This is a genomic window from Helicobacter cetorum MIT 00-7128 (assembly GCF_000259255.1).
GTDB lineage: Bacteria > Campylobacterota > Campylobacteria > Campylobacterales > Helicobacteraceae > Helicobacter > Helicobacter cetorum_B.
The window spans coordinates 748,090-805,760 of record NC_017737.1; the positions used below are offsets into that span (position 1 = coordinate 748,090).

The following is a 57,671-nucleotide window of genomic DNA, read 5'->3' on the forward strand; positions in this document are numbered from 1 at the left end:
AGCGACAATACCGGTAGCTGTGGCAATAATTAAAGCAGGAATTTGTCCTACAAGCCCATCGCCAATGGTTAGGATAGTAAAAGTGCTAGCACTAAAACTCACGCTCATATCTCTTTGAAACACGCCTACCAAAAAGCCCCCAATAATATTAATAAGCGTAATGACAATAGAGGCAATCGCATCACCTTTAACAAATTTGCTCGCACCATCCATTGCGCCATAAAAATCTGCCTCTTGGCTTAAGGCGGTGCGTCGCTTTTTGGCCTCTTTATCATCAATAAGCCCTGAGTTTAAATCTGCATCAATTGCCATTTGTTTTCCGGGCATGGCATCTAAAGCAAATCTAGCTCTTACTTCAGTAACCCTAGTAGAACCATTAGTAACAACTAATAAATTCACTAGCACCAAAATACTAAAAATTATCGCTCCAATGACATAATTCCCGCTAACGGTAAATTCCCCAAACGCTGTGATAATATCACTTACATTATTAGGTCCTTTATAGCCTTGAGTTAAAATCATTCTAGTGGTGGCGACATTTAAGGCTAGACGATACAAGGTTACAATAAGCAGTAAAGTAGGAAAAGCGCTAAAATCTGTAGGTTTATCAATATAAAGCCCAATTAAGATAATCAATACTGATAGAGCGATTGAAATAGTGAGTAAAAAATCTAGTAAAAAAGGCGGTAGTGGCACAATAATAATAGCTAAAATCGCAATCACAAAAACAACTACCGCTAAGTCTTTGGATTGCAAGAAGCGTTTTAGGATAGGAAAGGTTTTTCTAAATGCTGTTTTTGAGCGTTCGCTTGCCATTATTAAATTGATTGCCTTTTAATATTAGATTGGTTTTCTAAAATTTTAATTCAAACTCTGTATTATAGTAAAAGTTCTCTTAAAGGATTGAATAAAAAAGCTAATTTTACGCTATAATATGCGCTTTTAATTTTAACTACCAATTAGGAGGTCATTTATGGCTTTAAATCTGGAGAAAAAGCAAGAAATCATTAAGGCATTCGCTCTTAAAGAGAATGACACTGGTTCTTGTGAAGTTCAAGTAGCGTTATTAAGTGAGAGAATCAAGTATCTAACAGAGCATTTAAAAGCTAATCCAAAAGACCATTCAAGTCGCTTAGGTCTTTTAAAATTAGTGGCTCAAAGACGCAATTTGTTAAAATATATCAAGCGCACTGCGCATGCAAGATATATGGATTTAATCCAAAAACTTGGCATTAAAGACAGATAGTCTTATTCTAAGTTTGATGATGAAAACATTGGTAATTTTGCATTGATAGGGCGTTTAACAACACTTTTAGGTGCAAACCAAGTTTTCACTTCCCTTTTTGCTTTTTTCTTTTTAACTTCTTTCAAAAAACCTTTCGCACAGATTTTAATTGTATTATTAGTAGTTGGCGCACTTTATTACTTTATTAAATTTAGAAAAAAACCTTTTTCTTGCTCTTTGATATTTTTAGAGACTAGACATGTGTTTATATCTTCAATTTTGATGTTTCTAAGCGTATTGCCTAATATGTTTTTGGATAATGGTTTTTTATTTAGTCTGCGTTCGCTCAATATGCCTTTGGTGTATGTATTGGGGGCTTTAGGGATTTTTTGTTTGTTTAATACCTATAAACAAATATCATTAAATCCAAAATGGCTTTTTAAATCCATGCTTATAGCAACTTGCATAAACGCCTTTATAGCTTGCTTGCAAGTCTCATATCATAAAATTTATCATCACAGCTCGTATCGTGCAGACGGATTTAGCACTATTGTGGGGTTTTCAACTTTGAGTGCGATTGCAGGTTTTGGTTGTTTTGCTTATGCTTTAGGGCAAGAAAATTCTAAAGAGCGCTATAAATATTCTTTAGGCATCATCTTAGCTTTTTTAATCGTTTTATTGAATGATACAAGAAGTGCGTTATTAGCTTTTATGGCTACTTTTTTAGCAATAGTAATTTGGGCGTTAATAACAGATAAGAATAAAAAACGCTTATTAGTGCATGTATTGGTCTTATTATGTGTATTTGGGGGAATTTTTGCGCTTAATAAGATGTTGTTTGTAGCTGAGCAATCTATTGATGAAAAAACGCAGTTTCAAAAAGACATTGAACTCTATGAGCAAAAAAATGACCCAAACAGCAGTATAGGCATGCGCTTAGCTAGGTGGAAAGAGGCGATAGAAATTTTTAAAATGTCGCCCTTAATTGGCATGAGCATTAAAACTCGTTGCGATAAACAAGCTGAAATTATTGAGCGTGCTAAATCTTATAGAGACCCTAGCACAGTGGATTGTAAAGAAAAATATGATAATGAGTTTTTTAACACTTTAGCATCTCAAGGATTAGTAGGGATTATAGTGCTTATCTATTTTTTAGGGAGTATTTTTATTCTGTTTTATAAACGCCTTAAAGATAGCTTATTTTCTTATTCGCAAGACTTTTCTTATGTGGCTATCAATTTAATGCTGTTAGGTATGGTTATTTATTATGTAGTGTTATGTATTGGGTTTGACCCTTTTCACTTTTTTATTGAGGGGAGTTTTTTTGTTGCAATGGTGCTTATGGGTGTTCTTATGAGAGCAAGTTCCAAGCGCTAAACCCTTTCTTATATTAAAGGTTAAAAACTAGAACTTATGATATAATGCACTCCTATTACTATCAAGGAGAGAGTATTATGAAAATTTTAGTTATTCAAGGACCTAACTTGAACATGCTAGGGCATAGAGACCCTAGACTTTATGGAATGGTTACCTTAGATCAAATTCATGAAATGATGCAAACTTTTGTTAAGCAAAGCAACCTAGATTTAGAATTAGAATTTTTTCAAACTAATTTTGAAGGTGAAATCATTGATAAAATTCAAGAGAGTGTAGGCAGTGATTATGAGGGTATTATTATCAATCCTGGAGCGTTTAGCCACACTTCTATTGCGATTGCTGATGCGATTATGTTGGCAGGTAAGCCTGTGATTGAGGTGCATTTAACTAACATTCAAGCTAGAGAAGAATTTAGAAAAAATTCTTATACCGGAGCAGCATGTGGGGGCGTGATTATGGGATTTGGGCCACTTGGATACAATATGGCATTAATGGGTATGGTAAATATCTTAGCCGAGATGAAAGCCTTTCAAGAAGCTCAACAAAATAATCCCAATGGACCAGTAAATAACTAATATTTCAAAGAGGCAAAAGATGAGCCAATTGAATCAAGAGAGCAACCAATCGCATTTTACCCTAGATGAAAATGCCATGTTCTTTGAATGTGCCTATAGTTGCGATAATGCTTTGTTTTTGCAACTAGAGGAGCGTGCGTTTTTTATCACTGATTCTCGCTATACCCAAGAGGCTAGAGAAAATATTAAGCCTAAGGATGGCAAGAGTGTTGAGGTAATAGAGACAAGTGATTTGGTATCAAAGGCGCTTGAATTGATTCAAAAAAGCTCTGTTAAAAAACTCTTTTTTGACCCTAATTTTGTCAATTTGCAAACCTATAAGCGTTTGGAATCAGTCATAAATGGCAAAGTTATTTTAGAGGGTATAGTTAATTATCATCGCCAAAAACGCATTATTAAGACTTCGCATGAACTAGAGCTTTTGAAAAAATCTCAAGCCTTGAATGTTGAGGCATTTGATAATTTTGCTAAATATGTGAAGACGATTTTTGGTCAAGAAAAGTCATTGAGCGAGTGTTTTTTACAGCATAAAGTAAAGGATTTTTTGACTAGAGATGGTCTTTATAATCTGAGCTTTGAGCCAATCTTAGCGTTTAATGCCAATGCAAGTAAGCCCCATGCTTTGCCTAGTGCAAAAGATTTTCTTAATAATGAAGATAGCTTTCTTTTGGATATGGGAATTAAGTATGAGCGCTATTGCTCTGATAGGACCCGCACAGCTTTTTTTGATTCTAAGAATTTTAATTTCCAAAAAGAGCAAACCTTTAAAGACAAAGAACACCAAAAGATTTATGACATTGTTAAAAAAGCTCAAGAAAATGCCATTACAAACATTAGGGCAGGCATGACAGGTAAAGAGGCTGATAACTTAGCTAGAAAAGTTATAGAAGAGCAAGGTTATGGCAAGTATTTTACTCATAGCACAGGGCATGGCATTGGATTAGATATTCATGAACTTCCCTTTATTTCCCCACGAAGTGAAACAATACTAGAAGAAGGTATGGTTTTTTCTATAGAGCCCGGAATTTATATTCCCGGGTTTTTTGGGGTGCGCATTGAAGATTTAGTTGTAATTAAAAATTCTAAAGCTGAAGTTATCTAATGCGAGAGATTCTTTTGACCCGTTTTTTTCCAAGTGATTCTAAAGCTAGAGTGCATTTCAAAAATAGGGTTGTGTTAGGACTTGGTGCTAATATGAAAAATCCTTTAAAAACTTTAGAGCAATGCTACTTATGGCTTAAGAATCATAGCGCTATAGGCAAAGTTTTTTCTTCGCCTATTTATCTAAACCCTCCTTTTGGCTATCTCAAACAGGCTCCTTTTTATAATGCGACCCTTGTGCTTAGAACGAGTTTGAATTTGCGTAAATTCTTTGCTTTAGTTTTTTATGTAGAGAGGCGTTTTGGACGCAAGAGAAAGCGTGAGTTTAAAGATGCTCCAAGAACCTTAGATATTGATATTATAGCCTTTAATAAAATTGTTTTAAATCAAGCTTATTTAACTTTGCCTCACCCTAAATGGAGTGAGCGAGAGTCTGTATTAGTGCCTTTAGCGTTGCAACAAGTCCTTGTAAAGAAAGGGGGATTAGGGTGAAATTTTATACTTATAGTGGAGAGACAGCAGCTGAGGCTTTAAAAGTGGCTCAAAGCCATCATGGTGTAGATGCTTTAGTGTTTAAAACACAAGAAATTCGTAAAAAAACGCTTAATTCTGCAGGGCTTTATGAAATTGTTGTGGCAGTTGAGGGAGAGAATGGTGATGATGAGCTCCCCAAAGAGCCTTTAGTTCCAGAAAGCTTATATGAAGATAATGCAAGCGAAGAAGATGTGGTTATGCAACTTTCAAGCACCGTAGAAGAGATGCGTAAACTCGCTGGTGTTTCTAAAACTACCCCTAATCCAAAACCACTCATAAAGATTACTCCTAAAGAAACACAAGATTTTTCTTTAGATAAGATGTTTTTAGAGCCAGAAAGTCCTACAATAAGCAATAGCTTTGCTAATAAGACTTTAAAGAGCGATAATAATGAGCAAGAAAAAGAACATCATCAAGAAATCAAGCGCATCAATACCGAATTGCACAAGATAACTGATAGTTTAAAACTGATTCAAAACATGTTTTGGGACGAGAAAAATCCCGGTGGTAGTCTCATAAATATCCCTCAAGAATTTGCTGAAATCTATAAAATAGCCAAGCAAAGTGGGATGCGTTCAAGCCATTTAGATGAAATTATGCAATTAAGCTTGGAACTCATGCCTTTAAGAATGCGAGAAAATTCTGTTACGGTTAAGCGTTACTTTAGAGAAGTGTTGCGCAAGATGATATTGTGTCGCCCTGAAGATTTGAGTTTAAGAGAAAAGCGCATTTTAATGCTTGTAGGGCCTACGGGTGTGGGTAAGACTACCACTTTGGCAAAACTTGCTGCACGCTATTCTAAGATGTTAGACAAAAAATATAAGGTAGGTATTATCACTTTAGATAATTATCGTATTGGGGCTTTGGAACAATTAAGTTGGTATGCCAATAAGATGAAAATGAGCATAGAAACCGTTATTGATGCTAAAGATTTTGCCAAAGAAATTGAGGCTTTGGAGTATTGTGATTTTATTTTAGTAGATACTACAGGGCATTCGCAATATGACAAACAAAAAATTGCTAGTTTAAAAGAATTTGTAGATGGGGGGTATAATATTGATGTGTCTTTAGTGCTTTCAGTTACCACTAAATACGAAGATATGAAGGATATTTATGATTCTTTTGGGGTTTTAGGGATTGATACTTTGATTTTTACAAAACTAGATGAAAGTAGGGGATTAGGGAATTTATTTTCGCTTGTGCATGAGAGTCAAAAACCTATTAGCTATCTTTCTGTTGGACAAGAAGTGCCTATGGATTTAAAAGTAGCGACCAATGAATACTTAGTAGATTGCATGCTTGATGGCTTTATTAGTCCTAGTAAGGAAAATACATGAGCAATCAAGCGAGTCGTTTAGAAAGTTTTCTTAGCACCAAGACTTCTAGAAGCTTTTTTTCTGATAAGGGTAACACGAAATTTATCGCTATAACAAGTGGTAAGGGCGGAGTTGGGAAATCCAATGTGAGTGCTAATTTGGCTTACTCTTTGTATAAGAAAGGCTATAAGGTAGGGGTTTTTGATGCGGATATTGGTCTAGCTAATTTAGATGTAATTTTTGGGGTAAAAACTCATAAAAATATTTTGCATGCCCTTAAGGGCGAGGCTAAACTCAAAGAGATTGTTTGTGCTATTGAACCGGGGCTTTGTCTTATTCCCGGCGATAGTGGCGAAGAGATTTTAAAATATGTTAGTGGTGTAGATGGTTTAGATAAATTTGTAGATGATGAGGGGATTTTAAGCTCTTTGGATTATATTATCATTGATACGGGAGCTGGAATTGGAGCTACTACGCAAGCATTTTTAAATGCAAGCGATTGTGTGGTAGTTATCACTACGCCTGACCCATCAGCCATTACTGATGCGTATGCGTGCATGAAAATCAACTCCAAAAATAAAGATGAGTTGTTTTTAATGGTAAATATGGTCTCTCAAGATAAAGAAGGTAGAGCAACTTATGACAAACTAGCCAAAGTGGCTAAGAATAATATTCCCTCATTAAGTTTGCATTATTTAGGGGCTTTAGAAAATAGCTCATTACTAAAGCGTTGTATTAGAGAGCGTAAAGTTTTGCGTAAGGTCGCTCCTAATGATTTGTTTTCTCAAGCGATTGACCAAGTGGCATTTATTTTAACTTCTAAGCTTGAAAAAGGTGCTTTAGAAAAGCCAAAAGAAGATTTTAAAAGTTTTTTCAAGCGGTTTTTAAAGTATTTGGGATAGGATTATGAGAATACAGAATTTCATACATTTTTCTATCGTAGTAGGGTTTTTCTTGGGACTAGCGCTTGCTATGCTAAAATTTGACCAACCTGAGACCATTTTGCTTTGGACAATTATTTCTACGCTTGGTTTTTATCTTGTATCGCTTTTATTTGCCTCTATTTTTATCGCTTGCACTGATTTAGATACTTGCTTATTTGATAAGAAAGGCACTGAAGAGCGTTTGACACATTTTAACCACGAGTTTAAAAACCGCGAAAAAGAAGTAACGAGTATTTTGAATTATATTAGAAGTTATAATTTTGATGATGGGCAATAGAATGCAAGACTTTGATAATTTTGAAAACAGCGAGGCTTTAGAAAAGCCTAAAAATGTAGAGAAAATTCTCAATGCTTATGACAAGCAACAACACCACAATCAAGATGAATTAGCCCTGCAGTATTTACCAGCGGTGCGTGCTATGGCATTTCGCTTAAAAGAGCGCTTGCCTAGTTCTATTGATTTTAACGATTTGGTTTCTATTGGCACTGAAGAGTTAATCAAACTAGCAAGGCGTTATGAAAGTGCGCTTAATGACTCTTTTTGGGGCTATGCTAGAATGCGAGTTAATGGGGCAATGCTAGATTATTTGCGCTCTTTAGATGTGGTCTCTCGTTCTAGTAGAAAATTGATTAAAAATATTGATAATGAGACAACTAAATATCTTAATGAGCATGGAATAGAGCCTAATGATGAATATTTAGCGCAAACTTTAGGTGAAGATATTGAAAAAATTAGAGAGGCTAAAGTAGCTTCTGATGTGTATGCACTAGTGCCTATAGATGAGCAATTTAATGCGATTGAGCAAGACCAAATCACTAAAAAAATTGAGACTGAAGAATTATTAGAGCATGTGCAAGCCATTTTAAGCACCATGGGTCAAAGAGAGCAAACTCTTATCCAGCTTTATTATTTTGAAGAGTTGAATTTGAGTGAGATTAAAGAGATTTTAGGCATTACAGAATCACGCATTTCTCAAATTATTAAAGAAGTGATTAAAAAGGTGCGTAAGTCCTTAGGAGCAAATCATGGCTGATATTTTAAGCCAAGAAGAAATTGATGCGCTTTTAGAAGTCGTTGATGAAAATGTAGATATTCAAAATGTCCAAAAAAAGGATATTATCCCCCAACGCAGTGTAACTTTATATGATTTTAAGCGCCCTAATCGTGTGAGTAGAGAGCAACTACGCTCTTTTAGAAGTGTGCATGAAAAAATGGCAAGAAATCTCTCTAGTCAAATTTCTTCTATCATGCGCTCTATTGTAGAAATCCAACTTCATAGCGTTGATCAAATGACTTATGGCGAATTTCTAATGAGCTTACCAAGCCCAACAAGCTTTAATGTTTTTTCTATGAAACCTATGGGAGGAACGGGGGTTTTAGAAATTAATCCTAGCATTGCTTTTCCTATGATTGATAGGTTATTAGGGGGCAAGGGTAGTGCGTATGAGGAAAATAGAGAGTTTAGCGATATTGAATTGAACTTGTTAGATACGATTTTGCGCCAAGTTATGCAGATTTTAAAAGAAGTTTGGGCGCCTGTAGTAGAAATGTTTCCCACTATTGATGCCAAGGAATCTAGTGCGAATGTGGTGCAAATTGTCGCACAAAATGAAATTGCGATTATGGTGGTTTTAGAAATTATTATCGGACATAGTCGTGGCATGATGAATATTTGCTATCCGGTCATTTCCATTGAAAGCATTCTTTCTAAAATGGGGAGTAGGGATTTAATGGTTTCAGAAACCAATTCTAAAAAGAGCCGTAATAAAGAATTGCAAGCCTTATTAAGTGGGGTTAGCGTAGATATGATGGTGTTTTTAGGCTCAGTAGAATTGAGCTTAAAAGAAGTGCTAGATTTAGATGTAGGGGATACGATTCGCTTAAATAAAGTGGCTAATGATGAAGTGAGCGTGCATATCCATAGAAAAAAGCGCTTTTTGGCAAGTGTGGGCTTTCAAGGTTATAGAAAGACGATTCAAATTAAAGAAATTGCCTATAGTGAAAAAGAACATACCAAAGAGATTTTAGAAATGCTAGAAGAACAGCGTAGAGGTAAAGTAGGTGATATTATGAAAGCAGAAGAAGAGTAAGCATGCAAGATTTTATTAAACTTTTTATTCAAGAGATTATTTCCACTTTAGAGGGCTTAGTAGGTAAAGCTCCAAATGTGGAATTAAAAGAAGAAATAGCAAATACAGAAGATGAGGCATGGGGAGCATTAGTGAATGTGCCTTATGCAAGAGTGGTTATTAATGCATCTCAAAAGAGTGATGGCAATATAGAATTTTTGGCATCTGTAGGGCTAGTTACTGCGTTGAGTGATTTAATGCTAGGGGGTGATGGGGCTAGTAAAGAAGAAATGGATAATGATGATTTAGACGCTTTTAAAGAAATGGCATCTAATATTTTTGGTGCATTAGCTACAAGCTTAAAGTCTCAAGAATTACTTCCTAAATTAAATTTCACTACAACCAATGCTGAGATTGCCCAAGAACTTCCTAAAAAAGAGGATTATGCCAAAGCCTATACACTCTCTTTTAATATGGAAGGGCTTGAAGAAAGTAAAGTAATTTTATTAACGACTTCAGCATTTGATAACCAATTAGATGCTACAAGCGCTCCTGCTGAAAGCTCAACTAATGAGGAAAGTAAACAAGAAGAGCCACAAATTCATGAAAGCCATGTATTAGAAGGCACAGAAATTCGCAATATTGGCATGCTTTTAGATGTGAAATTGAATGTTAAAGTGCGTATTGGTCAAAAAAAGATGATTTTAAAAGATGTGGTTTCTATGGATATTGGGAGTGTTGTAGAATTAGACCAATTAGTGAATGACCCTTTAGAGATTTTGGTTGATGATAAGATTATAGCCAAGGGTGAAGTAGTGATTGTAGATGGGAATTTTGGCATACAAATCACTGATATTGGCACAAAAAAAGAGCGTTTAGAGCAATTAAAAGAGCAAGGTTAGTTTAAAATGGCAATTTTTGGAAAATTAAGCTCACTAGGGCATTTATTTAAAAAAACACAAGAATTAGAGATTTTGCATGGGTATTTAAAAGACGCTATGCAAAAAGATAATGAAATTCATCAAAGGGTTTTGAAACTTCCTCAAAATGAAGAATACCAAGTTTCTTTAGGGCATGGCATGATAGCTATAGAACAAAGTTATTGTTTAGAACATGCTAAAGAAAACAATGAGGGGTTTTTTGAAAGCCATCAAAAATATGTAGATTTTCAACTTATAATTAAAGGCATTGAGGGAGCAAAAGTCTTAGATACGAGCCTTATGCAAATTAAAACACCCTATAACGAATCTAAGGATTTAGTGGTTTATGAGCCAAAAAATAGTCTTTCTTTTTTGTGTTTGGAAGAGGGAATGTTAGCAATATTTTTTGATAGCGATGCGCATGCCCTAAGATTTTATGATGAATCTTTTAAGCGTTATGCTATGGAGGCTATTTTTAAGGTAGTCGTTAAAGTGCCTAAGGAATTAATTAAGCTGAAGTTGTAAGAATGAGTATATTGAGTGTTTTTTTAGGAATATTTTTTGGTATTTTAGGAGCATCAGAGGCTTTAGAACTTCCCGGAGTTTATAAAACTCAAGCCTTTTTGAATGCGAAAAGTTCGTATGTAGAGTTTTTTGAATACAAGGGAAAGTTCTATGCTTATGGTATTTCTAATGCTGATGGGTCTAATGCTAGAAAGGATAAGAATAACCCTGACCCTAGATTAAGAAATCGTAGCGATAAGGGTGTAGTGTTTTTGAGCGATTTAACGCAAGTAGGACATAGGTATTATAAAGGTGGCAAAGCTTATAATTTTTATGATGGCAGAACCTATTATGTGAAAGTAGTGCAAAATGATAATGGAGATTTAGAATTTACGCCAAGCTATGATAAGTGGGGATATGTGGGCAAGACTTTTACATGGAAACGCTTAGATAATCAAGAAATCAAATCTTTGAAAATCAAGCGTTTTGATTTGGGTGAAGTGATTCGCACTATTCCTTAAACTCCCCCTTACTTTTCTTCTTCTTGGCAATCCTTGCACCATACAAATAACTTCATATCATGGCTAATAAGCTTAGCTTCATATTTTTTAGCAACCTCATTTTGGCGTTCTTCAATTTCTTGGTCAGCAAATTCAATGATTTTTCCACAATGCAAGCAAATGATATGGTCGTGGTGTTCTTTGGCGGCAATCTCATAACGCCGACCGCTTTTAGAGGTTTCCAAAGTGCAAATAAAGTTTTCTTTTTCTAAGAAATTTAAAATGCGATACACTGAAGAAATGCTTGTATTTTTATCTTTTTGGCGGATACAATGCGTGATTTCTTCGGGACTTAAATGTGTGCCACTGCGATACAATACGCTGACTACTTCTTCTCGTTGCTTAGAATTTTTTAATCCATTCTTTTTAATAGACATTCTTAAGCGTTCTAAAATAGATTCCAAAGTTTCTAATCGTTTCATGGTTAAAATATTTTCCTTTCTAAAAAATCGTATTCTATCAAAATGCTTTATATAGCGAGAATATTATAACACATAACAATGAGATGATGTATAAATAAAACTCATTATTATTTTGATAGCTCTTAAGAATACCACAAAATGTGAAATAATTTCTTATTTTTAGATTTTTTTGTCAGATAGGGTGTAATCTTTAATATTTGTTAGCTATAGAGGTGTTTAATAAATCGCATTTTAATTGATTAGGAATTTTAAGAAAGGGAGTTTATTATGAAAACAATAAGTTATTATAATTTTTTTGTATCGTTATTAGTTCTCTTGCTTGGAGCTTGTGCTAATCCTAAGATAAGCAAAAAGGGGTATTTTAGAAATGTTCCTACTTGACTTGTAGAAGATAGAAGTTCATATATTCTTCAAGCTATAGGCACTTGGAATGTTACACCAAATGTTACTGAGGCTCAGGCTATTGATAGGTCTAGCTTGCGTGCTAAAGAGCGTGTAGCTTATCAAATTACAGAAAAAATTCATACCGTTTATGTAAAATCCAAAGACGACCAGCATAAAAAACATGATTTTACGGTTGTAAGACAAATTGAGGGGGCGATTTTAAAGGGCTTAAAAGACAATATGGAAATGCTAAATAAATGGGTTAATCCCTATAATAACGAAGTTTTTGTTATAGTAAGGGCTAAATCGTATAATGAAGATATTTTGCGTAAGAGTTTGCAGAGAATCCCCTCTCTAGATAAAAAAACCATAGATAACATTTTAAAAGCTATCGCTGAAATCTTTAATGATTCCTTTAGTTATGATGAGGCAAATATCCCTAGAGAAATGTAGGGTTTTTAGCCTTTGATTTTTTCTAACCATTCTTTAAGGGTTTTTTCAAACCCTATCTTTTGAGAATACACAAATTTTAAAGGTCTTTCTAAATAATCTTGCTTGACATAGCCATTATAATCATGGGGGTAGAGATAGTCTTTAGCATGGGGGAGTAGATGTTTTGGCACCGGATAAATTACCCCTGATTTAATCGCATCTAAGGCGCTATTAATGGCGTTATAAGCGGTATTAGATTTAGGCGAACAAGCTAAATAAATCACGCATTGGCTTAAAATAATGCGAGCTTCTGGATAGCCAATTTGTTTGACTGAAAGCAAAGTAGAAGTAGCTAGATTAAGAGCGTTTGGATTGGCATTGCCTATATCTTCGCTTGCAAAAATCACTAAGCGCCTTGCAATAAATTCAGGGTTTTCCCCTCCAGCAATTAGGCGTGCTAGATAATATAAAGAGGCGTTTTCATCACTCCCTCTTAAAGACTTTATAAGAGCGCTTGTAAGGTTATAGTGTGTATCATCGCTTGCACTACCATCATTTAAGCTATGAGGGCGTAAGGATTTTAGAGTTTCTAAAGTGATAGGATTTTCTATCTTAGCGCTCAAATCTAAAAGGTTTAATAGCGCTCTAGCATCGCCAGCACTATTGTTTAAAAGATAATTTTTAGCGCTAGGTTCTATGCTAACTTTTAATAATAGAAGAGCTTTAGAGCAAAGCTCTTCTAATTCAATAGAATTTAAAGGAAATAGTTCAAAAACAAAACTTCTTGAGCGAATGGCATGTGTTAGAGTGTAGCGTGGGTCTTGCGTGCTAGCCCCTAAGACTAGGGCTTGTTCTTTTTCCATAATGGGGAGCAAAAATTCTTGTTGGGTTTTATTCAAGCGGTGGGTTTCATCAATAAAAATAGTGGGCTTTAAAAGGGTATTTTGGTAATTTTTAAGCTTTAAGCGTAAATCATCAAGCTTAAAATCTGTTGCGTTAAAAAAGAGCAAGGGACGCTCTAGGGTATTGGCAATAATTTTGGCTAAACTTGTTTTGCCTACACCCGGAGGACCATAAAAAAAGGCATGGGGGAAATGGCGTTTAATGAGCGCTTGATAAAGGGGGGCGTTTTTTCCTATTAAATGGGTTTGCCCTATAAAATCTTCTAAACTTTTAGGGCTTAATAAATTAGCTAAACTCATTTTTTAAATAAAATCAATTCATAGGTGTTTAAAGGCATGCTTGAATCTTTAACCAAATTAGTGTTTTCTTTAGGGCGTTTGGTGTGTGCGTTTTGGAGTTCATTATTAAGCCTGTCTAATTCTTCTTTTAAGCGTAAAATAATATCCACTCCAGCTAAATTGACGCCCAAATCTCGTGTAAGGCGTAAAATGGTTTTAATCTTATCAATATCTCGCTGAGAATATAGGCGCATTTTCCCATCGGTTCTATTAGGTTCTACTAGCCCCTCTTTTTCATATTGGCGTAAGGTTTGAGGATGCACTTCTAAAATTTTAGCTACCACACTAATGAGATAAAGGGGTTCATCATAATCACACATTTTACTATCCTTATATTTTATAACTCTTTTTCTAACAAGGTTTTAAGCTCATTTGAAAGCTCTTCAACTTTAGGCAAGACTAAACGAGCTTGCAAATATAAGTCCCCTACATGCGCATTTTTTCTATTTTTGACCCCTTGTTCTTTAACACGGAATTTTTGTGCGCCCTTAGTATTTTGTGGGATAGTTAAGGTTAGGGTTTTATGAGGGGCTTGAATCTCAACCTTGCCTCCAAAAAGAGCGGTTTTTAAGGGTAGGTCAAAAGTTTGGATAATATTATCTTTTTCACGCCTATAGATTTCATCTTCTAAAATACAGATTTTTAAGAGTAAGTCCCCTCTGCCTGTGCGCCCCATTTTTCCTTTATTGCGCACTCTAATCTTTTCACCCTCTTCTACACCAATAGGGATTTTGATGCTAAAAGTTTCATTATTGATGCTCACTTCTTTTTTGTTGCCTAAAATGGTATCTAACACAGAAACATTGAGATTAGCAACAATATCTAAATTTTCAGATTCAAAGTTGGAAAAACCAAAATTAGAGAACCCTTGAGAGCCGCCAAAACCTTGAGAAAAACCCCCATGTCCAAAAATAGAACTTAAAATATCGTCTAAATTAGCGCCAGAGCCACGACTTCTAGCAAAATCGCTAAAGTTTTGCCCTCCAAACATATTGTCTCCAAATTGGTCGTATTGCCGACGCTTTTCTTCATCGCTTAAAATTTCATAAGCAGCATTAATTTCTTTAAATTTTTCTTCTGCCTCTTTGGTTTTATTCAAATCAGGGTGGTATTGGCGTGCTAAACGGCGATAAGATTTTTTGATTTCATCTTGACTAGCATTTTCACTAACATTTAAAGTTTGGTATAAGCTTTTACTCATTGTTTTGCCTTACAAAATAATTTTAAAGTGAATGCTATCATAAAACTTTAGTGTAAGTCAATCAAGTTAATTGATAATCATTGCTAATATAGTCTAAAATAAGGGATTTTTTAAGGTTTCAGCACGATTAAATTTAACTTTTATTACAATATATTAATTTTAACTTTTGAGATAGCAAAAACTATCTTAACTTGCTAAACAGAGACTAATATTATAAATGAAATACAATAAAATGCGTTATTTGCTAGTGCTTTTTGGGTTTTCTTTGTTTTTTTTGCCTTTGAGGGCTTTAGATATTAAAGTGAGTCCTTTTGGTCATTTAGGGCTTTTGTATAATCAAGGGGCACAGAAAAATCCCCATAGTTATGTGGGTGTTTTGGCACGACTTGGAGTGGATTTTACTTTAAGTAATACTTGGTCATTTGGGATTGGAGTGATTGGGGCTTGGAATGCCTATAACAGACAGCGCCTAGCTAATGTCTATATTAGCTTGGGTAATTTTTTTGGCAATACTCACAATGTGCAACCTTATCTAAGCGCAGGAGATTTATCAGATATTTATGCCAAGTATTTTTCTAAGCGCTTAAAAGTGGCTTTAGGGCGCTATAACACGGATTTTGTAGATTTTGATTGGATTGGGGGCAATATTCAAGGGGCATCTGTTACTATAGAGCAAAATTCAATGCGTTATTTTGGTATTTTTATGGATAGTATGCTTTATAATGGGCATCAAGTTAATAAAGAGCAGGGAAATCGTATTGCTACTAGCTTAAATACTCTAGCCTCCTATGACCCCGTTTCTAAAAGCTTATATGTAGGTGGCGAAGTCTTTGCTGTAGGAACAGAGTATCAAAAAAGGGGGCTTAAAGCAACTTCTTTTGTTTTAGTGGATACTCGTTTGCCTGTGCTTTCAAAAACGCCTTTAGTGCAGGTGGGAGGAAAAATTGAATACAACACTTCTATAGCCAAGCATTTTACTTCACATACTCTTATACAAGGCATGTATCAATATGGCAATACTGATATAGCTACAAGTGCTAGAAATGCCGGATTATTTATGATAGACCAAACTTTTAAATATAAGATTTTTAATTTTGGAGTGGGTTTTTATATTGTTCCAGCACAAAATAATAAAGGCTATTTATGGACTTTTAGCGATAGAACCAAGTTCTATGGGCGTGGGATTAATGCCCCTAGCGTGCCAGCCATTTATTTTGCTAATTCTACGATTTCTGGCTATGTGTTTGGAGGCTTAAAGACCAAAAAAGTTCGTATAGATGCTATGGTGGCTTTTGGTGATTATCAAGAATATTCTTTAATGAGTAGTTATAAAATTTGGGAGTATCGTAGTCTTGCCTTTGATATGGGTGGGGGGTATGTGTATGCTTATAACTCTAAAGCGACACGAAAAGAGATTGGAAGTAGTTCATTTGTCTTTTTTGGAAAATTTTCGTTTTAAGGCGATTAAGAAAGCGATGGTTTTGGTTTTTTGGTTTTATTGAAAGGAATTTTTTTAGGGCATTTAAATTCAGGTTCCCATAGCTTAATCACGCCATGTTGAATCATTTGGTGCATATTGACTAAACGCATGTTTAAAAGCGCTTTTTCCTTAGCCTCTTCATCGCTTAATTTTTCTTTGTTTTTAAAGGCTTGAATGGTTTGTTCCCACAACTCTGGCTCTTTAGCTTGGTCATTTAGGAAATCTTTATAATTGATTTCTCCAATTCCTCTAACCCCACGAATATTATCCCCCTTATCCCCCACAACACATTGATAATAGGCAAAAAAGCAAGCCTCTTTTTTACTGACATTAAAAAAGGTCTCTGTTTTTAAGTTAAAGTGAGAACCACCATTAGAATAAAGCACATCTTTATCCATACTAGCAATAACATAATGGTTAGGATTTCTTTTTTTATAATAAGAAATCATATCATCTGCCTCATATTCAAAGCAATGTTCGCCTTGGATTTTAGCCCCTTTTTTTAGAGGGTATTTTTCAATCAAAGCAATTTTAAGCGCTTTTAGAAGGGCTCTAAACTCATCATCAAATTTGCGTCGTTTTTTCTTATAATAATCACAGAGTTGGTAGCGAAAACTCTCTCTGCCTCTAGTAATAAAAAAAAGGGTTTTAGAGCAGTTAGTTTTACGCATAATAGAAAGGATTTGGGTGGTAAGAAACACAATGCCCACTTCTTCTAAACTGCTAGAGGCAAATTTTTTAGGCAAACTTTTTTTGGAGAGTAAGCGCCTTACAATATTAGGAATGACACAATCAATATCCAAAAGCAAAGTTTTAGGTTGGCTTTGTTTAGGGCATTTTTTTTTGCGTAGTGCTTGTTTGATAGTCAATCCTTAAGATAAATTTTAAAATTATTAATGTAAAGAGCGATTAGTATTATAACAAGTTATTTCAATTCTTTGTTGTTTTTAAGAAACTTGTTAGGGGGTAATTTACCCCTAAGCCTTTAAAGGATTTTATTTGCGAGGCAAGTTGTATTTACGGCGTTTTTCCCAAAGGCTTTTACGGCTAATGCCAAGCTTATTGGCAAGCTCAGTGTCTGTGCAAGTAGAAGAGAAGTGTCTAATGGCCTCTTTTTCATATTCTTGGAGCGAGAGAAATTGTGAGGCATTAAAGAGGGCTAATGGCTTGTTTTCGCCCTCTATGTTGACAATTTGAGGGAAATCCAAAGGCTCTTTATGAGTATAGGACAACACAATAGGGCAAGAGAGGGCAAGCTCTAAAAGCTTTAATTGTTCATCTTTTTTAAGCTCTTCTAAATGGGTGATGTAATAGGGGCGGTCAAACTTTTCTTTATTTTTATACAATTCTTTGGGAGTAGCATTTTTTAAAGAAAAGAATGCAAATTCTATGTGTTTTGTCTTAGCGTATTGTAATAGGTAGGCATCAGCGAGATTTTGCGAAGTGGCGTGAATTAAAAAGGGCAATTTATAAGGGAAATGCTCTGGCAAAGGTAGTTCGGCATGGATAAAATCTAAGTAACTTTCATAAAAACCAATGCGTGCAGTCATTTCTTGGTAGGCTTTATGGTATTGGATTTTGCGTAAGAGTTCGTCCATTTTAAAAGGTTTTAAAATGTAGTCTCTCGCACCTGCTTGAATAGGCTTGCTGACGCCATCTTCATTCACATGTGAAGCCATCATGATGATAATTTGCTTAGAATTGTAGCGCACAAAATGTTCGCAACGCCCTTGCGTGCATACTTTAGAAGAAACCAAAATCACATCATAAAGTTCTTTGTTTTCTTGAGAAATACTAGAGATAATCTCGCAAGCATGCCCAAAATCATGTAAATTATGACAAATACTCCTAGCTAGGGCTAAGTCATCTTCAATAATTAAAATTTTCATTGACAATTCCTTTATACTATTTGATTTTCAAAATTTTGCCTATAGCGCATGCTAACATGTGCTTGAACCAATAGGCCTTCTTGTTTGCCAATAAAACCCATTTTTTCCATTGTGGTTGCCTTTAAACTAATATGAGATTTTTCTAAGCCTAAAAGATGGCTTAGACTTTCTAAAATCATAGGTTTATAGGGGGTAATTTTAGGAATTTCACTAAAAATGGTTGCCCCCATTTCAAAGAGCTCAAAACCAATGCTTTGAGAAAAATCTAAGACAATTTTTAATAGCGTTGCTGAGTTAGCATTCTTGTAAATAGGGTCATTATCAGGAAACCACTCTCCAATATCTCCTGCTTTAATAGCCCCAAGAATTGCATCAATAATGGCATGTAAAAGTGCATCACCATCACTATGAGCTTTTAATCCAAACGCACAATCTATAACAACCCCCCCTAAAACCATAGGCTTATCTTTTATAAAAGCATGGGTATCAAATCCCATGCCAATAAAAGTATCTTTGGCAGGATTAAAAAAGGACATAAAATATTTTAAGTCATCACTTGTTGTGAGTTTATGCAAATTGCTACTGCCCTCAATATAGCTTACAAGATTAGGATAAGCTTGTAAAATAGCGGTGCTTTCATCTTTGAATGTGCCTTGTCTTAGTGCTTTTTTAAGACTCTCTTTATGGCTAAGCTGAGGAGTTTGAATGAGCTTAATAGCCTCTCTATCCAAAATTTCATTATAGTAAATGGCGCTATCATAGCAAGGCAAATAGGGGGCAACACAGAGATGATTAGTTTCACTAAGGGTTAAAAATAGTTCTTGCAACACTCTTATATCCATTAGGCCTCTAGCAACATCACTTGTTAGCACATAATTACCATTAGCTAGTTTCAGAGCATTTTGAACGGACTCTTGGCGTGTTTGACCACCAATAACAAGCTTGATAGTGGGGTGATGGCGCTTGATGTAATGATAATCTAATTCACTCACAACAAGTAAAACTTCATTAAAGGGCAAGACTTGTTTAAAATCTTCATATACCTTTAGCCATAAGGGAGTATGATTAGAGCGCAACCATTGCTTTTTAATCCCTAGAGTGTGAGAAAAGCGCCTAGACTCCCCAGCAGAAAGTAAAATAACACTTGTTTGCTTAGAAAGGTTTTCAAGTATTTCTTCTGGGTTTGAATAACTTAAGGGGTCTTCTAAGGTTTCTAAAGAAACCCTAAATTCTTCCCCATTAACACGAATCAATGCCATAATATTAGTAACTCATCTTAAGTGAATGCTTTAAAAAGGCGTTTTGAGCGCTGTTTTTTCGCATAGCTTTCACCAAACTATTTAACCACAATCGTGCGATAGCCTTGATTTAAATCAAAAATTAAGAAACGCTTGGGCTTGCCTTTGTATTTGTCTAAGGCGTGGTTGAAATTGCCAACATTTTTAATTTCTACATCTTCAATTCTAGTGATAATATTGCCTTGTCTAAAGCCCGCTTGTTCAGCGGGAGAGTTTTCTTGCACTTGGCTAATAATCACCCCTTGAATTTCATCAGGTAAGCGCATAGATTTTCTTGTTTTTGGGGTTAAATCTTCTATCTTAAGCCCACTTACTTGCCCTTGGGTGCTACCTTGAGTTGAGGTGGTTTCTTTTTTATTGGGATTTTTTCTTTCAGCTAGAATGAGAGTAAAGAAACGCTCTTTTTTGTCCCTAATGACTTTTAAAGTAACCTTTTGATTGGGCAACATAGAGCCGATAAGATTTTTTAACTCGTTGGAATTTTTGACTTTCTTACCATTAACTTCTGTAATTAAATCCCATACTAAAAGCCCCGCTTTTTTAGCTGGAGAGTCCTTTTCTACACTAATGACGACTGCTCCCTCTTTGCCATCATAAGAACTTTGCAAATCATTATTAGCATCTTGTAAGCCAACACCTAAATATCCTCGCTCAATCTTACCGGTTTTAATAAGTTGGCTTACAATATTTTTTACCATATTAGAGGGGATAGCAAAGCCTATGCCGTGATTGCCTCCAGTTTTTGAAATAATGGCAGTATTAATCCCAATCAAACCGCCACGACTATCTATCAATGCGCCTCCAGAATTTCCCGGATTGATAGAGGCATCAGTTTGAATATAGTTCTCATAGTTATTGAGATTGATGCCGCTTTTATTAAGCGCTGAGACAATGCCTTGAGTAACGGTCTCACCCACACCAAAAGGATTACCAATAGCAAAAACTAAATCGCCCACTAAAGTGTCATTAGAATCAGAGAATTTGATTGTAGGTAAATTATCTTTGTTAATACGAATAACTGCTAAATCACTATCTGCATCAGTGCCTACGAGTGAGGCAGAATACTCTTTAGTGCTACCGGGTATTGTAACAGTGATTTTATCTGCCTCATTGATAACATGGTTGTTGGTTACAATGTAGCCATCTTTAGAAATAATTACTCCACTTCCTAAAGCCCTTTCTATTCTATCTTTAGGCACTGCACCTCCCAAATCCCCAAAGAATTGTTGAAAGAATGGGTCGCTAAACATGCCACCACCCATAAAGCTATTTTTAATTTTCTTTTCAGTAGAGATATTTACAACCGCCTTAATAGAATCCTTAATAGAGTCATGGTAGGAATAAATCGTATCATCTTTAGAGGGGATACTCACACGCTCTTTGATTTTTGGCATATCTTGAATCTCAATATTATTGGCATTCAAGTTTAAAGCTAAGACTAGCGAGATAAAAAGGGTCTTTTTCATCATAGGTATTTTCCTTTGGTTCTAATACTAGATTTCAAAATTAAAATCAAAGAGATTATATCAAATCTCTTTGATTTTTCTTGTTTTGCTTGGTTTTTTGTGTGAAATGGTAGCCAATATAACAAATTACAGCAAAAATAAGGGTTAAAATCATTCCAATGCGTTGTTCTTTATCCATAGCTGAACCAATCACTCCAATAATACAACCTGTAATCCCAACAAATTGTAAAAAGGGTAAAAAGGGTGCTTTATAAGGTAAGTCATCTAAGGAATGCCCTGCTTTTAGATATTGCCTACGGAAAGCATATTGTGAGACAGATACGCTTACCCATACAATAATCACCGTGAAACTAATCACATTGATAAACGCCTCTACAATGCTTTCTTTAGCATAAACTTGAGTTAAAAGCCCTATGAGCGAAAAGAAAATAGAAAAATACATAGCATTTATAGGCGTGCCTTGTTTATTGAGCTTAGAAAAGAGCTTAAAAAACATATCTTGTTGTGAAAGTCCATAAATCATTCTGCTTGCTCCATAGAGTCCAGAATTTGCAGTAGAAAACATCGCTGTAATAATAACCGCATTCATAATATCAGCTACATAAGGAATGCCAATCCCTACAAAAGGCAAGTTTATGCGCTCCAAAACGCTTACAAAAGGGCTTTGTGTGATGGTTGAATCATTCATAGGCAAAAAGACTGAAATCACAAACACTGAGCCTAAAAAGAAAAAGACAATACGCCATAAGGTTGCTTTAATCGCTTTTGGCATAACTTCACTAGCGTTTTTGGTCTCTCCTACAGCAACACCTATGACTTCTGTGCCTGTAAAAGCAAAGATAACAGCAAGCATAGCACTAAATACGGCCGTGCTTCCATTAGGGAAAAATCCCTTATCCCCAAAATAAAAATTATTAAAAATAGAGCTAAAACCATTTAAATAAATTTGATAGATAATTCCAATCACACCAATACTAATAAAAGCCACAACAGCAATAACTTTAATAAGACTAAAAACAAATTCGCCTTCAGCAAAAATTTTAACTGAAAAGAAATTTAATAAAAACACTAAAAGAATGCAAATGATAACCCAATAATGAATAGGAATAGTAGGAAACCAGCGTTGCATAAGCATGCCTATTGCGATATACTCTAGCGCAACCGTAATGACCCAACCAAGCCAATACATCCAAAAGACCATATAGCCTGTGCTTGGACCTATAAATTTTGCTGCATAGTCGCCAAAACTTCCTGTGGTAGGATAAAAGCTTGCTAACTCGCCTAAAGAAAGCATGATGCAATAAACCACAAGCCCCCCAAAGCAATAGGCAATCAAAGTCCCTAAAGGACCTGCACTAGCAATATTGCCCCCTGTGCCTACAAAAAGCCCTGTGCCAATTGCTCCTCCAAAAGCAATCATTAAGAGATGGCGCATTTTCATGTCTCTTTTTAGTTTGCCTTGATTTTGTGTAGTAGACTGAGCTATGACTTCTTCTTTTTCCATGCGACACCTCCTAAATAAAAAATAAAAAAGAGATTATAACAAAATCCTAAACTATAACTAAAATGAGTGAAAAAATTAAGAAAAATTAAAGCAAGCTAAGATATTAGCTTTTATAATACTTGATAGCGTAGTCTAAGCCTGAATATAGAGTTGCAAAAACAGCAACAGCAACCAAGATATGCGCATAAGTAAAATTAGCCAGTAGGGAGGCAATAGCTAGAACTTGAAATACGGTTTTATACTTGCCTAATTTGCTTACAGGAATATCCTTTTTTTCATTAGCAGCTAAGACTCTAAGCCCAGAGATGAAAAACTCTCTTCCTAAAATAACAAAAGGAATCCATGCATCCACTTTTCCTAAATGCACCAATCCTAAAAAGGCAGAAAGAATGAGCATTTTATCTGCTAAGGGGTCAAAGACTTCCCCAAAGCGTGATTTTGCCTTATAACTTCTAGCAATATAACCATCTAATAAGTCCGTAAGGGAGGCGATTAAAAAAACAAATGTAGCGAGCGTGTCGGTTTCTTTAGGGCTTAGACTGCTAAAATAGGTATGTGTATTTAAGAGCAAAAATAAGAGAAAGAGTGCTAAGAATATGCGTGAAATAGTTAAAAAATTAGGTAAAAGTTTTAAGAGTCTCATTTTAAGCAAACTTGTGAAAAATGCAAAAACGCACGCCCTAATAAAATTAGAGCTACGCTAATTAAAAGCATTGCAACCATTAAAAAAGCTATGCTAAGAGTTTGTCCCATAAGAACACCTATTAGAGCTAAGAACATAGCAAAGAGGAATAATCTAAAGCCTACAAAAAAATATCTTTCTTTAGTGCAAAGGCTAAGTTCTCTATAGAGTTTATATAAATAGAAAATAGAAAAAGCATTCCCCATTAAAGAAAGCGTATTTTTCTGATTAGGGAGCAAGTAGCCTAGTAAAGAACAAAGCGTTAAAGCTACAAAGCTAAAGGTAAAATATTCAAATAATTGCAAATTGCGACTAAGCTTGGAAAGCTGGTAAAAACCAATTGCCCCCGCTACAAACCCTAAGATACACAATAAAAAAGCCAACAAGAAAAAATAAATAGATGGATGTTGGCTGATAAATAGGGGAGTAATTTGTGAAGTCTTTAACCCACTTAGTGTGATAAACAAAATGCAAGCGATAATAGCACTTAAGGGTGCAAAAAAATAGTAAAGCAAGCATTTCTTGATGAATTGCAACTCTTTACTTTTTTGCAAATGAATGATATTTGTATGATTCAAGAGAAGTCTTTATTTAAAAGTAGTTCCACCATCTACAACAATGGTTTGTCCTGTAAGCCAAGCGCTCTGTTTTTCATCGCATAAGAAATACGCTGCTCCAGCTAAATCTTCAGGATTGCCCATGCGTTTTAAAGGAGATTGCTCTTCTACTTTTTCTTTAATTTCTGCATAATCAGGGAATGCCTTTAAGGCATCAGTATCAATGGGTCCTCCACTAACAGCATTCACTCTAATATTAAATTCACCTAAATCAGTAGCTGCGTATTTAATCATCGTTTCTACAGCATTTTTGGAATTGCCATGCCCAGCATAATTGGGCATATAAACAAGATTGCCTGTAGAGCTTAAGCTTACAATCGCTCCGCCACCAATTTTTTGCATGCGTTTTGCAGCCTCTTGAGCCCCCACAACAAAAGCCAACACCGTTGCAGTATAGATATTATTCAATCCCTTAGGCTTTAAGCGCATAAAAGGAGCAAAGCCCCCTACAACCGAGCGTCCATAAATAATGGCATTGGATATAAAAAAGTCTACTCTATCAAAATCCACATCAATTTGTTTGAAAAGCTCCGTGTATTGCTCAGGCTCTAATACATTAAGAGGGTAAGCCTTTGCTTTAATAGAGTATTTTTGCTCTACTTCTTCTATGATTTTATTAGCCTCTTCAACATTCTTATTGTAAGTAAAAGCAACATTCACGCCATTTTGGGCAAAACGATATAAAATAGCCTTACCAATACCTCTTGTAGCACCACTAATAACAAGTGTTCTGCCTTTCATATGGTTAGTTTGGTTGTTTGGGGTGTGATTCATAAGCTGACCTCATATTGTTGTAAAGTTTTTTCTAAGATTTGCAAACTCTCTTTGCTTGGAGAGACTAAAGGGAGTCTATAGCTAGGAGTTTTAATGAGTCCTGCTAAATACATAGCAGATTTAATGGGAATGGGATTGGTTTCTATAAAAAGCGCTTGGTGTAAATCAAAAAGCTTGTTTTGAATTTCTAAAGCCTCTTGGTATTGCTTGTTTAGGGCATAAGATACCATTTTTGAGATTAAGTCTGGCATTAGATTTCCGGTTACTGAAATTACACCGCTACCACCTGAAAATATAATGGAATGATTGAGCAAATCTTCACCACTAAAAATTTGAAAATCCTTTTCATAGTGGTAGATTTCTACTATTCTTTTTAATGAACCAGATGCCTCTTTAATAGCTTTGATGTTAGGAACTTCTCTATAGAGTTTTAGGGCAGTTGCTACTTCAATGGATACGCCCGTGCGACTTGGCACATCATAGAGCATAATAGGAATTTCAATAGATTGTGCGATAGCTTTATAATGCTCAAATAGTCCTTTTTGGGTGGGGCGATTATAATAAGGGCTTACGCATAAAATCGCATCTGCGCCTATTTTTTGAGCAAACTTTGCTAAGGTTAGAGATTCGCTAGTGGCATTACTGCCTACTCCAGCTAAGACTTTCATGCGTGAGTTTGTGGGCGTGGGGTTATTTTTACAAGTTTCTACAGCAATCTCAATACAACGCATATGTTCTTTATGGCTTAGGGTAGCGGATTCTCCGGTTGTGCCTACAGGAACGCATGCATCCATGCCATACTTTATTTGGCGTTTAATGAGCGCCTCATAGGCTACTTCATCAACACTTAAATCTTCTTTAAAAGGGGTAATGAGTGCACTAGATGAACTAAACTGCATAAAAACTCTCTTTAGGGCTTTAAAAACACAGTCGTTGATTGGCTGTCTTTAAAGTATTCGTTAGCTACACGCACCAAATCACTGATTTTTAATTCTGCAAATTGTTGCTGATAGTTGGTAAGACCTTGAATATCATTTTGCACCAAGTAATCCGCAAAAAGTCCTGCCACATCGCTAGAATTTTCTAGGTTAGAAATGAAATCAGCTTTTTGATTAATCTTTAGCTTGTCTAATTCTTCTTGAGTGATTTGCCCCTTCTTAAGCTTTTCTAAAAGCGCTACAATTTCTTGTTTAAGCGTTTCAGCTTTAATATTGGGATTACCTCCAGCAATAAATAAAAACACACTTTCATCTTGTAGTTGCATATTATTAGAAAAAGCTTGTGAGGCTAGGCGTTTTTTATCCACGAGTTCTTTTTGCAACCAGGAGCTATTGCCCCCGCTTAAAAGAATGCTTATGGCATCTAAAGCCACTTGGTCTTTGTGCTTGAAATTAGGGACTTTATAGCCAAGGGCTATCCATTCTAATTGCACGCCATCTTTATGCACGACAGCCATTCTTGCACCATCTTGCTTAGGCTCTTTTGTATGAGGGGTTGGAATGGCTTTGTTATCAAGATTTTTTAAAGACTCAAAATGTTTTTTGGTGAGTTCAAAGACTTTTTTAGAGTCTATATCGCCCACTACTAACACAATAGCATTTTTAGGCTGATAGTAGAGCGAATGGAAGTGCTTAATATCTTCTAAAGTCCAATTTTGAATATCTTCCATAAAGCCAATGGGTGTCCAATGATAAGAATGATAAATATAAGCAGTATTAAAGAAACGAAAGTAAAGCATACCAATAGGGGAATTATCAGTGCGCCATAATCTTTCTTCGGCGACCACTTGGCGTTCGGGCAAAAACTCATCTTCTTTTAAGTTCAAAGAACCCATAGTTTCAGCAAATAGTTCTAAGGATTTGTCTAGGTTTTCTTGGCTTGTTTTGATAAAATAGCGTGTTACATCAAAGCTTGTAGAGGCGTTGCTGACACCGCCAAAGCGCTTGACAATCTTATCAAACTCACCGGCTTTAAGATTTTTGGTGCTTTTAAAATTCAAATGCTCTAACATGTGAGCGATACCGCTCTTGCCCATAATTTCATTTCTAGAGCCTACCTTATAAAGCACATCAACTTCTATCACACCACTTTTATTGGTTAAGGGCACGCTTACAACTTGTAACCCATTTTTTAGGGTAATGCTCTCATGTTTGGGTAAATAAGATTTTGCGTGCATACTTGCTCCTAACGCTATAAACAAGACAGAACAAAGCCCCAAAAATTTCTTATAAGAACCCAAAAAACTAAAATCATTCATCGCAAATTTGCTCCTATAGCCTCTTTGACGCTAGAAAATCCATCTTTTTGAAGTAATTTTACCAAATCTTTAAGGATATTTTGGCATAAATTTGGCCCTTGATAAATAAAAGCACTATAAATTTGCAATAAACTCGCCCCCATTTTTATTCTTTCATATGCCTCTTTAGCGTCGCTAATCCCTCCTACAGAAATTAAAATGCTCTCTTTAAAAAAGGCTTTAGCTAATTCATTAAAGATTTCACGACTTTTTTTAGTCAAGCATTTTCCGCTTAATCCTCCCACTTCTTTTGGGGCAACTACAAGGCTTTTATCAATCGTGGTGTTAGTAGCAATAATCCCACTTGCTCCTGCTTTAATAGCACTATTTACAATTTCTAACATATTATCTATTTCTAAATCTGGGGCGATTTTTAAAAATAAGGGCTTATGAGTCATTTCTTTAGCCATGCTAAAAAGTTCGCTTACAAACGCTTTGTTTTGCAAATCTCTTAAATTAGGGGTATTTGGTGAAGAAAGATTAAAAGTATAATAATCGCCAATTTTAAGACATTTGTTTAAAACTGCCTTATAATCTTCTAGGGCATTAGCTTGTTCTATATGCTTATTTTTACCCAAATTGATGCCAATAGGCACTCTGTAAGGGGCAAAGCGATTAAAGGCTCTTGCACCCAAAATGGCTCCATAATTATTAAAACCCATCGCATTTTGTAAAGATTCTTCTTCAATATGCCTAAAAAGTCTAGGTTTTTCATTTCCGCTTTGAGCCTCATTAGTTAAAGTGCCTGCCTCTATGTAGCCAAAGCCAAAAGCCTCTAGGGCTTTAAGGAGTTGCACATTCTTATCAAATCCTGCGGCTAATCCTATGGGGTTAGGAAAGTTTAAGCCTAAAATTTCATTGTTTAATATAGGATTGACATAGCCAAACTTAGCATAAGTTAAGGCACGCCAAAAGGGCATTCTAGAAAGCACTCTTAAAGTGCTACAAGCCCTTTCATGTGCTGTTTCTGCATCTAAAGTGAAAAAATATTTCTTCAGTAGGGAATAGAGCATAATAAAAAAATCCTTTTTATTGTCTGAATTTATTTTCTAATTTTATTACAAAACCCTCTAAATTATAAAGTTTTAAGAGGGTGATTTTCAAAATAATCTTGCGAATTTAAAGGGGTGTTTGGGTTTAAGAGCTTTTGATAATTCCCGCTTGAATCCAACTCATAGCGTTTCAAAGTGTCTTGTAGTTGGATTTCTAAAATGCGTAATAATTTATCAGCAATTGCTTGACTTGTAGCTGGAATGAGTAATTCCACACGCCTTTCTAAATTTCTTGGCATTAAGTCCGCACTAGAAAAGTAAATATTAGGTTGCGCATGTTTGAAGTAATAAATTCTAGCATGCTCTAAATATTTACCTACGATTGAATACACTCTAATGTTTTCGCTTAGTCCTTTTATTTGAGGCTTTAAACAACAAATCCCTCTAATGATTAAATCAATTTTAACTCCTTTTTGAGACGCTTTATAAAGCCATTCAATAATCTCGCTATCCACTAGGGCGTTAGCTTTTAAGATGATATGCCCTTCTTTTATGTGAGTGATTTCATCTTGAATGAGTGCAATAATCTTATTTTTAATCTGTTTGGGTGCCATGCTTAGAGTATCTAAAACGCTTTCTGTGGCACTGCTAGTTGAAAGTGAGTGAAAGAGTTTGATAATATCATTAGCGATTTCATTTTTAGCACTAAAAAAACTCACATCGGTATAAATTCTTGCGCTCAAAGGGTTGTAATTGCCCGTGCTTAAATGGGTGAAATGGCATAATTGTCCATCAATTTGTTTGGTAATAACAAGCATTTTAGCATGCACTTTAAGTTTTGGAATGCCATAAATAACTAATGCCCCCGCCTTTTCTAAAGCCTTTGCCCAATGCAAATTACTTTCTTCATCAAAGCGAGCTTTTAATTCTACTAAAACGCTTACTTGAATCTTGCTTGCCGCCTCAATTAAGGCTTTGACAATGGGTGAATGCTTGCCTACACGATAAAGAGTCATTTTAATAGAAAGAGTTGTTGGGTCATTAGTGGCTTGTTCTATCAAATCAATTATGGGTTCAAAACTCTCATAGGGGTGAAAAAGTAATAAATCTTCTTGCTCTATAGCATTAAATAAATCTTCCTCATTGAGTGGGGGTAAGATTTTTGGGATAAAATCGGGTGCTTTTAAGGTTTTAAAATTGGTATGCCCCACTAATTCCCATAAGTCTCCTAAGCCTAGCATAACAGCGCTTTCATATACATGCATTCCAGAGAGTTTGAGCTTGTCATGAAAGTGGGTTTGAAAACTCCTTAAAGATGCTAGTAGGGTATTTAAAAGTTCTTCATTGCCTCGTTGGGTTTGTAAGCGCACGATTTCGCCTTGATTGCGTTTCCTTAAGCTTTCACTCATAAGTTCTGCATAATCATGCGCCTCATCTTCTACAATTTCAATATCTGCATCACAAGTTACTCTAAAAGCCATGCACTCTAAAACTTCATGCCCTAAAAACAAATCTTGTAAGTGCGCCTCTATAATCTCTTCGGCTAATACAAAAAGACCTTTTTCTAATTCAATAAAACGAGTCGTAAAAGTTGGTAATTTAATGAGTGCATAAGAGATATTGTGAGTCTTTTTTTCTTTGATTTTAGCAAAAAGAGCAAAAGTTAGATTGCCTAGAGGGGGGAAATTGTGTGCTGAATCAATTTTAATAGGCAACACCAATGGGTATAATTGCTTTAAAAAATAATCCTTAGCTTTAGTTTTTTGCGTAAGGCTAAGTTTATTATAAGCAACTATGCAAAGCCCTTTTTTAGATAGCAAGGCTTGAATTTTTTGAAATTCTAATTCCATTTCTTCAATTTCAAGCGCTAGGTAGCGTTCTATTTTTTCTAATTGCTCTTCAGGGGTCGTGCCATCAGTGCCCTTAGAAGAAATTTTATGCTCATAGAGTTGCTTAAGTCCAGCCACCCTTATCATATAAAATTCATCTAAATTGGTGCCATAAATGGCTAAAAATTTTAGTCGTTCTAGTAGGGGTAAGCTTTCATCTTTGGCTTCATTTAAAACTCTTGTATTAAAGGCTAACCATGAAAGCTCTCGGTTAAAAAAATGATTCAACGAAAAATCCTTTAAGATAATAATGTTTAAGAATAAAAGTTTTACTTGGTGTGATTATATAATGAAAAGTTAATAATTTAACGATGTTTTTAAAAGCATGGTCGGAGTAGCGGGATTCAAACCCACGACCTCACCCACCCCAAGGGTGCGCGCTAATCAGGCTGCGCCATACTCCGAAACAAAAGACCGATATTATAGCGTAAGTTTGCTTAGTTATTGCTTATTTAAGTAACTTTGTAGCAATAAACAAGTTTTTTTAAGGAATTGTTTTAGGGTATTTTGAGAGTGTTGGACAAATTTAATAAGCTCATTTTCTTCAACATATAATGAAACGATTAAGATACTTTGTAAGATATGAGCGATACTCCCTTCAAATAAAATGCCTAGTGCTGGGTTTTTAGCACTTGTTGTTTGACAAAAATCATTTAAAAAATCCACCCATTCAAACATTTCTTTTTTAGTTTTACATGGCGTATCTAGGTGTATAGAAAAATCGTTTTTAAAATCAAAAAGTTTTTTTTGCCAAGTTTTTAAATCGTTAAAGGGATTATTTGGGTGGCTAAAGGCATTTTTAATGTGAGTGATAGCTTGTTTTTTGCCAAAACTTTTAGGTTTAAAATCATTGTATTTTAAACTTTGAGCGTTTTTGATTTTAGCCCCATAGCTTAAATTATAGACTTTTTTAGGCTTATAATAATTAAGGGCTTCTTCAATCCTTTCTTTAGAGAGTAAAAAGAGTGCATCACTAAAAGTTTGATAATCTTTGAAATTACTTTCTATGCTCATTAAATGCGTCGTAGTGATTTCTTTTTCATTTTCGTAATAGGAATTTTTAGCGTGTTTTTTAAATCCTTTAATATAGGCACAATCTAAAGCACACAAATAGATTTCATCACTTAGTAAAGAAGCTAGAGCTACTCCAGCATTACCCACAAAGGGTGCGCTGAACTCTATATTTAAGGGGCTTACATATGCACATGCACTCCCCCCACGCATAAACAAAAACGCTTCTTTAGCCAAATTAAAGGCTTTAGGATTGAGCATGTTAGCTCCGATTAAGGGGGTGTCTTTTAGGGGGGCTTGTTTTAAAACTTCTTTGAGATAATCTATGCGTTCTACTTCTATTTGAAAATCCACTTTTATGCCATGCTTTTTTAAGGGTTTTAAAGCGGTTCCGCATGAAAAAATGATGAAATTTTGTTCATTTTCTTTTAAAAAGTCTAAGAGTAAATCTAGGCTTGGCCCATTACCTACCACACAAATTGGGGCTTTAATCTTTTTAGGTTTAGTCTTTAGAGTTTTGTATAGGGGTAGGTTTTTAAGCGTGTGATTAAATCCTAGCATTTCATCTTCAAAACTTCCCCACCCCCTTAAGGCTTGCTTGTAATAACTTTGAATACTTTCTTGCATATGAGTGTTAAAAGCACTTTTATAGGGCATGATTTCTAGTTTCAAAAAAGAATGCGTAATAGGGCGTTTCAAAAAGTCTATTTTTAATTCATTAGGATTAAAAAATCCTTGGATAAAGAGTTTAGCCCCATGCTCAATCAACTTTTTATAACACACAAAATAGCAACTGATTTTAAACAAATCTAAATTTTCTTCAAATAAATAAAGCGAATGAAACATATAGCCCTTAGCTTGTAAAATCGCCAAAAACAAACCATCTAACAAACCATAAATCATCATAGGGGGTAAGAATTTTTGTCCTAAAGAGCCGTGTTTATGAGCATGATTTGTTTGTAAGAAGCTTAAGATTTTATGCGTAGCTTTAAGAGTTAGTGGAAGCTTATTGTTATTTTGATTTTGCAAGTAATTTAAAGAAAGGTTGTTATTATCTAATGAATATCTAGGATTATTTAAGGGGCTATGAGCCATATTAAAAGCGATTTCTATCATTTGGTTTTTAGGGTAGCTTAAAGCATTAGTAGGCGTGTGTAAAAGATTAAAGCTATTATTTTCAAATAACAATTGATAGTTTTTAAAAGGCGTGTTTAGGGCGTTAAAAAGATTAGGGTTATAGGATTTAAAAAAGAGTAAATTGTCTGTAAAACGCTTGGAAATTTCTTTTTCCAAAAACGCTGTATCAAAAGATTTTAAGGCTTGTAAAAAATCCACTTTAGTCCTTTTTGCCTCTCTTAGTCTTTTAAAGTTTCATTGCTCTATATCACTAGCTTGTAAGGGAGTGTTAGCTTTTAAAAATTTTGTTGCTTTTTTGCCTAAAATTTCTTTGTAAAATTTGGGGTGTAGGCCAAGATTTGGGCGTAAGGCTTTGATGTTTTCGCTAGTAAAAGCTTCGCCTTTTTGAATATCTTTAATCACAAATAAAGAGCGAGCAAAGATTCTTCGTTTCTCTAAAGTCTCCTTATCAATTTCTAACTCTTCTTTTCCTAGGGCTAAGACGCTTTGTTTGATTTCTTTAACCATGTTTTTAAATTCGTTAAAATCCATGCTAAAGGCACTATCTGGAGTTTGTATAGATTTGTTTAAAATGAAATGCTTTTCTATCATACTCGCACCTAGAGTGGTGGCTAGAATAGGACAAAGTGAGCCGATAGTATGGTCGCTCAAACCAAATTTTACGCCAAATTTTTCGCCTAATTTAACCATGCTTAAAAGATGAGCGTCTTCTAGTTTGCTAGGATAAGCACTCACGCATTTTAAAAGCGTGATGTCAAAATGATTGACTTCTCTACACAAAGTAATGGCGTCTTGTAATTCAGTAAGTGTAGCGATGCCACTAGAAAGAATAATGGGTTTTTGTGTGCGTGCGACTTTTTCAATCAATTCTAAATCGGCAATTTCAAAACTAGCGATTTTATACATAGCACAATCTAAGCTCTCTAAAAGTTCTAAGGCTTTTAAACTAAAAGGTGAGCTAAAAATTCCTAAATCAAGCTTTCTAGCCAACTCAAACAATTCAGCATGCCACTCTAGGGGCGTAGAAGCCTTTTGATACAATTCATACAAGCTTTCTTTATTCCATAAAGTGCCTTGAATGATGAAGGGGTTTTCCTTTAAGGTCATACAATCTGGCGTGTAGGTTTGGAGCTTGACAAAATCTGCACCACTTTCTTTAATGGCACAAATACTTTCTTTAGCAAGATTTAAATCTTGGTTATGATTAGCACTCAACTCAGCAACAATTTTAGGATACTTTAACATTTTCTTATTTTTCCTTAATCAGAACTTCTTTTTCTAAGCGATAGACTTGCGAGCAAGTGAAAGCCAAATTTTCATCATGCGTGGCTAAAACTAACGCCCCTTCTTCTTCTACAATGTAGTTTTGTAGAATGCTAATAACTTGATTAGCGGTAGTGGTATCCAAATTTCCAGTGGGTTCATCAGCGATAATGATTTTTGGTTTTTTAGAGAGCATTCTAGCAATGCTTAGGCGTTGTTGCTGTCCGCCACTTAATTCACCCACGCCTTGTTTGAGAGTGTGGGCTATGCCTAATTTTTCTAAAAGAGTGTGATTAATACTTTGTTTAGACATAATTGAAGCGACTTGTAAATTTTCTAGAGCATTAAACCCTTTAAAAAGATAATGGGCTTGAAACACGATGCCTATTTTGTAGCGTCTTAATTCTAAAAGTTTTTTTGAATTTAAGGCATAAATATCTTCATATTCTAATAAACTAATTATCCCGCTATTTGGTTTTAGCATGGTGGCTAGATGATTTAAAAGAGTGCTTTTGCCACTCCCACTTATGCCTAAAATCGCTAGGCTTTCTTTAGGTTTAATGTGTAAATCCACGCCACTATAAAGGGGTTTTTCAAAGGCGTGAGAGATGTTAGTTGCTCTAATCATAAAGTTTTCCTAAAAAGAATATCGCCTAATAAACTTGGGCTTAGAATGTAAGAAGCTGAAAAATTCGCACTATGTAAAATAATCTTGTGATAACGCCTTGCATAGTGTTTTAAAATCATTCTTTGTAAGGTTGGTTCAATGCTTGGGCTAAACCACGCATTATTGCTCATAATGATAAAAACTTTTGAAGGGCTGTTTAAATAAGCGAGTTTGGAAGTGCCTTCATAGCAAATTAAGGGGCGAAAAGTTAGATTATCTAGCTTAAAATCACTAAAATTTTGACCAGAGCGATACAAATAAGCACTCTCGCCAAAAAAGAGTTTTTCAAGTGGTTTTTTAAGAAATTCTGGCAAGGGAATGCTCTCGCCAAAGGGGGCTAGAATGACCTTGTCAGTAATTTGAACGCTTCTTTTAGAAAATAAAAACGCACTATTATAGAGATTATAACCTTGCGTGCGTAATGTGCCTGTTAAAATAGCAATATTATCGCTCAAATTTTCTAACTCAGCTTTAAAAGCGGAGTTTTCTAGAGTAGTGGGGTAGGCGGTTTCTGGGAATACGATGAGGCTTTTTTTGTGGTTAATAGCAAGCTTTATTTCTTTTAGCATGTTATTTTCAATATCTTTAAGGTAGTTTGAATCAAATTTCAAATTTTGGGGTGTTTTTGTAGAGACCAATTGAATATTATTGGTATTTTCTAAATCACTTATTTTTAAAAAGTTGAAATCAAGAGCAATTATCAAGCATAATATTCCTAAGATTTTGTAGGTTTTAGGTTTTAAGGTGCTAAAGAAAATGCAAGCTATGAATACAAGCCCTAAAGATAATTTGTCATTTTTAAACACACTATAAGCAAAAAAGCTATCTGACACTAACCAATCAAAATTAAACAGGTGGATAAAACTCATACTTAAAAAACTCAAAAGTCTGAAGTAAGGGTTTTCAAAATAGAGCAAAAAATAAAACAACACTCCATAGACTAACGCTACAAGAATGATAACTAATGGTAGTAAAAAGGGAAATTCTGAGTAACGAAAACTTAAGGCACTCCAATAAAAGAGTAATGCCCCTACAAAAAGCCCAAAGAAAAAGGCGTGTTTTTTAGGTGTTTTTAAAAATGCTAACACACTTAATGGGGCTAGTAGGCTATTAAGTGTGATAGAAATATAGGGGTTTAGATTCAATAAATCTAAAAGAGCGTTAGCATACACACTCAAAACAAATAAACATGCTAGTAAAAAAGTGTTTGCATGAAGTAGAATGAAACGCATGGGTTAAATTTTGAAACCTTGAAATTGTTTTGTAAGGTATTATAGCTATAAATTTTATTTTAGAGTGCTTTTTAAACTTGCTTTCTTTAAGATTTTAGAGCTTACAAAGCGCTTGATTAAGGGTAGTTTTTCTTAAGTTGTGTTATTATTCTTAGATTTTAAGCTTTGAAAGAGTGTTAATTTATCAAATTTTGTTAGCTTATTGAATCAAAAAAGTAGGCGTAAGAACGCTATTTTGCAAAAGAAAGGTGTGGCTAGAGTTTTGAACTATATTGATTTAGCGCTGATTGTCGTAGTGGTGGCATTTGGGATTCGTGGTTTTTATCATGGGTTTGTGAATGAAGTCGCTGGAATGCTTGGAATTGTTGTGGGGGTGTATGTAGCATCTCGTTATTCAGTAGTTGTAGGGCAGTTATTTTCAGAGCATTTATATAATTTAAGAAATGAAACCATGACCAATCTTATTGGGTTTTTGCTTGTATTGGCATTGATATGGATACTTTTTTTAGCAATAGGTGTGATATTAAGCAAGATTTTAGTTTTTAGCGGACTAGGTATTATGGATAGGGCATTAGGCTTTATTTTTTCATGCTTAAAGACTTTTTTAGTGCTTTCTTTTATCCTTTATGCACTCTCTAAAATGGATTTGATGAAAAATGCTGATATTTATTTGCAAGAGCATAGCGAAGTTTTCCCTACCATGAAGGGTGTGGCTAGTAAGATTATGCATCTTGATGGCGTTAAACATGTGGAGCAAAACCTTAAAGAAAACCTTGAAGAAATGAGTGATGAGGTTAAAAATAAGGGTAAAGAAACTTTGGATAAAACCTTAGATAAAGGGGTTGAAATCTTAAAGCAAAAGGCCAAAGAATTACCTAAACAAAGTTTGCAAAATTTAGAGCCTTCGCAAGAAACTTTAAATAGCATTGCTGATGCACCGGTTTCTAAAGATAAGATGATAGACCCCAATGACACCACCAATAATGCTCCTAACACCTCAAATCAAACTCAAGTTAAACCCTAAAGGTAAATGATGTTTTCTAATCAATACATTCAACAACGCATAAATAAAGCTAATAGCTTAAGAGAAGAAGGGAAAAACCCTTATAAAAACGGCTTGAAGCGAAGCCTTAAAAACAATGCTTTTTTAGAAAAATACGCTTATGTTAAAGATTTAGAAGAGCCTAAAGACAAAGAAAAATGCGAGAGTATTGTAGGTAGAGTCAAACTCTTGCGTTTAATGGGTAAGGCATGTTTTATTAAGATTGAAGATGAAAGCGCGACTTTACAAGCTTATATTTCACAAAATGAATTAAACGATGAGTTTAAGAGCTTGAAAAAGCATTTAGAAGTGGGCGATATTGTGTTTGTAAAGGGTTTTCCTTTTGCTACAAAAACGGGCGAATTAAGCATTCATGCCCTAGAGTTTCACATTTTAAGCAAAGCCATTGTGCCATTACCGGAGAAGTTTCATGGGCTTAGTGATGTAGAGTTGCGTTACCGTCAGCGATACTTGGATTTAATCGTTAATCCTGAAGTTAAAGAGGTGTTTAAAAAGCGTAGTTTGATTGTCTCAAGCGTGCGTAAATTTTTTGAAACAGAAGGTTTTTTAGAAGTAGAAACCCCTATGATGCACCCAATACCCGGCGGAGCGAATGCAAGACCTTTTGTAACTTATCACAACGCTTTAGAAATTGAAAGGTATTTAAGAATTGCTCCAGAATTGTATCTCAAACGCCTTATTGTAGGGGGTTTTGAAGCGGTGTTTGAAATCAATCGTAATTTTAGAAATGAAGGCATGGACCATAGCCATAACCCCGAATTTACGATGATTGAATTTTATTGGGCGTATCACACTTATGAAGACTTAATTGAATTAAGCAAGAGATTGTTTGATTACTTGCTAAAGACCTTAAATTTAACTTCAAAAATTATCTACAACGACATGGAAGTGGATTTTAATCAAACTTGCGTGATTTCTTATTTGGACGCTTTAGAAAAAATTGGAGGCATTAGTAGAGATATTTTAGAAAAAGAAGACAAGCTTTTAGTTTATTTGTTAGAAAAAGGTATTCAAGTAGAGAATCATCTAACTTATGGCAAATTGCTCGCTGAGGCGTTTGATAATTTTGTAGAGCATAAACTCATTAACCCCACTTTTGTAACAGAGTATCCTATTGAGATTAGCCCACTAGCTAGACGCAATGATAATAATCCTAATATTGCTGATAGGTTTGAATTGTTTATCGCTGGGCGAGAGATTGCTAATGGCTTTAGCGAACTTAATGACCCCTTAGACCAATTAGAGCGTTTTAAGGCTCAAGTGGCTGAAAAAGAAAAGGGCGATGAAGAGGCGCAATATATGGACGAAGATTATGTGTGGGCATTAGCGCATGCAATGCCCCCAACTGCAGGACAAGGCATAGGTATTGATAGATTAGTGATGTTATTAACCGGAGCTAAAAGCATTAAAGATGTGATTTTGTTTCCGGCTATGCGTCCTGTTAAAAATGATTTTAATGTTGAGAGTGAAGAATAATGGCATATTTTTTAGAACAAAGCGATAGCGAGATTTTTGAACTTATTGGCGAAGAATTAAAGCGTCAAAACGAACATTTAGAAATGATAGCAAGCGAGAATTATACCTTTCCTAGTGTTATGGAGGCTATGGGAAGTGTTTTAACCAATAAATACGCCGAAGGCTATCCAAACAAGCGCTACTATGGGGGCTGTGAAGTGGTGGATAAAATAGAAAACCTAGCCATAGAAAGGGCTAAAAAGCTTTTTAATTGTGAGTTTGCTAATGTGCAACCCCATTCAGGCTCACAAGCTAATAACGCTGTCTATCACGCCCTTTTAAAACCTTATGACAAGATTTTAGGCATGGATTTAAGCTGTGGGGGGCATTTAACGCATGGTTCTAAAGTGAGCTTAACCGGTAAGCATTATCAAAGCTTTTCTTATGGCGTAGGTTTAGATGGCTATATTGATTATGAAGAAGTGCTTAAAATTGCTAAAAGTGTTAAGCCCCAAATCATTGTGTGTGGGTTTTCAGCCTATCCAAGAGAGATTGATTTTAAAAAATTCAGAGAAATTGCTGATGAAGTAGGGGCGTTATTACTAGGCGATATAGCCCATGTGGCAGGACTTGTAGTGGCTAATGAGCATAACCACCCTTTTCCTTATTGTCATGTGGTTTCAAGCACCACGCATAAGACTTTAAGAGGGCCTAGAGGGGGGCTTATTTTAACTAATGATGAAGAGATAGCTACTAAGATTGATAGAGCGATTTTTCCGGGAACTCAGGGCGGACCTTTAATGCATGTCATTGCTGCAAAAGCGATAGGGTTTAAAGAGAATTTAAAACCAGAATTTAAAGCTTACGCACAATTAGTAAAATCTAACATGCAAGTTTTAGCTCAAGTTTTAAAAGAAAAAAATCATAAGTTAGTGAGTAATGGCACTTCTAATCATTTGCTTTTAATGGATTTTTTAGACAAACCCTATAGCGGAAAAGACGCTGATAATGCCCTAGGAAATGCCGGAATTACTGTGAATAAAAATACAATCCCGGGTGAAACTCGTAGCCCTTTTGTAACTAGTGGCATAAGAATCGGATCAGCTGCATTAAGTGCAAGGGGCATGGGGGCTAAGGAATTTGAAATCATAGGGAATAAAATATCAGATATTTTAAATGATATTGATAATGTTAGTTTGCAATTACATGTAAAAGAAGAATTAAAGGCTTTAAGTGCACAATTTCCTGTGTATAGCCAACCAATTTTTTAATCAGTAAAAGGAAGTAAAAGTAATGACAGAAATGGAACTCAAACTTATCAAAATAGACACGAGCCACTATTTTGAAAAAAAGCCGGGCTTAGGCGAGAAAATAACTCATATTGGACGCTCTTTTTACAATAAGTTTCAAAGAGTTGATGCTATGCTTACAAGCTCTCTCATTCAAAAGCATTTTAGAAAGGAAATTACTATTGCGCATAATTTAATTTTACGCAATAATAAGGTTGAAAATATCGTGTTTGATTATAATGGTCGCAATCCAGAGCGCTTTTATCATAAGGCGCAGTTGTTGCTCCGTGAAGAAGGCTTTATGAATTTTACCGCTTATAACACTAAGACCCCTGGTCATTTGCATTTGTATGTGCATAAGGGGCATACAGAACTTAGCGAGGGTGAAAGATTGGTTAAAACTTTGTCTATGAAATTAGCTCAAGGCATGCCTAATGAGTGGAAAGTTTTTCCTAATAGGGATATACCAAAAGAGTTTAATATTTTAGCATTGCCTTATGAAGTCTTTGCCAAAGAGCGAGGGAGTTCTTGGGCAAAGCATTTATAATTTAACTAAAACTATAGGAGTTTAGCTATGGCAGATAATGAAAAACTGAATGATATGATGTTAGATGAAGAAACAAGTGGTTCTGGTATCAAAAAGGCGCTATTGATTGTAGCGATTGCTATTATTATTCTAGCGGTGCTTTTAATGGTATTTTGGAAAAGCACTAGAGAGACCCCAAAGGATAATTTCTTGCAAACTGATAGCAGTATGCAAAAAATAGGCAATACTAAAGAGGAAAAAAAGGACGATGAATTTGAGAATTTAAATTTGGATTTTCCTAACCAACAACAAGAAGATAAGTTGGATAAGGTTGCTGATGATGTGAAAAAACAAGAGGGTCATACTCCAAATATTTTCCCTACAGAAACAAGTCCTACAAAAATGGAATCTAAGCCCAAAGCCACTGATAAGAAGTTGGAAAAGTTTGGCAAAGAAACTGATGGGCGTAGCGAATTAGACTTTGTGGAACATAATCATGCTATCAATAAGGCCAAAAAGCATGAAAATAAAGATAAAAAGCAAAAAACCCATGCCAAAGAGATCTCTAAAAAAGAAGTGAAAAAAGAGGCTCACTCTAAACATGCTAAGCAAGAAAAGGTTGTTAAAAAAGAAACAAAAAAAGAAGTGAAAAAAGAAAAAGTAGCTCCTAAGCAACCTAAAGAAGAGAATAAAAGGGCTGAGAAACCTAGTAGTGCAAGCGTGGCTAAGGGTTATTATTTACAAGTAGGGGTTTTTGCCAATACGCCCAATAAATACTTCTTGCAAGAGTTTGAGAAACTCCCGCATGCGATTGAGAAATTAGGCACAAATAAGCGTTATCTCATAGGGCCTTATAAGAGTCGTGAGGAGGCTTTAGAGCAAGTGAGCGAGATTACGGAGAAAATCACTAAGCCTGTTATTGTAGAAGTGCGCTAATTTATCTTATTTTTTAGACTAAGGGGATTTTTTCCTTTAGTTTTACTCATCTTTTTTAAAAATCATTTTATAATGCGTGTTATTGCATGTTGTTAAGGTCTTAAACAGAAAGTTTTTATATAAAGTTACATATCTTTAGCTAAGAGAGATAAAAGAATGGCTAATAACGAGAGAGAGAGAGAGAGAGTAAAAGGGGTTCTAGCTTTGCAAAATAGAACCCCTTTTATTTTAAATATTGCTTATAATAATTTATCAGCAAAAAGTATTTTAGTTTTTATAGCATGTTTTTTTATGCTTGGGTCTTTAGAGATGATGAAAGCGCATCAAAAAGATGGGTTTTTTATAGAGGGGGGCTTTGAAAGCGGGTTGTTGCAAGCTGAAAAACAAGAAGTAAGCTATAAAGAAAGCCATAGTATCGCACCCTTTTCTAATCAAGCATTCACAAAAAATGTTTTATTTGATTTAAATCAACAAGAAAACAATAAGCTTAACACCCCTTATATTTCCACCCAAGAAATTAAGGCTAATTCGCAATCGGTGTTTCCTACAATGCCTAATTGCGACCCCGGTTGCATGCAAGATGGTTTTGATACCAAGCATATGGTGGAGGTTTCGCTTGATGAATACACGCTAAGTGGGCTTATCATTAAAAATTATATGCCCTATAGCCTTAATAATTTAGATTTAGTGGCTATCCCTAAAAATGGGGGTAAGCCTATTATAATAACCACTTTAGAGAGTATAGGGGCATTTTCTTCAGTTACTTTGGATAGCTATTTTGATACCAAGCAATTAAATTTTATTAATCATCGTATTGATTGTGGTGGCGATAATATGGAGGTTTGTCAAAAAAGTATTGTCAAGTTTAATAAAGAGTATGACTTAGAATTAATGCCGTCTTTTTCATCAAGTTATAATACCAAACGAGTGATGGACGCTCTTAAAGAAATCAGTGTTGATATTCATGCGGTGTTTAATGATAAAGCCTTTACAAGCGATACTATCCCTAATACTAAGGAAAGCGTATGGAGCAAAGTAAGCTTGCAAGAAGCCAAAATGTATACTTCTATGATAATAGATTTAGCTTATTTGTTTAGTTCTAAGACTTGGGCAGAAGATATTTTAAACGCTCCCTTTGTTTTTTCTAATTCTTTGCCTATAGGCTTGAATGGTCAAGTAGATTACAAAGAGGCTAAGGCTAAAGGCATTAAGGGGAGCATTATTTCAAAACAAGAAATTATTGATAGCTTTAGGGGGTCTCCCTTAAACAAAGTGTTGTATCTTACTATTCTTAGTCCTAAAGCATGGAATTTTTTAGGTCTTTCTACAACATGGAATATGGGGGTAAAATCTGAAATTCTAAATCCTAAATACAACAAGATTTTAAGCGACCCTAGTCTCATTAATGGCGAGGGTGCAAGAAGTGGGGTAGATGGTTTGGAAGTTTTTTTGCATGAGTATTCGCATACTAGAGGGTGGAATAGTGATTTTGGCACGGGGAATATGACCTATCCTAATGTGCCTAAGAACCCACACCCTACCAAAGAATGCCCTAATGGAGATTATTGCATAAATAATAAGGGGGTATTACCCGGTTATGTAGGTGTGAGCGCAAAAGCTTGGACGACTCTAGCTAAAGAAGATAAAATGCCTGTCATTTTTAGTTCCTCTGGCCCCATTGCCATTAATGAACCTTCTAAACAACCCCAAAAGACTGAATCAAAGCCACAACCAAAACAAACCCACCAAACACAGACAAGACCACAACCCCCTAAGACTGAATCAAAAAATAGTCATCAAGCGCCTATTAAAATCCATTCAACACCCTCTAACCCCTTGAATAAAGAAAATCATCATAAAGACAACAAACCCTTTAAGCCTTTTAGCCCCTCTCATATGCTTAAAGCGATTGCTAGGCAAATTAATAGCTCGCATAATGTGGCTATGGTAGGATTTGATGTTAAAGTAGGTTATCAGCACTATTTTAATGATTTTTTAGGATTGGCTTATTATGGTTTGATTAAATATAATTATTCTCATCTTAATATTTCAAGCGTTTCTCAAGTTGGCTTAGGTGTAGGCACAGATTTATTGATAGATTTTTTCAATTCCTATCAAACAAGCTATCATCGCAATAAGTTTTTAAATTCATTAGGAAGTTTTATAGGCTTTAGAGGGCTTTATAATGGTTATAGCGTGCTAAATCTTTTTGAAAATACAGGGAATTTGGATTTTACAACAGGGATAAACTATCGCTTTAAACACTCTAAATATTCTATTGGTGTGGCTTTACCCTTAATTCAACATGATATTAAGGCTTTTTTTGATAGGAGTAGCATGCAAGGTGAGCTTGTATTAAAAGAGGGGGTTAGTCATTTTAATGTATTTTTAAATTATGGATGGGTGTTTTAACCTCTTATTAGGATTGATAAGGGGGGTTTGATTTTTTAAGCAAGACGCCTTAAAACGCTTGTAATAGTTAGTCGTAGGTTTGATTGATGATAAATCATCAACCAATTAAAAGGACTTAAAAGAGTCCCTTAAGTCCTTGTTGGAGCTTATCTTTAAGCTTGTCATCTTTAAGCAAGTTGTCTAAACCTTTTTTAACATTATCATCTTTCATAATGTCTTTTAAGCCTTTTTGGATAGCTTGCTTGGCTTTTTGTCTTGCCATTTCATTGAGATTGAGAGAGATTTTGGGGTGGTTTATGTCGCCTTTAAGCAAAATGCCAAAAGCTAATTTTAAAATCTCAGCATTCACAAGCATATTCATTTGGTTTTTATTCAAATCTACAAGCCCTTTATTAATGCTTAAATTGGTTAAGCGACTTTTCATATCCACATTAGAAACAAGGCGTTTTTGATTGATTTGGCTAGAGATTTTGACATCTTCATAAACTTCCTTAGTGATGTCAAAATTAGCAAACGCATTGATAAGCTCAGAAAAATGGCTCTTAACAAACTGCCCCTTAATCAAATTCGCATTTAAAACGCCTTGCTCAGTGTTAAGATTATAATTTAAGCTTGCGTTAGCACTAGAGTTGAAAAAGCCCGGATAAGCAAGCATTTCAAGAGTTTTTAACAAAGAAATATGAGAAAGGTTAGCTTTTAACTCATTGTTTAAAAACACAAAATCAAGTTTGCCATCTAATAACGAAGAATTACCGCTAATTTTTAAAAGCTTAGGGTTTTGCTCTACATTACCATTTAGTTTCAAAGAGCCTTTAAGCTTTTGGTTGATAATGCCTTGAAGTTTAGCTAAATTTGGCACTTCTAAAGTATAGGGTGTATTGAGTTGCAAGCTAGAAATATCATACACGCTTTTTAATGCCTCTAAATTAGCTAAAGTGCTAGTGAATTTAGTATCACTTAAAGCCTTGTTATCCTTAAAGTCAGTTTCATTAGTGAAATCAAAACTAACAGGCCCTTTAAGATTAAGTTTAAAATCCTTATTAACTAGCATAGTATTCACTTGCCCTTTATCCATAGAAAGCTTTAAGCTCCCCTCTAAAGGCGCAACATTACTTAAATTCGCCTCTAAAGAGATAGGGGCGTTTGCGTATTGAGGTTGTTTAGCTACAGCAAGTAATTTAGCTAAAGTCATATCTTTTGAAGACACATCAAGTTTTTTAACTTGGTTGTTTTCTAAAATCACTTCATAATCTAGTAAATTATGAGCTAAGTTAATAGTTCCATCAGTTTGAAGTGGTTTATTAGGCTCATTAAAATCGCCCTTAAACTGCCCTTTGATTTCTAAAGCACCTTTTAGGTTTGCGCCTACAATATTCTTAAGCACATCAAGATGAGCGATTAAAATTTGATAATCGCTTGCTAATTCTTGCTTTTTGAGATTAAAAGTAGTTTTTTGAGCATTGATATTAATAACATTGCTTTTAAAATTACTATTGATTAAAGCGTGTTCGCCCTCTAATTTTGCCAAGCTTTCTAGTGAAAAATCAATAGGCATTTTGATGTTTTGCTTATATAATTTATTGATAAGCTCAACATTGAGAGAACCCTTTTCAATAGCTAGGACATTCTGCCCTTTTAAATCGCTCAAATTACGCACATCTAAGTTTGTGTTTATCTCTAAAAGCCCTTTGGCATAAATAGGCTGATTGACTAAATAGAGCAAGTCTTCTAATCTAGCATTTTGCAGATTCAAAGCAATAGTCGCAGGCTTAAAATCATTTAAAAGTGCCTCATAGCTTGTATTAGATTGAGCCACATTAGTAGTGCCCTTAATAACAAGCGCTTTTTTATCTCCCTTGATAGTGCCTTGAGTAGCTATTGCTCCATTTAAAGGATAACTTACAAAAGCTTTTAAAAGATGTAAATTTTTAATATCTACATCGTATTTAAAATCTAAGCTTGGCTTAAAGAGTGAAAAATCCCCTTTAAGCTTGATTTTAGAGCCATCATTAACTTGAGCCTCAAAATCCAAAGAGCTTAATTTTAAGCGCAACTTCTCAATATCTAGTTTGAGCGTTGGCTCGGCTTGATTGACTTTCTTTTCCAAAAATGAGGCGATAATTTTATTCCCACTTTCTGTAAAAAGCACAAAAAGCGCCCCTAAAATAACAACGCCCAAGAGCGAACCTATAACTAGCAACAATTTTTTCAGCATAAATAAAGTTGAAACCTTTCCTTGAATTGGAATAAAATACAAAATGGTATAATACCTAACTTTCGTTCGTTTTAAAAATAATTTAAAAACCATGCTTTGCTAGTTGTAATTTGGGGAGCTTGAGAGCATATAAGGTTATAGAATTTTATGCGATATATGATGTTTAAATTATAGGTTAAAAATAGTATTACTAAAGAGGATATTTTTGATAATTAGTTATTAAAAATATGGCATAATTCGCAAAATATAGCAATAATTGATAAAACAAAGTGCATTTTAGTTGCTTTATTTTTGTAAGAAGATAATTTAAAAGAGGTCAATGTGAAATCGCATCAAATGACTTTTAAAAGCTTGAATCGTGTTCTGTTTTTTATGCCTTTTGTAAGTTTGGGCGTATTAGATGCCTATAGTTATAAGATTGGTGGGAAAGTAGGGTCGTTTTCTAGGATTGCTCTAAATCAATCTGTGATTAATTCTGAAAAAGGCATTTATCCTACCGGAAGTTATGTGAATGTGGTGGGGTCATTAGAGATTGATACCAATTTATTGCCTAAAAATATGGAAAGTCATAAACTAAGCTTAGGAATTGGTGGGGAGCTTGGGGGCATGGCGTATGATTCTACTAAGAATCTTGTTGATGAATCTAATCCTAAAGCGGGACTTCAGCCAGCAAACTGGTATTATATGGGGCGTTGGGAAGGCTATTTGATGCAATATTCAAAGACTTGGACTAGAGAGCAAAAAGCTAAAAACGCTAGAAATTACATTCTCTATAACGCTTATTTAAGCTATGAATACAAGGATATTTTTGGCATTAAGGCGGGGCGTTATGCCTCAAAGGCAATGTTTTTAAGCGGGTTTAATCAAGGTTTTGAAGTCTTTTTCAAATGGAAACATTTTAAGATAGATTGGTTTAGCACTTACGGAAGAGGCTTAGCTAATGAGCAATATATTAGGGATTTCTATGCCCCAGTTAACTATAAACATAAAGTTAATTATGGTATGCACAATATCAATCTTACTTATGAGAATAAATATATTAAAGTTATGCCATTTTTATGGTTTTATCCTAAAAATTTCAATGCTCCCGGTTTTGAAATCACTAATGATACGAAATCTTATTGGAAATCAGATTGGCGCATTCAAACGACCTTTTATGCGTGGTTTCCTATCTATAGTAACTATATGGCTAAGAGTGTTTATAGGGGTTCTTTAGTGGGGAAAAATACGGCAAGTTTGTTTGTGTTTCAAAAGATTCATTTTCGCTCCTATAATCTTGGTTGGAGTGTGTATAAGAATTTTGGCAATGCAAGTGCGAATCTAGGCTGGAATGGCTCGCCTGTTGATCCCTTTTATGATACTAAAGATGACACCGTGTATGAAGACGCTTATACGAATTTTTATAACGCTAATTCTATAACCATTAATGCTTTTATGGGGGCTAATTATAGAAAGCTCTTTGTAGAGCTATTTGGTAAATTGACCTATTCGCCACGAGCTGATTCGCAAAGCTTAGGCGTTACGCTTAAATACAGCATTAAAAAGTATGTGCATTTAATGCTAAGACTCAATGGCTATCAAATCACTATGCATAAGGGCTATAAAGTGGGTGCGCTTGATAGCCTCTATAATCCTAATTTCGCTCAAACCATCCAAAATAGAAGTTATTTTATGAGCTCTATGAGTTATAGTTTTTAACGCTTTTTATTTAATGATTTAGATTTCATTTTGTTGTAAAAACTTATTTTTTAAGGGGGACTTTTTTAAAGGCTTTGCCTTATTCGCTTATTTTAAAAGTGCGTTTAGCACTTTTAAAAAAGCTCATTGACTCAACATTAGCGTCCTTATCCCCCTTTGGTTTAAAAAGACATCTAGTCTTTTTAAACTCCCCAAACACCCGCTAAGCACTTATAAAGTTATCGCTTGACTAAAGTCAAGCTCTTTTATATTTTTATTATTCATTTTTAATTGGAGCAGAGACTTTTTTTTAAAAAGAAAGTAATTTTTCTTGAGATTATTCCGCTAAAAAATCTCTTAACATTTTTACATTGCTTTAAGTCAATACTTCTGTAGGGATAAAACCGCTTTTCATCAAAAAATGTAAATTTTAGTAACAAAAACCCCCTAAATTTTACAAAAAAAAAAAACGATTGGTAATTAAAAAATGCCTTGTATAATTTAAAACTTTGCATGCTTAATAAAGCTTAAAACTACCTAAAAGGATAAAGGAAAATGAAAAAACTCTCTTTTTTGTTACCACTTAGTGGTCGTAATATGTTAGCAGGTGTGGTGAGTCTTTGCCTCTCACAAACTCTTTATGCAGAAGAAGATGGCTGGTATGCAAGTGCAGGGTATCAAATAGGCGAGAGCGAACAGCAAGTCAAAGGCACTCAAAAATTAGTCGCACCCACCATTAAAGCCTTAGAAGAGCGCATTAAGGCTACGCAAGTGCCTATGGGGGCTGTCCAAGAACAAATCAAAGCCCTAGACAATCAAATCAGTGCCAAGCAAAATGAAATCAATGAAAAGAACAAAAATATCCAAGCCTTGCAAAGCAAAATCAATGATTATCAAAACACCATTGATAGCAAACAACAAGAGATAGCTACTCAGCAAGCCAACATTGATAACATTAAAAATCAAATCAAAGACATTAACACGCAAATTGAAAATCAAAAAGCCCAGATTGCTAGACAAGAAGCCCAAATTAAAAACCAAGAGGCTGAGATAAGCACACAAAAAGCTAAGATTGAAACCCAAAAATCTACAATTGCGACCCAAACTACAGAGCAACAAGCCCAACAACAAAAGCTTGATGCCCTTAATAACAAAATCAGTGGATTGCAAAGTCAAATCAGTCAAAAAGAGCAAGAAATTGCAAAAAATCAGCAAGCTATTGATGGCTTAAACACCCAACTTCAAGGCTTAAAGCAACAAGCCCAAACCACGCAAGCAGAACTTATACAAGCAACAGCTGAAATTTTTAAAAATGTAGCGCCACAATTCTTTGGGCAAGGTCAAAGCTCTATTCAAAACGCCGCCTCAGCCACCCTCACTATGGCACAAAATCTCATTGGTTTTTTAGGAAGTAATGGTAATTCAACCGGTTGGGCTGGAATGGGGCAAGTAGGCTCATCAATATCCATTACTAAGGGGATTGATATTTTGCGAAAATCTGATGTGGTTATCCCGGGTTCTACAGCTAAAGGCGGGCCATTTGCTGGATATGAGGTTACGACTAAAAATGGACAAAATATTATTAGTATTGGCAATCAATCTATCGCTATGCCTGAATTTCAAATTTGCACTTCAGCTGGGCATTGCCAAATTGATAAAACTAATGCGACTTCTACGCACTTAAACACAAGTAGCACTCTTTTAGATACGGTGGTGGCTGCTTTGCAATATCAAGCTGCTTATGCCCCCACTTATGGTTCAATGAAAGAGGAAGTAAAAAATGGAAAAAAAGAGTTAGTTCCATATGATTATGTTACTTCAAGCGCATTGAATGCACCTAATGGCTTTAGCACTCAAGGGGCTACTTTTGCTAATGGCATGACTGAAGAAAAGCTTAAAACCGAGTTGCCAAATTTAATCAATCAAGTGGGTTATGACGCACAGACTGCGCTTAATTCTATTAAGGGTGGGGTTGAAATGCTTAAATTTATGATGGAAGTTGCCAAAGCAGGTGGCATGAGTGAAAGCCAAATCCAAAACATTCTTTTTGGTGGGGGCAGTCAAACAGAGCAACAAACAGCGCAAATAGAGAAAGAATTACAGCCCTATATCACTAAAGGCTTAGAGGCTTTAGCTAAAGAGACTTCTACAAACAATCAAAACAAGCTACTAGAATTAGCCCAACAAATGGTTAGCACCCAAAGTCAAATCAATACTGATAACAGCACAATTGCAGAGAATTTAAATAAGATTATTGCTAACGCTACCGGGGAAAATAACCCCTTTAATGTGCCTAAAAATACGGCTTTTAAACCCGTAACTACCTATACTGATAAACTTACCGGAACATCTTATGATAATTTTGTGAATGCGACTAATAGCGCTAAAACCAAGCTAGAGAGTTTGAAAGGGCAAATTACTAATATCAATTCGCAACAAACGAAATTAGAGGGCGAACAGAGCGCTCAAACACAAGCTCAAGCTAAAGTGGTTCAAGCTAAAAATGAGCTAGATTCCCAACTAACCACCCAACAAGCTGAGCAATCAAAGTTATCTCAACAAACTCAAGCTTTAAATAATAGTATTCAAAAGCTCAATGAAGACAACCAAAACTTAGAGACAAGCAACCAACATCTAGCTAGTCAAAACACCGCATTAGGCGCACAAAACAAGCAATTAGCCCAACAAAACCAAGAACTTGCTAACAAAACCACTATTTTGCAAGGCAACGAACAAACCCAACAAGCCTCTATTCAAAAATTACAAGAAGCTGTAGGAGCGCAGAATAAACTGCAAGCCCAAACCACACAAGAGCAAGACGCAGTCAAACAAGCTAAGGCTGAGGTAGTCTCAGTTCAAAACGAGCTTAAAGCTACTAAAAACGCTCTTATCAATAAAGAAAAGCAAATTTATCAAGTAAGCGCTAAAGACAGACAAGCCATTAGCTTTTTACAAAAAGCGAGTAGGTCAAACTCTATGACTAATAATGGGGCGATGAATGGCTTAGGCTTTAATATGGGGTATAAACAATTCTTTGGCAAAAAGCATAACATTGGGTTGCGCTATTATGGTTTTATGGATTATAACCATACTTATATTAAAAGCGATTTGCTCTCAAGCGCTTCTGATGTTTTCACTTATGGAGTGGGGAGCGATTTCTTGTATAACTTTATCAATAATAAATCTATAGGCTCTTTGTGTAAAAATGCTAAAAAATGCCCTAAGCTTAATATTGGCACATTCACAGGCGTTCAAATCGCTGGAACTACATGGCTATCTAATGTCAATAACTCTTTAAGTTCTTATGGTATTACTAAGCCTAATTTCAGCCATTCTAATTTCCAATTTTTATTCAATCTAGGCTTTCGCTTGAATATGGAAGTCTCTAAACACCAAAGCCATGGTTTTGAAGTGGGCGTAAAAATCCCCACCCTTAATACCAACTACTATTCTAAAGATAATGTGAGTATCACACTACGCCGACTCTATAGCGTGTTTATCAATTATACTTATGGGTTTTAAGAAGATTTCTTCTTATCTCCTTAAGCGTAAGAACTTTAGAAGTTTAAGGCTATTTTTTTAAGATAGCATGTTTTTGATTACATTTAAGCATTGCTATTCTTGAATGCCATTTTAAACAAGTCTCTAAGCTCAGTCTTAAATCCCTATTATAAAATAAAATCAAAGTCTAGCTTTTCAATTTTTGCATCAAAATGACAGACAGGGCTCTTTAAGAGCCTTACACCCCACATTGTTTTTTATTGAGCTTTCATTGTAGTTGAGCTAACTCTAAGCTAAAGATAGAATTTTATTCAGAGCCAGATTTTAACAACGCTACAATTTCTCCGGTAGCTTCATTTGTCTTACTCGCAAGATTACGCACTTCATCAGCCACTACCGCAAAGCCCCTACCATGTTCGCCAGCTCGTGCGGCTTCAATAGCGGCATTTAGGGCTAAGAGATTGGTTTGCTTGGAAATATCATTGATTTGATTGATGATGGTTTGAATGCCAGAGAGATTTTTTTCTAATTTTTGCTGGTATTCTTTTTCCTTTTCTTCAAAAAGGGTGTTGAGCTTAGATTGAGCGTCAATATTAGTTAAAACCCCCACAATGCGTTTGTGTGTAACGCCATTTCTTTCACTTTTAATCCCTTGAATTTGAGTTCTAAAAAGCAATTCTTCATTTTCGCCCTTAGGCTTAATCAATAATTCTAACTCTTTAGGCTCTGTGGGGGCGTTAGGGTGCGCATCATTCACATTTTTTTGGACTTCTCTTAAAATTTTAATGAAATGATTTTGAGTGTTAGCATTCATGGTGGTTAAAAGATTGGTTAAGTTAGTGCTAGTGTCTTTTAAAACTTCTGTGATGAGACGCTGGCTAAAAAAGAGCGCATTATCAGCATGATTGATGTCATCATTAAGAAGCGTGATGTCAAAAATCATGTCTGTAATGAGATTAAAGGCGAGATTAAATCGCTCCATGATATTGTTTAAATGGCTTTCTTGCTTGACTTTTTCATCAATATCATCAAACGAGCCAGAGACAATGAGGGGTTTATTTTGCGCATCTCTTTTAGCCACACAAACAGCATGGAAGTGCTTGTAAGCGCCATCTTTAGTTTGGATGCGATAAAAGAGTTCGCTCATTAATTGCGATGAGCCTAAAAATGCTCCAAAGTCATTCAAAACCTTATTTTTTTCTTCAGGGTGGATGCGATTAGTTAAAGAGCTTAAAACATTAGGAAAATCTTGCTCGTTATTAAAGCCTAATAATTCCCTAAATCTAGGACTCCACACAAACGGAACGCTTTCATTAAAGCCACTTTCTGGCATTATCATATACCATAGCCCCGAGCGGCTCGCTGAAACCATAGTTTGTTCCACTAAGATTTTTTGTTCTAATTCTTTGATTTGAGTTTCATTAGAAGGGGTCATCTCTTCTTTAGCCTTGTGCAAAAGCTGTGTGTGCGCTTTTAAACTACGCTGGATAAAAGAAACGATATTTTTAATGTGGTTATTATCGTAATTAAGGCCGCTTAGCGTGTCATTCAGGCTTTCTAAATGAGATAAGTTATTAAAATCTATGTCTTTACTTAAAAGATGACTTAAAGTTTCTAGGCTTTTAGGGGTCTTATTAAAAAAACTCATGACATTTTCCTTAGTATTTTTTAAAACGACTTATTGTAGCTTGTTTTTTTTTTTTTTTTTTTTTTTTTTGATAGGTTTTGTGAGTTCCTTTTGATTGTGGCGTGTTTTAAAAGGCTTTATTGTATAATTTTAGCTTATAAAAATTGATGATAAGGATAGACTTATGGCTAATACAGAATATGTATTTCAAACTGAAATCAACCAGCTTTTGGAATTGATGATTCACTCTTTGTATTCTAATAAAGAGATTTTTTTAAGAGAGCTTATTTCTAATGCAAGCGATGCTTTGGATAAGCTTAATTATTTAATGCTAACGGATGAGAAATTAAAAGGTTTGAATGTAGTTCCTAGCATTCATTTGAGTTTTGATAGCGAAAAAAAGACCTTGACTATCAAAGATAATGGCATAGGCATGGATAAAAACGACTTAATAGAGCATTTAGGCACGATTGCAAAATCAGGCACTAAAAGTTTCTTAAACGCTTTGAGTGGGGATAAGAAAAAAGATAGTGCGTTAATCGGTCAATTTGGCGTGGGCTTTTATTCAGCGTTTATGGTGGCTAGTAAAATTGTCGTTCAAACTAAGAAAGCTAATAATAAGCAAGCTTATGCATGGATTAGTGATGGTAAGGGTAAGTTTGAAATCAATGAATGCGTTAAAGATGAGCAAGGCACAGAAATCACTCTCTTTTTAAAAGATGAAGAGAGCCATTTTGCTAGTAGGTGGGAGATTGATAGCATTGTTAAGAAGTATTCTGAACACATTCCTTTCCCTATCTTTTTAACCTACACCGATACGAAATTTGAAGGCGAAGGCGACAATAAAAAAGAGATTAAGGAAGAAAAGTGCGAACAAATCAATAAAGCAAGTGCTTTATGGAAAATGAGTAAAAGCGAATTAAAAGAAGAAGATTACAAAGAATTTTACAAATCTTTTTCGCATGATAACAGCGAGCCTTTGAGCTATATCCATAATAAAGTAGAAGGCTCTTTAGAATACACCACGCTTTTTTACATTCCTAGTGTTGCACCCTTTGATATGTATAGAGTGGATTATAAAAGTGGGGTCAAACTCTATGTTAAAAGAGTGTTTATTACTGATGATGACAAAGAATTGTTGCCGTCGTATTTAAGATTTGTTAAAGGCGTGATTGATAGCGAAGATTTACCTTTAAATGTAAGTCGTGAAATCTTACAGCAAAACAAGATTTTAGCTAATATCCGCTCTGCATCAGTTAAAAAGATTTTAAGTGAGATTGAGAGATTAAGCAAGGATAATGAGAATTATCATAAATTCTATGAGCCTTTTGGAAAAGTGTTAAAAGAAGGCTTGTATGGGGATTTTGAAAACAAAGACAAGCTATTAGAATTATTGCGTTTTTACTCTAAGGATAAAGAAAAATTGATTTCTTTAAAAGAATATAAAGAGAATTTAAAAGAAAATCAAAAGAGCATTTACTATCTCTTAGGCGAAAATTTAGATTTGTTAAAAGCGTCTCCACTCCTAGAAAAATACGCTCAAAAAGGCTATGATGTTTTACTATTAAGCGATGAGATTGACGCATTTGTAATGCCAAGTGTGAATGAATATGACAAAATTCCTTTTAAAGACGCCAGCCATAGCGAGAGTTTAAAAGAGCTTGATTTAGAAGAACTAAGCGATGAAGTCAAAGCACAATTTAAAGATTTAATGAGTGCGTTTGAAGAAAATCTTAAAGATGAGATTAAAGGCGTAGAGCTTTCTAACAATCTCACTTCAGCTGTAGCTCTAATAGGGGACGCTGAAAATGCGATGATGGCAAATTTCATGCGTCAAATGGGTCAAAGTGTGCCTGAAAGCAAGAAGACTTTAGAATTAAACCCAAGCCATGCGATTTTACAAAAACTCCTAAAATGCGAAGACAAAGAGCAACTTAATACTTTCATTTGGTTGCTTTATGATGGGGCAAAGCTTTTAGAAAAAGGGGCTTTAAAAGACGCCAAAAGCTTTAATGAACGATTAAATAGCGTTCTATTAAAAGCATTGTAATTTGCTAAAAATTATTTTAAAAAATGCTCTAAAGGGTTTTAAACAAACTCTAATAGGGCGGTATTTAGGGTATTGTAAGGCTAAAATCAAAACCTTAATCGCTAAGAGATTTTATTACCCCCACATTTCTTATAAACACGCCAATCAAAAAAGCGTGTTTGAAAGATTAGAAAGTTTAGATTTTAATGAAATTCAAGCCTATAATAAGTCTTTGTTTGAAAGGCAACTTTGCGGGGGGGGGGGCATTTAGAGAGCCAAGATAAAGAGCGAGATATTTTTCAACCCCTAGTTTTAAACCAAGCACTCCACAAAGGCTATTTTGAATTAGATACAGAAAGCTCTAAAATAGATAGCCCCCTAAACCCATGGGCGTTTATTAGGGTGAAAAATGAAAACACAACTTTAAAAGCGTCCTTACTCTCAATGCTAGGGGCGATTCAAAGGGGTGTTATAGGGTTTAATGATTGCAACAAGGAAGCTACAAAAATCATTTTAGATTTTTGTAAAGCATTCCCCACTTTCATTCCTGTACCTTATCCTTATAGCGTGATTCAAGCTAATCCTAAAGATAGGTGGAATAAAACCTATCAATACTATGATTTCGTGCTAAATTTTATCCCCAAAAATCAGTGGGTTATTAAAATGGATTGCGACCATATTTATGAACCTAAAAAACTTTACAAAAGCTTTTATTCTGTTACTTCAAGCTTAGAAAGACTAGATTATTGCTTAGTGAATTTTATGGTGTTTGATAAGGAGATTAGAATCGCTCATGTTAAAAATGATAGCAATAGTTTTTATGGCTTTAAAGATAGCATAGGAGACCAGAGCTTATTTTATAACTATGGTGTGAGTCATGCTGAATACACTAGCAAAGCTAGTTATGGTATTCGTAGTATAGAGAGCATTGTTTTTGAACATGAGCGAGTGAGTATCAAAGATAAAGAGCTTATGCAATGGCATTTTCCTTACTTCAAAAAGGAGCGTGAGTATTTGCAAACCTTAGAAAACTCCCTAAGTATTGAAGAGTTTAAAACATACCATAAAGATTTAATGAATATTAGAATTGATGAAAAAATGCTTGATAGAAAGGTTTTAGAAAAAATCGTTGCGAGTTTTGAAAATTATCCTTAAATATTTTTTGATAGTTTTTTATAGTTTGTTGTAGAATCAAAAACCAAACGCCCCAAAAGTTGAGAGCAAATCTACTATTTTCTTAAAGGAAACCCCTAAGCTTTTAAGGGCTTAGGGACGCTCTTAGAAATCAGCGTTTCATAGAAACAACAACTAAAAGCTTAAAAAAAGCGAACTCAAAGTATAATTCTTTCCAAGAGCGTTTGCCACTTTTGTGCTTCATGGCATTGCTCCTTTTTTATGTTAGATTTGCCCCATATTCCAACTATGGGGCGTGAAATTATTTTACCCACTGAACCCTTAAACTTTCTCTAACAAACAAACATTATATTTCAGTCAAAACTTAAACTTTACTAAGTAGTCTTAAAAAAAAGCGCAAAATAGGGGATTTTATAAATAAAATCTGCATATTTTAAGCAAGATTGAATCAAACTTCATAGGATTAAAACCAAACGCCCCAAAAGTTGAGAGCAAATCTACTATTTTTTAAAGGAAACCCCTAAGCTTTTAAGGGCTTAGGGACGCTCTTAGAAATCAGCGTTTCATAGAAACAACAACTTTAAGCCCAAAAAAAGCGAACTCAAAGTATAATTCTTTCCAAGAGCGTTTGCCACTTTTGTGCTTCATGGCATTGCTCCTTTTTATGTTAGATTTGCCCCATATTGCAACTATGGGGCGTGAAATTATTTTACCCACTGAACCCTTAAACTTTCTCTATCAAATAATTACTTTTCATCAAAAAATTAAAATTTACTAATAGTCTTAAAAAGAGCATAAAAATAAAAAAGATTTTTAAATCAATGAATTTTTAATCAAAGAGATTTTATCTAGCAAAAAACAAAAATTAAAAAATAAACTTTAAAAAAGAAAAACCCCTAAAAATAGGCGTTAGCCTTTAGTTAATTTGTTTTTTTTTTTTTTTTCAAAATGAAACAATTATTGCACTTTTTGGCATTTTTATCTTGTTTTTATAGGTTGTTTGTGGTATAGTTTGGTCTTATTACAAAGGTTGTATTTGGAAGTTCTAATATTAGGGTTGGTATAATTTTTTAAAAAGCTTTCCTTATTTGATTAAATTTTTAGTTAAAGAATTGAATCTGTCATAAGGTCAACATTTAATTTTTAATTGGCAATTAGACTTCCCAAAATGGTGTCTTTAGATTAGGTTTTGAATAATACGAATAGATGAGGTATTACTTTGTTTAAAAACAAATACAAAAAATGGCGTCATAGCCTTATTTTGAGTTTATTATGTGTAGGTTCGCTTATGGCTGAAGATGATGGGTTTTTTACGGGAATTACTTATCAAACTTCTTTAGCGATTGAGAAAGTGGATAACCCGGGATTAGTAGCAAGTCAAAATGCCTCTAATTATATTAGGGGCAATGCAGCGATTTTATCAAACGCTGCCACCCCTTTGACTTACTATTTAGAGGCTATGGGGCAACAAACCAAGCTTTTAATGAAAATGCTCTGTCCAAGTGCCACTCAAAGGTGTTATCAATACGCCGGAGGTAGTGTAACTAATCCCACTGCTAGTAATCCCGGTAATAACCCTACAAGAGGCAATCACAATGTTGTGTATGAGGATTTAGCAAAGCTTGAAAATGATTTGAATAGTCTTACCCAAGCCATAGGCGCATCTTTTGCCAATAGCTCTACAACTAATAAGGTGCTTGAGATGAATCTCAATGGGCGTGAGGTGCATATTGTCTTACCAGAAAATATGTTTAATGCTATGCAAGCGGTGAATGCAGACATTTATTCAGCTCTAACGGCTTTATGGAATAACCAAACCATTACCAATAAGAGTTTTAGCACACCAAGTGGCGCAACTCCAAGTTTTAGCCAAGCTGTTACAAAACAAATAGGGAGTGCGCTAACTTCAACACAAATGCAAGAGTTTGCTAAAAACGCTCAAGAAATCTTTCAAGCGCTCATGCAAGCAAGCATCATAGGCACGCCTACTTCAGCTAACACTGCAAACCCCGGTTTTGTCTATGGTAGTGGGGCTAATGGAGCTTTGCCAGATAGCATAAAAGACCCTAATGATTATACTAAATACACTTCCCCTAAAATTAATAATGGCACTGCTTATTATGTGGCTAAGGGCTTGATAGAAAGTGGCTTGAGCGCTTCTTCAATCCTTTCTAACATGCAAAGCTTTTCTGAAAAGACAGCGCATTTAACAAGCAATTCATCTTATCAAGATATGGCGCAAGTAGTAGCTTATGGCAAACAGATTTTAAAAGAAAATAATGAGTTTGGGAAATTTATTGGTGGGAAACTTATCGCTCCTTATTTAAGCGAACAAGATGTCAGTAAGGCTCTTGCAAGTCGTGGTAGCACTAGACCCAATTCTACAGAAATCAATAGCACACTATCAAACCCTCAAAGCACGCAAGCTCAAAATCTTATGGCAACAGGGCTTGGAGCAAGCCAAGCGATTGTTAATCAAATCGTAAATACCATGCAAAGTAAGGTCAATAATGCTAAGTCAGTGGGCTTTGCAAGGAATTTTTTACGAAACTCTGCGCAGTCTAACAACATGAATGGCTTTGGAATCAAAATGGGCTATAAGCAATTCTATGGTAAAAAGCGTATGTTTGGTGCGAGATACTATGGCTTTATGGATTATGGCTACGCTCAATTTGGAAATACTGCCACTAGAGTGAATGCGAATCTAGTTACTTATGGTGTGGGTTCAGACTTCCTTTATAATGTCTTCACAAGAAAGAGAGATACCGAATCTACAGATATTGGTCTATTTGCCGGAATGCAAT

At 35.0% G+C, this 57,671-nt stretch carries 48 protein-coding genes, 1 tRNA gene and 2 pseudogenes (2 of these 51 only partly in view); 27 read left to right on the forward strand and 24 right to left on the reverse strand.

The genetic code is table 11. The features are described from left to right. Positions 1-816, reverse strand: the 5' end (the start) of a protein-coding gene (flhA, locus tag HCW_RS03595) for a flagellar biosynthesis protein FlhA (protein ID WP_014660861.1). It extends 1,389 nt beyond the left edge of the window; the window shows 816 of its 2,205 coding nt (coding positions 1-816); its start codon is at positions 814-816; the stop codon falls past the left edge of the window. 157 nt (positions 817-973) lie between these two features. Here flhA and rpsO point away from each other — a divergent pair, with 157 nt between their 5' ends. The 13 genes from rpsO (at position 974) to HCW_RS03660 (ending at position 11,087) form a co-directional block, all read left to right on the forward strand. Further along, positions 974-1,246 (forward strand): 30S ribosomal protein S15, encoded by a 273-nt coding sequence (gene rpsO, locus HCW_RS03600; RefSeq protein WP_014660862.1) that lies wholly within the window; start codon positions 974-976, stop codon positions 1,244-1,246. 240 nt (positions 1,247-1,486) lie between these two features. Next, positions 1,487-2,602, forward strand: a complete 1,116-nt coding sequence (locus HCW_RS03605; protein WP_155802227.1) for an O-antigen ligase family protein — start codon at positions 1,487-1,489, stop codon at positions 2,600-2,602. Between the two features lie 77 nt (positions 2,603-2,679). Next, the gene (aroQ, locus tag HCW_RS03610; RefSeq protein ID WP_014660864.1) at positions 2,680-3,177 is read left to right on the forward strand and encodes a type II 3-dehydroquinate dehydratase; all 498 of its coding nucleotides are present in this window, start codon (positions 2,680-2,682) and stop codon (positions 3,175-3,177) included. Between the two features lie 19 nt (positions 3,178-3,196). Then, a complete protein-coding gene (locus tag HCW_RS03615) occupies positions 3,197-4,279 on the forward strand; it encodes a M24 family metallopeptidase (RefSeq protein ID WP_014660865.1) in 1,083 nt (360 codons plus the stop codon). Then, positions 4,279-4,770: a 2-amino-4-hydroxy-6-hydroxymethyldihydropteridine diphosphokinase gene (folK, locus tag HCW_RS03620; RefSeq protein ID WP_014660866.1), complete on the forward strand. Its 492-nt coding sequence runs from the start codon at positions 4,279-4,281 to the stop codon at positions 4,768-4,770. The genes HCW_RS03615 and folK overlap by 1 nt, the downstream gene beginning before the upstream one ends. Beyond that, entirely contained in the window at positions 4,767-6,149 is a 1,383-nt protein-coding gene (flhF, locus tag HCW_RS03625; protein ID WP_014660867.1) for a flagellar biosynthesis protein FlhF, read from the forward strand. The genes folK and flhF overlap by 4 nt, the downstream gene beginning before the upstream one ends. Continuing rightward, positions 6,146-7,030 (forward strand): MinD/ParA family protein, encoded by an 885-nt coding sequence (locus tag HCW_RS03630; protein ID WP_014660868.1) that lies wholly within the window; start codon positions 6,146-6,148, stop codon positions 7,028-7,030. The genes flhF and HCW_RS03630 overlap by 4 nt, the downstream gene beginning before the upstream one ends. A 4-nt stretch (positions 7,031-7,034) precedes the next feature. Next, the gene (locus HCW_RS03635) at positions 7,035-7,349 is read left to right on the forward strand and encodes a hypothetical protein (RefSeq protein ID WP_014660869.1); all 315 of its coding nucleotides are present in this window, start codon (positions 7,035-7,037) and stop codon (positions 7,347-7,349) included. Next, the gene (locus HCW_RS03640) at positions 7,327-8,106 is read left to right on the forward strand and encodes an RNA polymerase sigma factor FliA (protein WP_043902613.1); all 780 of its coding nucleotides are present in this window, start codon (positions 7,327-7,329) and stop codon (positions 8,104-8,106) included. The genes HCW_RS03635 and HCW_RS03640 overlap by 23 nt, the downstream gene beginning before the upstream one ends. Beyond that, positions 8,099-9,163 (forward strand): flagellar motor switch protein FliM, encoded by a 1,065-nt coding sequence (gene fliM, locus HCW_RS03645; RefSeq protein ID WP_014660871.1) that lies wholly within the window; start codon positions 8,099-8,101, stop codon positions 9,161-9,163. The genes HCW_RS03640 and fliM overlap by 8 nt, the downstream gene beginning before the upstream one ends. A gap of 2 nt (positions 9,164-9,165) precedes the next feature. After that, the gene (fliY, locus tag HCW_RS03650) at positions 9,166-10,044 is read left to right on the forward strand and encodes a flagellar motor switch protein FliY (protein WP_014660872.1); all 879 of its coding nucleotides are present in this window, start codon (positions 9,166-9,168) and stop codon (positions 10,042-10,044) included. A gap of 6 nt (positions 10,045-10,050) precedes the next feature. Continuing rightward, the gene (locus tag HCW_RS03655) at positions 10,051-10,587 is read left to right on the forward strand and encodes a YhcH/YjgK/YiaL family protein (RefSeq protein ID WP_014660873.1); all 537 of its coding nucleotides are present in this window, start codon (positions 10,051-10,053) and stop codon (positions 10,585-10,587) included. Positions 10,588-10,589: 2 nt separating this feature from the next. After that, complete coding sequence (locus HCW_RS03660) at positions 10,590-11,087, forward strand: DUF2147 domain-containing protein (protein ID WP_043902615.1); 498 nt, start codon at positions 10,590-10,592, stop codon at positions 11,085-11,087. Positions 11,088-11,095: 8 nt separating this feature from the next. Here HCW_RS03660 and HCW_RS03665 read toward each other — a convergent pair whose 3' ends face one another. Further along, entirely contained in the window at positions 11,096-11,548 is a 453-nt protein-coding gene (locus tag HCW_RS03665) for a transcriptional repressor (RefSeq protein ID WP_014660875.1), read from the reverse strand. A gap of 396 nt (positions 11,549-11,944) precedes the next feature. Between HCW_RS03665 and HCW_RS03670 the strand changes: the two are divergent. Beyond that, a pseudogene (locus HCW_RS03670) lies at positions 11,945-12,385 on the forward strand (hypothetical protein); the annotation flags it as partial. Positions 12,386-12,390: 5 nt separating this feature from the next. On the opposite strand, the gene HCW_RS03675 reads toward HCW_RS03670, so the two are convergent. From HCW_RS03675 to HCW_RS03685, 3 genes are read right to left on the reverse strand one after another with little or no spacing between them, the layout of a single operon-like run. Continuing rightward, positions 12,391-13,566 carry a replication-associated recombination protein A gene (locus tag HCW_RS03675; protein ID WP_014660877.1) on the reverse strand — a complete coding sequence of 392 codons (1,176 nt, stop codon included), beginning with the start codon at positions 13,564-13,566 and terminating at the stop codon, positions 12,391-12,393. Continuing rightward, on the reverse strand, positions 13,563-13,925 hold the full coding sequence (locus HCW_RS03680) for a heat shock protein transcriptional repressor HspR (RefSeq protein ID WP_014660878.1): 363 nt from the start codon (positions 13,923-13,925) through the stop codon (positions 13,563-13,565). Before HCW_RS03680 ends, HCW_RS03675 begins: the two co-directional genes overlap by 4 nt. 17 nt (positions 13,926-13,942) lie before the next feature. Beyond that, positions 13,943-14,806, reverse strand: a complete 864-nt coding sequence (locus tag HCW_RS03685) for a DnaJ family protein (protein WP_014660879.1) — start codon at positions 14,804-14,806, stop codon at positions 13,943-13,945. 217 nt (positions 14,807-15,023) lie between these two features. Here HCW_RS03685 and HCW_RS03690 point away from each other — a divergent pair, with 217 nt between their 5' ends. Then, positions 15,024-16,265, forward strand: coding sequence for a hypothetical protein (locus HCW_RS03690; RefSeq protein ID WP_014660880.1), 1,242 nt, complete (start codon positions 15,024-15,026; stop codon positions 16,263-16,265). Positions 16,266-16,270: 5 nt separating this feature from the next. On the opposite strand, the gene HCW_RS03695 is transcribed toward HCW_RS03690, so the two are convergent. The 17 genes from HCW_RS03695 to HCW_RS03775 form a co-directional block, all read right to left on the reverse strand. Next, positions 16,271-17,155, reverse strand: a complete 885-nt coding sequence (locus HCW_RS03695) for a 5'-3' exonuclease (RefSeq protein ID WP_014660881.1) — start codon at positions 17,153-17,155, stop codon at positions 16,271-16,273. Between the two features lie 126 nt (positions 17,156-17,281). Continuing rightward, positions 17,282-18,175, reverse strand: a complete 894-nt coding sequence (locus HCW_RS03700; protein WP_014660882.1) for a response regulator transcription factor — start codon at positions 18,173-18,175, stop codon at positions 17,282-17,284. A gap of 11 nt (positions 18,176-18,186) precedes the next feature. Beyond that, positions 18,187-19,434, reverse strand: a complete 1,248-nt coding sequence (locus HCW_RS03705) for a bifunctional 2-C-methyl-D-erythritol 4-phosphate cytidylyltransferase/2-C-methyl-D-erythritol 2,4-cyclodiphosphate synthase (protein WP_014660883.1) — start codon at positions 19,432-19,434, stop codon at positions 18,187-18,189. A gap of 77 nt (positions 19,435-19,511) precedes the next feature. Next, a complete protein-coding gene (locus tag HCW_RS03710; protein ID WP_014660884.1) occupies positions 19,512-20,942 on the reverse strand; it encodes a Do family serine endopeptidase in 1,431 nt (476 codons plus the stop codon). 52 nt (positions 20,943-20,994) lie between these two features. Then, positions 20,995-22,443, reverse strand: a complete 1,449-nt coding sequence (locus HCW_RS03715; protein WP_014660885.1) for an amino acid permease — start codon at positions 22,441-22,443, stop codon at positions 20,995-20,997. Between the two features lie 103 nt (positions 22,444-22,546). Further along, positions 22,547-23,086 carry a CDP-diacylglycerol--glycerol-3-phosphate 3-phosphatidyltransferase gene (pgsA, locus tag HCW_RS03720; protein ID WP_014660886.1) on the reverse strand — a complete coding sequence of 180 codons (540 nt, stop codon included), beginning with the start codon at positions 23,084-23,086 and terminating at the stop codon, positions 22,547-22,549. After that, on the reverse strand, positions 23,083-23,703 hold the full coding sequence (locus tag HCW_RS03725; RefSeq protein WP_014660887.1) for a hypothetical protein: 621 nt from the start codon (positions 23,701-23,703) through the stop codon (positions 23,083-23,085). The genes pgsA and HCW_RS03725 overlap by 4 nt, the downstream gene beginning before the upstream one ends. 9 nt (positions 23,704-23,712) lie before the next feature. Next, a complete protein-coding gene (locus HCW_RS03730) occupies positions 23,713-24,516 on the reverse strand; it encodes an enoyl-ACP reductase (RefSeq protein WP_014660888.1) in 804 nt (267 codons plus the stop codon). Next, the gene (dapA, locus tag HCW_RS03735; RefSeq protein WP_014660889.1) at positions 24,513-25,415 is read right to left on the reverse strand and encodes a 4-hydroxy-tetrahydrodipicolinate synthase; all 903 of its coding nucleotides are present in this window, start codon (positions 25,413-25,415) and stop codon (positions 24,513-24,515) included. Before dapA ends, HCW_RS03730 begins: the two co-directional genes overlap by 4 nt. 11 nt (positions 25,416-25,426) lie before the next feature. After that, positions 25,427-26,773, reverse strand: coding sequence for a M16 family metallopeptidase (locus HCW_RS03740; protein WP_014660890.1), 1,347 nt, complete (start codon positions 26,771-26,773; stop codon positions 25,427-25,429). Further along, positions 26,770-27,825 (reverse strand): quinone-dependent dihydroorotate dehydrogenase, encoded by a 1,056-nt coding sequence (locus tag HCW_RS03745; RefSeq protein WP_014660891.1) that lies wholly within the window; start codon positions 27,823-27,825, stop codon positions 26,770-26,772. The genes HCW_RS03740 and HCW_RS03745 overlap by 4 nt, the downstream gene beginning before the upstream one ends. A 62-nt stretch (positions 27,826-27,887) precedes the next feature. Beyond that, positions 27,888-29,921, reverse strand: a complete 2,034-nt coding sequence (gene ppk1 / locus HCW_RS03750) for a polyphosphate kinase 1 (protein WP_014660892.1) — start codon at positions 29,919-29,921, stop codon at positions 27,888-27,890. A gap of 98 nt (positions 29,922-30,019) precedes the next feature. Continuing rightward, positions 30,020-30,097, reverse strand: a tRNA-Pro gene (locus tag HCW_RS03755). A 37-nt stretch (positions 30,098-30,134) separates the two neighbouring features. Beyond that, the gene (locus HCW_RS03760) at positions 30,135-32,039 is read right to left on the reverse strand and encodes a motility associated factor glycosyltransferase family protein (RefSeq protein ID WP_014660893.1); all 1,905 of its coding nucleotides are present in this window, start codon (positions 32,037-32,039) and stop codon (positions 30,135-30,137) included. 36 nt (positions 32,040-32,075) lie between these two features. Then, a complete protein-coding gene (gene pseI, locus HCW_RS03765; RefSeq protein WP_014660894.1) occupies positions 32,076-33,086 on the reverse strand; it encodes a pseudaminic acid synthase in 1,011 nt (336 codons plus the stop codon). Positions 33,087-33,090: 4 nt separating this feature from the next. Further along, on the reverse strand, positions 33,091-33,732 hold the full coding sequence (locus tag HCW_RS03770; protein WP_014660895.1) for an ABC transporter ATP-binding protein: 642 nt from the start codon (positions 33,730-33,732) through the stop codon (positions 33,091-33,093). Then, on the reverse strand, positions 33,729-35,003 hold the full coding sequence (locus tag HCW_RS03775; RefSeq protein ID WP_014660896.1) for an apolipoprotein N-acyltransferase: 1,275 nt from the start codon (positions 35,001-35,003) through the stop codon (positions 33,729-33,731). The genes HCW_RS03770 and HCW_RS03775 overlap by 4 nt, the downstream gene beginning before the upstream one ends. Before the next feature lie 262 nt (positions 35,004-35,265). Between HCW_RS03775 and HCW_RS03780 the strand changes: the two are divergent. From HCW_RS03780 to HCW_RS03805, 6 genes and pseudogenes are all read left to right on the forward strand, one after another. Then, a pseudogene (locus tag HCW_RS03780) lies at positions 35,266-35,887 on the forward strand (CvpA family protein); the annotation flags it as partial. A gap of 149 nt (positions 35,888-36,036) precedes the next feature. Next, positions 36,037-37,542, forward strand: coding sequence for a lysine--tRNA ligase (gene lysS, locus HCW_RS03785; RefSeq protein WP_014660898.1), 1,506 nt, complete (start codon positions 36,037-36,039; stop codon positions 37,540-37,542). Then, on the forward strand, positions 37,542-38,792 hold the full coding sequence (locus tag HCW_RS03790; RefSeq protein WP_014660899.1) for a serine hydroxymethyltransferase: 1,251 nt from the start codon (positions 37,542-37,544) through the stop codon (positions 38,790-38,792). Before lysS ends, HCW_RS03790 begins: the two co-directional genes overlap by 1 nt. 22 nt (positions 38,793-38,814) lie before the next feature. Beyond that, positions 38,815-39,357, forward strand: coding sequence for a DUF1882 domain-containing protein (locus HCW_RS03795; RefSeq protein WP_014660900.1), 543 nt, complete (start codon positions 38,815-38,817; stop codon positions 39,355-39,357). A gap of 27 nt (positions 39,358-39,384) precedes the next feature. Further along, complete coding sequence (locus tag HCW_RS03800; protein WP_014660901.1) at positions 39,385-40,272, forward strand: SPOR domain-containing protein; 888 nt, start codon at positions 39,385-39,387, stop codon at positions 40,270-40,272. A gap of 204 nt (positions 40,273-40,476) precedes the next feature. Further along, entirely contained in the window at positions 40,477-42,684 is a 2,208-nt protein-coding gene (locus tag HCW_RS03805) for an outer membrane beta-barrel protein (protein WP_231283039.1), read from the forward strand. Positions 42,685-42,799: 115 nt separating this feature from the next. On the opposite strand, the gene HCW_RS09090 is transcribed toward HCW_RS03805, so the two are convergent. Beyond that, positions 42,800-44,899 (reverse strand): hypothetical protein, encoded by a 2,100-nt coding sequence (locus HCW_RS09090; RefSeq protein WP_014660903.1) that lies wholly within the window; start codon positions 44,897-44,899, stop codon positions 42,800-42,802. Between the two features lie 372 nt (positions 44,900-45,271). Between HCW_RS09090 and HCW_RS03820 the strand changes: the two genes are divergently transcribed. Continuing rightward, positions 45,272-46,597 (forward strand): outer membrane family protein, encoded by a 1,326-nt coding sequence (locus HCW_RS03820; RefSeq protein WP_418904625.1) that lies wholly within the window; start codon positions 45,272-45,274, stop codon positions 46,595-46,597. Positions 46,598-47,131: 534 nt separating this feature from the next. Beyond that, positions 47,132-50,098 (forward strand): outer membrane beta-barrel protein, encoded by a 2,967-nt coding sequence (locus tag HCW_RS03825; RefSeq protein ID WP_014660905.1) that lies wholly within the window; start codon positions 47,132-47,134, stop codon positions 50,096-50,098. Positions 50,099-50,384: 286 nt separating this feature from the next. On the opposite strand, the gene HCW_RS09865 is transcribed toward HCW_RS03825, so the two are convergent. Beyond that, positions 50,385-51,725, reverse strand: coding sequence for a methyl-accepting chemotaxis protein (locus tag HCW_RS09865; protein WP_014660906.1), 1,341 nt, complete (start codon positions 51,723-51,725; stop codon positions 50,385-50,387). 163 nt (positions 51,726-51,888) lie between these two features. Here HCW_RS09865 and htpG point away from each other — a divergent pair, with 163 nt between their 5' ends. From htpG to HCW_RS03850, 4 genes are all read left to right on the forward strand, one after another. After that, positions 51,889-53,754 (forward strand): molecular chaperone HtpG, encoded by a 1,866-nt coding sequence (gene htpG / locus HCW_RS03835; RefSeq protein WP_014660907.1) that lies wholly within the window; start codon positions 51,889-51,891, stop codon positions 53,752-53,754. A gap of 1 nt (position 53,755) precedes the next feature. Continuing rightward, positions 53,756-54,004, forward strand: coding sequence for a hypothetical protein (locus HCW_RS03840; RefSeq protein ID WP_014660908.1), 249 nt, complete (start codon positions 53,756-53,758; stop codon positions 54,002-54,004). Then, positions 53,983-54,888, forward strand: a complete 906-nt coding sequence (locus HCW_RS03845; protein ID WP_014660909.1) for a hypothetical protein — start codon at positions 53,983-53,985, stop codon at positions 54,886-54,888. Before HCW_RS03840 ends, HCW_RS03845 begins: the two co-directional genes overlap by 22 nt. Before the next feature lie 1,198 nt (positions 54,889-56,086). Continuing rightward, a protein-coding gene (locus HCW_RS03850) for an outer membrane protein (RefSeq protein WP_014660912.1) crosses the window boundary here: on the forward strand, positions 56,087-57,671 show its 5' portion. Its footprint extends 272 nt past the window's final position; 1,585 of the gene's 1,857 nt are visible here — the first part of the coding sequence; its start codon is at positions 56,087-56,089; the stop codon falls past the right edge of the window.

Excerpts from the sequence above, each read along its gene's own strand:
- rpsO (WP_014660862.1), top strand. The coding sequence starts at position 974 with ATGGCTTTAAATCTGGAGAAAAAGCAAGAAATCATTAAGGCATTCGCT.
- aroQ (WP_014660864.1), top strand. The coding sequence starts at position 2,680 with ATGAAAATTTTAGTTATTCAAGGACCTAACTTGAACATGCTAGGGCAT.
- HCW_RS03615 (WP_014660865.1), top strand. The coding sequence starts at position 3,197 with ATGAGCCAATTGAATCAAGAGAGCAACCAATCGCATTTTACCCTAGAT.
- folK (WP_014660866.1), top strand. The coding sequence starts at position 4,279 with ATGCGAGAGATTCTTTTGACCCGTTTTTTTCCAAGTGATTCTAAAGCT.
- HCW_RS03630 (WP_014660868.1), top strand. The coding sequence starts at position 6,146 with ATGAGCAATCAAGCGAGTCGTTTAGAAAGTTTTCTTAGCACCAAGACT.
- HCW_RS03635 (WP_014660869.1), top strand. The coding sequence starts at position 7,035 with ATGAGAATACAGAATTTCATACATTTTTCTATCGTAGTAGGGTTTTTC.
- fliM (WP_014660871.1), top strand. The coding sequence starts at position 8,099 with ATGGCTGATATTTTAAGCCAAGAAGAAATTGATGCGCTTTTAGAAGTC.
- fliY (WP_014660872.1), top strand. The coding sequence starts at position 9,166 with ATGCAAGATTTTATTAAACTTTTTATTCAAGAGATTATTTCCACTTTA.
- HCW_RS03655 (WP_014660873.1), top strand. The coding sequence starts at position 10,051 with ATGGCAATTTTTGGAAAATTAAGCTCACTAGGGCATTTATTTAAAAAA.
- HCW_RS03660 (WP_043902615.1), top strand. The coding sequence starts at position 10,590 with ATGAGTATATTGAGTGTTTTTTTAGGAATATTTTTTGGTATTTTAGGA.
- HCW_RS03665 (WP_014660875.1), bottom strand. The coding sequence starts at position 11,548 with ATGAAACGATTAGAAACTTTGGAATCTATTTTAGAACGCTTAAGAATG.
- HCW_RS03675 (WP_014660877.1), bottom strand. The coding sequence starts at position 13,566 with ATGAGTTTAGCTAATTTATTAAGCCCTAAAAGTTTAGAAGATTTTATA.
- HCW_RS03680 (WP_014660878.1), bottom strand. The coding sequence starts at position 13,925 with ATGTGTGATTATGATGAACCCCTTTATCTCATTAGTGTGGTAGCTAAA.
- HCW_RS03685 (WP_014660879.1), bottom strand. The coding sequence starts at position 14,806 with ATGAGTAAAAGCTTATACCAAACTTTAAATGTTAGTGAAAATGCTAGT.
- HCW_RS03690 (WP_014660880.1), top strand. The coding sequence starts at position 15,024 with ATGAAATACAATAAAATGCGTTATTTGCTAGTGCTTTTTGGGTTTTCT.
- HCW_RS03700 (WP_014660882.1), bottom strand. The coding sequence starts at position 18,175 with ATGAAAATTTTAATTATTGAAGATGACTTAGCCCTAGCTAGGAGTATT.
- HCW_RS03705 (WP_014660883.1), bottom strand. The coding sequence starts at position 19,434 with ATGGCATTGATTCGTGTTAATGGGGAAGAATTTAGGGTTTCTTTAGAA.
- HCW_RS03710 (WP_014660884.1), bottom strand. The coding sequence starts at position 20,942 with ATGATGAAAAAGACCCTTTTTATCTCGCTAGTCTTAGCTTTAAACTTG.
- HCW_RS03715 (WP_014660885.1), bottom strand. The coding sequence starts at position 22,443 with ATGGAAAAAGAAGAAGTCATAGCTCAGTCTACTACACAAAATCAAGGC.
- pgsA (WP_014660886.1), bottom strand. The coding sequence starts at position 23,086 with ATGAGACTCTTAAAACTTTTACCTAATTTTTTAACTATTTCACGCATA.
- HCW_RS03730 (WP_014660888.1), bottom strand. The coding sequence starts at position 24,516 with ATGAATCACACCCCAAACAACCAAACTAACCATATGAAAGGCAGAACA.
- dapA (WP_014660889.1), bottom strand. The coding sequence starts at position 25,415 with ATGCAGTTTAGTTCATCTAGTGCACTCATTACCCCTTTTAAAGAAGAT.
- HCW_RS03740 (WP_014660890.1), bottom strand. The coding sequence starts at position 26,773 with ATGAATGATTTTAGTTTTTTGGGTTCTTATAAGAAATTTTTGGGGCTT.
- HCW_RS03745 (WP_014660891.1), bottom strand. The coding sequence starts at position 27,825 with ATGCTCTATTCCCTACTGAAGAAATATTTTTTCACTTTAGATGCAGAA.
- pseI (WP_014660894.1), bottom strand. The coding sequence starts at position 33,086 with ATGTTAAAGTATCCTAAAATTGTTGCTGAGTTGAGTGCTAATCATAAC.
- HCW_RS03770 (WP_014660895.1), bottom strand. The coding sequence starts at position 33,732 with ATGATTAGAGCAACTAACATCTCTCACGCCTTTGAAAAACCCCTTTAT.
- HCW_RS03775 (WP_014660896.1), bottom strand. The coding sequence starts at position 35,003 with ATGCGTTTCATTCTACTTCATGCAAACACTTTTTTACTAGCATGTTTA.
- lysS (WP_014660898.1), top strand. The coding sequence starts at position 36,037 with ATGTTTTCTAATCAATACATTCAACAACGCATAAATAAAGCTAATAGC.
- HCW_RS03790 (WP_014660899.1), top strand. The coding sequence starts at position 37,542 with ATGGCATATTTTTTAGAACAAAGCGATAGCGAGATTTTTGAACTTATT.
- HCW_RS03795 (WP_014660900.1), top strand. The coding sequence starts at position 38,815 with ATGACAGAAATGGAACTCAAACTTATCAAAATAGACACGAGCCACTAT.
- HCW_RS03800 (WP_014660901.1), top strand. The coding sequence starts at position 39,385 with ATGGCAGATAATGAAAAACTGAATGATATGATGTTAGATGAAGAAACA.
- HCW_RS09090 (WP_014660903.1), bottom strand. The coding sequence starts at position 44,899 with ATGCTGAAAAAATTGTTGCTAGTTATAGGTTCGCTCTTGGGCGTTGTT.
- HCW_RS03820 (WP_418904625.1), top strand. The coding sequence starts at position 45,272 with ATGCCTTTTGTAAGTTTGGGCGTATTAGATGCCTATAGTTATAAGATT.
- HCW_RS03825 (WP_014660905.1), top strand. The coding sequence starts at position 47,132 with ATGAAAAAACTCTCTTTTTTGTTACCACTTAGTGGTCGTAATATGTTA.
- HCW_RS09865 (WP_014660906.1), bottom strand. The coding sequence starts at position 51,725 with ATGAGTTTTTTTAATAAGACCCCTAAAAGCCTAGAAACTTTAAGTCAT.
- htpG (WP_014660907.1), top strand. The coding sequence starts at position 51,889 with ATGGCTAATACAGAATATGTATTTCAAACTGAAATCAACCAGCTTTTG.